Raw genomic sequence first — 43,324 nt, forward strand, 5'->3', positions numbered from 1 at the left:
AGTCGCGGCAGGCGAACTTCACCAACGAGGGTGGCGTCGACGGGACGATCCGCTACCTGCGCAACGTCATGGGTCTCTGGCCGCTGCAGGAGTGCCTTCGCGAGTGGGGTACGCCGGACCTCGCGCAACTCCTCGCCACGGCCGCCGCCGAACCGGCCCTGGCACACGTCGTCGACCTGGACGACCCGCTGTTCCTCCCGCCCGGCGACATGACAGGTCGTCTCCGGAAGGCGGCCGGGCTCTCCGCCGACGCGAGCCCGGCAGTGCTGGTCCGCTGCATCGTCGACAGCCTGGCCCTCGCGCACCGGCGTGCCGTGGTCCAGGCGCAGGAGCTCTCCGGCCGGGCGGCGAGTGTCGTGCACCTGGTCGGCGGCGGCGCGCTCAACGAACTGCTCTGTCAACTGACCGCCGACGCCTGCGGTCTGCCGGTGCTCGCCGGGCCGGTCGAGGCGACCGCGCTCGGCAATCTGCTCGTCCAGGCGCGCGCGGCCGGCGTGGTCGAGGGCGGGCTTGATGCGTTGCGGGCGCTGGTACGCCAGACTCAACGGATCGTGCGCTACGAACCCCGCGGCGACGAGGCCGCGTGGTCGGCCGCGTCCGCACGGGCTTGGAGGTGATCGGTGCGGATAGCGCTGTTCGCGACATGTCTCGCGGACACATTGTTCCCGCAGGCGGCCAAGGCCACCGTCCTGCTGCTGGAGCGGCTCGGCCACGAGGTGGTGTTCCCGGCCGAGCAGACCTGCTGCGGGCAGATGCACATCAACACCGGCTATCAGAAGGCGGCACTTCCGCTGGTCAAGCGTTATGTGAACACCTTCGACGCCTATGACGTGATCGTCGCGCCGTCCGGCTCGTGCGTCGGGTCGATACGGCACCAGCACGAGATGGTCGCCACGAGGTACGGCACCGCCGGGCTCGCCGACCGGGCCGCGTCGGTCGGAGCACGCACCCACGAGCTGTCCGAACTGCTGATCGACGTGCTCAAGGTCGAGGACGTGGGTGCGTACTACCCGCACCGCGTCACGTACCACCCGACCTGCCACTCGTTGCGCATGACCCGGGTCGGTGACAAGCCGATGCGGCTGCTGCGCCAGGTCCGCGGCATCGACCTGGTGGAACTGCCCGCGGCCGAGCAGTGCTGCGGCTTCGGCGGCACCTTCTCGCTGAAGAACGCCGAGACGTCCACGGCGATGCTGGCCGACAAGATGACGAACATCGTCTCGACCGGCGCCGACGTCTGCTCGGCCGGCGACGCCTCCTGCCTCATGCACATCGGCGGCGGCCTGTCCCGGCTCCGCACCGGTGTGAAGACCGTCCACCTGGCCGAGATCCTCGCCTCCACGGAGTCGTCATGAGCACCTTCCTCGGGATGCCGGCGACCGCGCCGCGCGGTGTCGGCCACCTCCGCGGCGACCAGACGTTCCCGGCCGCCGCGCACGACGCGCTCGGCAACTCTCAGCTGCGGCGCAACCTGCGGCACGCGACGACGACGATCCGCGGCAAGTCCGGCCGGGTGATCGCCGAACTGCCGGACTGGCAGGAACTGCGGGACGCGGGCTCGGCGATCAAGGCGGACGTGATGGCCCGGCTCCCTGAGCTCCTCGAGGAGCTGGAGTCGCGGGTCACCGCCGCCGGTGGCGTGGTGCACTGGGCGGCCGACGCCAACGAGGCCAACGAGATCGTCACCCGGCTCGTCCGCGAGACCGGCTCGGAGCGGGTCATCAAGGTCAAGTCGATGGCCACCCAGGAGATCGGCCTCAACGAGGCGCTGGAGGCGGCCGGCATCACGCCGGTCGAGACCGACCTGGCCGAGCTGATCGTGCAGCTGGGCGACGACAAGCCCAGTCACATCCTGGTACCGGCGATCCACCGGAACCGCTCGGAGATCCGGGAGATCTTCCTGCGCGCGATGCCGGGCGTGGACCCGTCGCTGACCGACGACCCTCCGGTGCTGGCCGCGGCGGCCCGGCGCTACCTGCGGGAGACGTTCCTGTCGACGAGGGTGGCGGTGAGCGGGGCGAACTTCGGGATCGCGGAGACCGGCACCCTCGCGGTGGTGGAGTCGGAGGGCAACGGCCGGATGTGCCTGACCCTGCCGGACACCCTGATCACCGTGATGGGCATCGAGAAGGTGCTGCCCACGTGGCGGGACCTCGAGGTGTTCCTGCAACTGCTGCCGCGCGCGTCGACCGGTGAGCGGATGAACCCGTACACGACCATGTGGACCGGCGTCACCCCCGGCGACGGGCCGCAGAACTTCCACCTGGTGCTGCTCGACAACGGGCGCAGCGCGGTCCTCGCCGACGAGATCGGGCGGCAGGCGCTGCACTGCATCCGGTGCTCCGCCTGCCTCAACGTGTGCCCGGTCTACGAGCGGACCGGCGGGCACGCGTACGGCTCGGTGTACCCGGGACCGATCGGCGCGGTGCTCTCACCCCAGCTGACCGGGGTCGCGGACAACGCGTCGCTGCCGTTCGCGTCGTCGCTCTGCGGGGCCTGCTTCGACGCCTGCCCGGTGAAGATCGACATTCCGTCGCTGCTGGTGCACCTGCGCGACCAGGCGCCGCACGCGGCGGCCGAGAAGGCGGCGATGGCGGCGGCGGCCTACACGATGTCGCGGCCCCGGCTCTATGCGAGTGCCCAGCGGGCCGCCAAGCTCGCCCGGATAGCCGGCCGCCGCGGCCGGGGACTGCCGCCGCCGTTGAACGGCTGGACCGCGGGGCGCGATCTGCCGGAGTTCCCGAAGCAGACCTTCCGGGACTGGTGGGCCGGACGATGAGCTCACGTGACGTGATTCTGGGACGGGTGCGGGCGGCGCTGCGGGACGCGCCGGTCGTGGCCGAGGTGCCGCGCGACTACCGGCCGGGTGGCCTCGTTGCTGATCTCGAGGTGCTGATCGACCGGCTCGTGGACTACAAGGCGCGGGTGCACCGGGTCGGCGAGGACGAGGTGGCGGCGACCGTGAGCGCGATCGTCGGAGAGGGCGGTGCGGTACTCGTACCCCCTGGTCTGCCGGAACCGTGGCGCCCAGCCGGCGCCTTCCCCGACGAGAACCTCGCGCCGGATCGCATAGCCGGCGCCGACGCCGTGCTGACCGCGGCGGCCGTGGCCGTCGCGGAGACCGGGACCATCGTGCTGGACGCCTCACCCGACCAGGGCCGCCGCATCATCACGCTGCTCCCCGACGTGCACATCTGCGTGCTGCGCGCCGACCAGGTGGTGGCCACGGTGCCGGACGCGATCGCCCGGCTCGACCCGGCCCGGCCGCTGACCTGGATCAGCGGCCCGTCGGCGACCAGCGACATCGAGCTGAACCGGGTGGAGGGCGTGCACGGGCCGCGCAACCTGCACGTGATCCTCTTACCTCCGGGGTAATCGCGGGTCGCGCCGCGCCCGGCCAGGATCGGTGGCATGACCGCTTACGCCATCGCAGACCTGCGTCCCACCGGCATGAACGACGAGATCATCGAGTACATCGACCGGATCCAGGACACGATGGATCCCTTCGGCGGCCGCTTCCTGGTGCACATGGCCGAGGTCGAGGTCGTCGAGGGGTCCTGGCCGGGCGCCGTCGTGGTGATCGCGTTCCCGTCCCTGGAGGCGATCCGGGAGTGGTACGCGTCGCCCGCCTACACCGAGATCCTGCCCCTGCGAACCCGCCACATCGACGGCGACATCGTGATCGTGGACGGGGTGCCGCCGGGGTACGACGCGCGCGCTTCGGCGGCGGCTCTGCGGGCGGACCTCAGCACCGCGTGATCGCCGGCTGGCGGTGGCGCACCTTTTTTGCGCCCGGGAAAGCTGCGCCATTGCCAGCCGGCCCGGCACGATCAGGCGGCGTGGGCGGGGACCCGGCAGGTGCGCAGGAACGACTCCAGCCCCGCCAGGTCGTCGGTGTTGATGTGGTCGACGTCGGCCGCGACCAGCTCACGCCACACCGCCTCACGGGCCGCCCCCGGGACGTCCGGCGTCGCCCAGAAACGCACCCGCTGCCGGGCCGCGTGCGCGGCGGCCACGAAATCGTGCAGCCTGGCTCGCTCAGCCGCCGGGAACGGCCCCACACCCTGCCAGGTGAACAGGTTGTTCCAGTTGTCGCTGATCAGCGGGATGAACGACGCCGGCACACCGGAGTTCAGGTCGGCGCTGCGGCCGTCGTAGAACGCGTACCGCACCCGCTGCGACTCCATCAGCGAACGCGGCCGGTCACCGCTCACCACGACCGTGACGGCGCCGCGGTGCACCCGGCCGTCCCGGTACGACGTGAGCACCTTGCGGTAGGAGCGCAACACCCGGTCCAGCTCGGTGTACGTCGCCGCGCCGGTGTTCTTGATGTCCACCAGCAGCTGCAGGTGGTGGCCGGACCGCTTCGCCAGCGGGTCGAGGTAGAGCTTCTGCAGCGTGCGGCCCGGCACCAGGTCCTCCGGGTCGTGCCCCACCAGCAGCTCACCGCCGACCAGGTAGATGTCGGCCTCGACACTGGTGAAACCGTGCGACAGCGCGTCGAACAGCGGCCGCTCGTGCTCGTAGTCGTTGTGCGCGTGGGCTCGCGCCAGCGGCCGCACACCGGACGCGTGCGCGGCGGTGGCGCCGGTGACCAGGAACGCGGACGCCGCGAGGGCGAGACATAGAAGTCGGCGAATCATGTGCCCGAGGCTAGGTATCCGTGGTGACGTGGCGGTGGAGAGAATTTCTCCGTGAGGTGTCCATCCGCGGCGGTGTCGTTCGTAGTGATGGCATACCTACCTGAGGAGTGAGCATGAAGTACCTGCTGCTGATCAACGCTGACGCCGCTGACTCCGGCCAGGCTGTTGGGTGTGAGCCGGCCGACTGGATGGCGTACGACAAGGAGGTCAAGGAGGCCGGGATCTTCGTCTCCGGGGAGTCCCTCGCCGACCTGGTGACCGCAACGACCGTGCGGGTGGACGCCGGTGGGAAGCGCACCGTGACCGACGGGCCGTTTGCCGAGACGCGGGAGGTGCTCGGCGGGTTCTACGTGATCGACGTGCCCGACCTGGACGTCGCCCTCGACTGGGCGGCCCGCTGCCCGGGTTCACGGGACGGGTCGATCACCGTGCGCCCGGTCGCGGATTTCTGAGATGGAGGAGAGGGCCGCGGCGAGTGTGGAGGCCGTTTTCCGCGAGGAGCACGGCCGGTTGCTGGCGGCCCTCGTCCGCCGCTACGGCGATCTCGACCTGGCCGAGGAGGTCACGTCGGAGGCGATCGAGGCGGCGCTGCGGCACTGGCCTTCCGAGGGGGTGCCGCCCCGGCCGGGCGCGTGGCTGATGACCACCGCCCGGCGCCGGGCCGTCGACCGGCTGCGGCGCGACCAGGTGCTGGCCACCCGGCTGGCGATGCTGCGGGTGGAGGCGGACCGTGCCGGTCCCGTGCCGCCGGCCGAGCCCGGCGCGGATCTGCCGGACGAGCGGCTGCAGCTCTTCTTCACGTGCGCGCATCCGGCGCTCGCCGCTGAGGACCGGATCGTGCTCATCCTGCGCTGCCTGGGCGGCCTGACCACGCCGGAGGTGGCGCGCGCCCTGCTGGTGCCGGCGGAGACCATGGCGAAGCGGATCACGCGGGCGAAGAAGAAGATCCGCGAGGCGCGGATCCCCTTCCGGGTGCCGGGGGCGGACGAGCTGCCGGAACGCCTGCCGGTGGTCCTTCAAGCGGTTTACTCGATCTTCACTGAGGGGTACGCGGGACAGCGCTCGGATCTTGCCGAGGAGGCCATCCGGTTGACCCGCATCCTCTACCGCCTCCTGCCCGGTGAACGCGAAATCCCCGGCCTGCTGGCGCTGATGCTGCTCGTGCACGCGCGACGGGACGCCCGTGCCGAGGCGGATCTGCTGGAGGACCAGGACCGGGCGCGATGGGACCGGCGGATGATCGCCGAGGGGCAGGAGCTCGTGGTGACCGCGCTCAGCGGCGGCCCGCCCGGCCCCTACGGCGTGCAGGCGGCGATCGCGGCGCTGCACGACGAGGCGGCCGGCTTCGCGAGCACCGACTGGCCGCAGATCGTCGCTCTCTACGACATCCTGCTGCGGCTCACGCCGTCGCCGATCGTGGCGCTGAACAGGGCGGCCGCGGTGGCGATGCGGGACGGGCCGCAGGCGGGCCTGGACCTGCTCGACGATCTGGCGGACGAGCCGAGGTTGCGCGCGCATCACCCGTACCCCACTGCTCGTGCCTTTCTCCTGGAGCGTCTCGGCAGGCGACGCGAAGCGGCGGATGCCTACCGTGACGCGCTGCGGCTGGCCGGCACCGAACCCGAGCGTGCGCTGCTGCGACGCCGCCTTGACTCAGTCCTCGGAGGTGGAGGCTGACGCGGTCGTGACCGGCGGGACCGGAGCGTCCAGACGGCAGTGCGGCGGGTAGGCCGGCTGACTGGCACAGTTGCGAATGGTGACCGCGGCCAGCAGACCGGCCAGCACACACAACACCGCGCAGATCATGGCCGCCGTGTGGAAGCCGTCGGTGAACAGTGCCGCGTCCAGATAGGCCGCGCTGGTCAGGCCCGCCGCCGCGGGCAGCACCGCGACCGCGATCAGCGCCGCCGCGCGGGCCACGTCGTTGTTGACCGCCGACGCCACGCCCGCGTGCCGCGACGGCACCGCCGCCAGCACGGTCGCGGTCAGCGGGGCCACCGTCACGGACAGCCCGAGCCCGAGCACCAGCACCGCGGGCAGCACCTCGGTCAGGTAGTCGCCGCCCGAGCCGATCCGGGTGAACAGCCCCAGCCCGATCCCGACCAGGATCGGCCCGGCGGTCATCTGCGGGCGCGGCCCGATCCGGGCGGCGAGCGCGCCGGACCGCGCGGACAGCAGCAGCATGATGATCGTGATCGGCAGCAGCGAGAGGCCGGCCTGCACCGGTGTGTACCCGGAGACCTCCTGCAACTGCAGCGGCAGCAGGAACAGGGCACCGCCGAGCGCGCCGTAGACCACGAAGGTCACCAGGTTCGTGGCGGTGAACTGCGTGGACCGGAACAGGTGCAGCGGCAGCACCGGCGACGGCGTGTGGCGTTCCCACAGCACGAACGCGGTCATCAGCACCAGCCCGACGATCAGCGCGAGCCAGCCGACACTTTGGATCAATCCGTACGTGACACCGACCAGCCCGAGCGTGACCAGCACCCCGCCGGTGACGTCCACCCGCCCGGTCGCCTCCGGGTCGCGTGACTCCGGGATGTGCCGGTGCGCGGCCCAGACCACGGCCGCGGCGATCGGCAGGTTGATCGCGAAGATCAGCCGCCAGGACGCCGCCTGGATCAGCCACCCGCCGAGGAACGGGCCGATCGCGCTGGCCACGCCGGTCAGCCCGGACCAGGAGCCGATCGCCCGGCCCCGGTCGGCGGGCACGAACACCGCCTCCAGGATGGCCAGGCTGCCCGGTGTCAGCAGGGCGGCGCCGACACCCTGCAGGGCACGCGCCGCGATCAGCGACTCGGTGTTCCACGCGACGGCGCACAGCAGCGAGGCCACCGCGAACCAGACGATGCCGATGCTGAACACCCGGCGCCGCCCGTAGCGGTCGCCCAGCGCCCCGGCCACCAGCAGCAGCCCGGCGAGCGTCAGCGTGTAGGAGGTGACCACCCACTGGAGGTCCTCCATGCCCGCGCCGAACTCGTGGCCGATGGCGGGCAGCGCGATGTTCACCGCCGTGGCGTCGATCGAGGCGATGGCCGATCCGCCGACCGCGGCGGCCAGGACCCAGCGGCCCTGGGCGCTGCCGTACGTGAGAAGCATCGGGCCAGCGTAGCCCCCGGATTTCGGCGCAGAACGTGCCCGTTACCGGAACAATCAGGCACTATGAGCAAGCTAACGGGGCAAAGCCGGGCCAAACGCCGCGCGCGGATGATCGGCGCCGGAATCGTCGCCGCCGCCGCGGTCGTCGGCGGGATCGTCCTGGCGGTCACCCGCGACGAGGCCGTCCGGACCGGCGCAATCGTCGTGGCGAAGGCCGACAGCGGCGAGGTCACCGTCGACGTGGCCACCGTCGGGACCGTGGAACCGGCCACCACCCGCAGCCTCGCTTTCGCGGTCGACGGCACCGTGGCCTCCATCGCGGTCCGGGCCGGCAACCGCGTCCGGGCCGGCGACACCCTGGCCGCCCTGGACAACGCCGCCGCCACCGACGACCTGGCCGACGCGCGCGCCAAGCTGGCCGACGCGCAGGGCCGCCTCACCGACGCCACCGACGACGCCGCCGAGACCACGAAACAGGCGACGGCCTGCGCCCGCCCGAGCGGGACCACCCCCTGCGCCACCCGCGGTTTCCCGGACACCGGTGCCGACCCCGTGCTCAACGCCGAGCAGGCGGTCAACAACGCCGCGAAGGCGGTCGACGACGCCGAGGACGCCCTCGCCGGCACTGTCGTCAAGGCACCGATCGCCGGGACCGTGGTCGAGGTCGCCGGCAGCGTCGGTGACCAGGTGCGCTCGGGCGCGACCGTGATCAGCCTGGCTGACACGTACAGCATGCAGGTCCGGGCGGACTTCCCGGAGGCGGACGCGGGCTCGCTCGCCGAGGGGCAGCCGGCCACCGTCACGCTGGCCGACTCCGACGAGCTGCTCGACGCCTCGGTGGTCCAGGTCGACCCGGCCGGCACCTCGGACGGCACCCTGGTCCGGTACGGCGTCCTGCTCGCCTTCTCCGACTCGCCCGACGACCTGCTCGTGGGACAGAGCGCTCAGGTCAGGGTGCGCACCGGGCAGGTCACCGCCGGGGTGCGCGTACCGACCACCGCCGTGCACGAGATCTCCGGTGACGCCGGGACGGTCCTCGTGCACGACGCGAACCGGTCGGTCGAGCGCGCGGTGGCCGTCGGGCTCCGCGGGGACCAATACACCGAGATAACAGACGGACTGGCCGTGGGCGAACAGGTAGTACGTTCCTGGTGATTGTTCAATACAAGCCACCACGAACCGGTCGGACCGGACAGAATGGCGGAGTGATAGCGCTGCGTCGTCCCAGCACGGCGGTGAACGCTCTGCTGGCCCTGTTGATCGTCGGTGCCGGGTTCTGGGGGTACACCCTGCTGCGGGGGAGTGCCTCGGAGGATCGGGCGAGCGCGTCCGTGCGTACGGTCGCGGCCTCGCAGGGAACCGTCACGAAGACCGTGACCGCCGACGGGACCGTGCAGAGCGCGTCCACCGCGACCGCCACGTTCGGCACGTCCGGGACCGTCACCAGCATCAAGGTGAAGGTCGGGGACGAGGTGGCGGCGGGGGCGGTGCTGGCCCGGATCGACCCGAAGGGCGCCAACCGGCAGCTGGATCTGGCCGAGGCGAACCTGGAGGCGGCGTCGGACGCGCTGGACCGGGCTTCGGACGCGGGTACCGGGACTGACGCGGCGAACAACGAGGTCACGCAGGCCGAGCTGGCTGTCGACGACGCCGAGGCGGCGGTGGCCGGGACGCGTCTGACCGCGCCGATGGCCGGCACGGTGGTGGCGGTGAACGGGTCGCTGGGCGGCTCGTCGGCGGCCGCCTCCGACAAATCCGGATTTATTGATATTTCTGATCTCAAGAAGCTGCAGATCAGTGCCGCGTTCTCCGAGGCCGACGCGACCGCGCTGCGCGAGGGCCAGAGTGCGACGGTCAACTGGAACGCGCTCGACGGCGCCGAGACCACCGGTCAGGTGGTGGCCGTCGACCCGACCGCGACCACCGCCGAGGACGTCGTCACCTACGGCGTCACGGTCAGTCTGCCGAACCCGCCCGACGGTGCGAAACCGGGCCAGACCGTCAGCGTCTCGGTGATCACCGGCACCGTCGAGAACGCCGTGAAGGTCTGCTCGGCGGCGGTCACCACTACCGGGAACCGGCACAGCGTCACGGTGCTGAGCAGCACCAACCAGCAGGAGGTGCGGCAGGTTCAGGTGGGGCTGGAGGGCGATGACGCGTACCAGATCACCTCGGGTCTCGCCGCCGGCGAGCGGGTCGTCCTGCCGACCACCGCGGCGACCACGGGCACCACCACCGGCAACCGCGGCGGATTCCCCGGTGTGGGTGGCGGCGGGGCACCACCGGGCGGGCGCTGAGCATGGGGGTCCTCGACGTCCGGTCACTGACCAAGGTGTACGGCGACGGCGACACCACGATCCGCGCCCTCGACGACGTGTCGCTGCGGGTCGAGCGCGGCGAGTACGTGGCGATCATGGGCTCGTCCGGGTCCGGCAAGTCCACGCTCATGAACATCCTGGGCTGTCTGGACGTGCCGAGCAGCGGGACCTACCTGCTGGACGGGGTGGACGTCAGCCGGCTCACCGACTCCCAGCTGGCGCTCGTCCGCAACCGGCTCATCGGGTTCGTCTTCCAGGCGTTCAACCTGATCCCGCGGACGAGCGCGGTGGCCAACGTCGAGCTGCCTCTCGCGTACTCCGGGATGCGCGCCGCCGAACGCCGCCGCCGCGCCATGTTCTCCCTGGACCTGGTCGGCCTCGCCGACCGGGCCGACCACGAGCCCAACCAGCTCTCCGGCGGGCAGCAGCAGCGCGTCGCGGTCGCCCGCGCCCTGGTCACCGAGCCGGCGCTGCTGCTCGCCGACGAGCCCACCGGCAACCTCGACAGCCACGCCACGGAGGAGGTGCTGAGCGTGTTCGACGACCTCAACGCGGCCGGCCGCACCATCGTGCTGATCACCCACGAGGAGGACGTCGGTGCCCGCGCCGACCGGCTGATCAAGCTGTTCGACGGCCGGGTGGTCGGCGACTCGCACCAGCAGCCGGTGGGACGGCACGCGATGGCGGGAGCACACGAGTGAACTTCACCGAGATCGTACGGTTCGCCCTGCGCGGCATCAGCGCCAACAAGCTGCGCTCGGCGCTCACCATGCTCGGCATCCTGATCGGTGTCGCCGCGGTGATCCTGCTGGTCGCCGTCGGCAACGGCTCCGCGCAGGCGGTCAGCAGCCGGATCGAGGCGCTCGGCACCAACACGCTGACCGTGATGAGCACCAGCCGGGGCAGCGGCGGGCTGACCATGAAGGTCGCCGAGGCCCTCGACGACCCGGTCCTCGCGCCGGGCGTGAAGTCGGTGAGCCCGGTCGTGAGCAGCTCGGCGACGCTCGTGTACGAGGGTGCCGAGCACGCGGTCAACTCGTTCGTCGGCACCACTCCCGCCTGGTTTGCCGCCTCGAACACACCGGTCGCCGACGGCGCGGTCTTCTCGGCGGACGACGAGGCGCAGGCCCGGCGGGTCGTGGTGATCGGGCAGACCGTCGCCGAGGAGATGTTCTCCGGCGTGGACCCGGTCGGGCGTCAGGTGACCGTGGGCGGCGCGCTGTTCACGATCGTCGGCGTCCTGGAGGAGAAGAGCTCGACGGGATTCCAGGACTCGAACGACATGGCGGTCGCGCCGATCGGTGCCGTGCGGCAGGTCCTCGCCGGGTACGGCTCGCTCAGCTCGATCCTGGTCGAGGCGCGCGCCCCGGACCAGGTGGACACCGTCCAGTCGCAGGTCAGCACGATCCTCAACACCAGGATGGAGTCCGACTCGTACCGGATCCAGAACGCCTCCCAGCTCCTGGAGACCCAGACCGAGACCGCCGACACGTTCACCACCCTGCTCGGCGCGGTCGCCGCGATCAGCCTGCTCGTCGGTGGCATCGGCATCACCAACATCATGCTGGTGACGGTCACCGAGCGGACCCGCGAGATCGGCATCCGCAAGGCCCTCGGCGCGCCCCGCCGGGTGATCCTGACCCAGTTCCTGATCGAGGCCACCCTGCTCAGCGTCATCGGCGGCGGCCTGGGCGTCGCCGCGGCCATGATCGGCAGCCGCTTCTCGATCGTCGGCGTTCAGCCGGTCATCGTCCCCAGCTCGGTCGTGCTCGCCCTCGGCGTATCCGTGATCATCGGCCTCTTCTTCGGTGGACTGCCCGCCGCCCGTGCCGCCCGCCTGCGCCCCATCGACGCCCTGCGCTACGAGTGAGGAATCCCGTGTCAGCTGCACCCGACCACGACACCGAGATACTGGAACGCACCGATCCGCCACCGCAGCAGCCGCCGCCGTCGGACCTGACCGACGCGATCGCCGCGGCCGCGCCCCGGCGCTGGTGGAACCGGACGACACTCGCACTGCTCGGCGTGGCGCTGCTGATCGGCGGCTTCCTGGGCGGGATGCAGGCACAGGAACGCTGGGGGAAAACCACCACATCCGCCGCTCCGTCCGGCGCGGGCATGCCGGCCGGCGCGGGCATGCCGACCGGCTTTCCGGGCGGCCGGCCCGGTGCCTCGGCGGCACCGGCCGGCACGGTGGGCGAGGTCCGGCTGGTCGACGGGAAGACCCTCTATCTGCAGACGGCGGAGGGCGAGACCATTACCGTACGCACGAACGACGCAACCCTCGTCAAGGTGACCCAGCAGATCGAGCTGTCCGGCCTCGCCGTCGGCCAGAAGGTCACCGTCGAGGGCGCCGCCGACTCGGAGGGCATCGTCAACGCGACCACCGTGACGGGTTGACCTCAAGCCCCGTTGAGGTTCGACGATGGGCGGATGACTTCACAGCAACGTGTGGCCGTTCTCGGCACGGGAGCGATCGGCACCGCCGTCGCGCGCCGGTTCCTCGCCGCCGGCGTGGACACCGTCGTCTGGAACCGGACGCCCTCGCGAGCCGCACCACTGGTCGCCGCCGGCGCGCACCACGCCGCCACGGCCACCGAGGCCGTCTCGTCGAGCACCCTCGCCCTGCTGACCGTGACGGACCACGCCGCAGCAGCCGAGATCCTCACCGGCGTACCCACCGATCCCGGCCAGACCGTGGTCGTGATGTGCACGGGCATCCCCGGCAACCTCCCCCGCCACTTCCTCACGGCCGGCATCCAGGCCTCCCCGGCGGTCATCGGCACCCCGGCGGCCACCTTCGTCTACTCCGGTTCCCGCCCCGCCTACGACCGCGGCCTGCCGCTGTTGCAGCTCCTGGGAACGGCCCGCTTCGCCGGCGAGTCACCCGAGGCCGCCGCGATCTGGGACCTGGCACTGTTCGGCCTCTGGTACGACGCCCACCTCGGCCTCCTCCGCGCCCTGGAGACGATCCGCGCCACCGGTGGCGACCTCACCGCGTTCTCGGAGGCCGCCACCACCCAGCTGGGCCACGTCGTCGCCGGTGTCGCGTCGGCCCTCACCGAACCCGGCCCGGCCACCCTCACCGAGCACCTCACCGTCCTCCGCGAACTGATCACCCTGCGCGCCGGCCACCCCCTCGGCGACGGCGGCCTGACCACGATCGCCGCCCGCCTCGAGTCCCTTCCCCCCGACCTCCTGTCCGGTAAGAACCTGAATGCTTTGATATCTCGATGACCACCCTGGAGACGCCGCGCACGATCCTCCGCCAGTGGCGCGACGACGACCTGGACGCGTTCGCCGCCATCACCGCCGACCCCGAGGTGATGCGCTGGATCGGCCCGGGCACCCCGCTCGACCGCGACGCCACAGCCGCCCGCCTGCGCGTCTGGCAGGACCATTGGGAACGGCACGGCTTCGGCCTTTACGCCCTGGTCCTTCGCGACACCGGTGAGCTGGCCGGCTTCACCGGACTGGCCGTGCCCGAGTTCCTCCCCGAGGTGTTACCCGCCGTGGAGATCGGCTGGCGCCTGGCCCGCCACCAGTGGGGCCGCGGCCTGGCCACCGAGGCGGCCCGCGCCGTGGTCACCCATGCCCGCGACCACCTCGCCCTGGACCGCCTGGTCAGCATCCACCAGGTCGGCAACGACGCCTCGGCCCGCGTGATGCTCAAACTCGGGATGCACCTGGACCGTTCGACCGTCGACCCTACGCACGGCCATCCCCTGCGGGTGTACGCCCTCGACCTGGCACCCACCAGTTCGCCCGGCCGAGCAGCGCCATCGTCGCCGGCACCAGCACACCGCGAATGACCGTCGCGTCGATCGCCACCGCCACGGCCAGCCCGAGACCCATCATCTTGACCACGGGACTCGCGCTGAGCACGAAGCTGGCAAAGACACACACCATGATCAATGCCGCCGACGTGATCACCACCCCGGTCCCGGCCAGCCCCTCCCGCACCGACCGCCGGTTGTCCCCGCTCACCTCCCACGACTCCCGCACCGCTGTCAGCAGAAACACCTCATAATCCATCGACAACCCGAACAACAACGCGAACAGCATCATCGGCACGTAGGACTCGATCGGCACCGGCCCGTCCAGCCCGATCAGCCCCGCACCCCAGCCCCACTGAAACACCGCCGTCAGCACCCCGTAGGCAGCCGCCACCGAGAACAGATTCATCAGAGCGGCCTTGGCGGCCACGACGGGGGCACGGAAGGCGGCCAGCACCAGCAGACCGGCCAGCAGAACCACAAGCCCGATCACGTACGGCATCCGCGCGCCGACCCGCTCGGCGAGCTCCGCCTTCATCGGCACCGGACCGGTCACCGCCACCGCCGTCCCGCCGGCTCGCACCTCCCGCAGCCGGGCGATCGTGCTCGCGGTCCGCTCGTCACCGGGCCCGGTCTCCGGGATCACCCGCATCGAGACAGCCCCGCCGTCCTCGGACAAGCGCGGCGGCCGCATCCGCTCCACACCGGGCACCGCCTCGATGGCGGCCACGAGGGCGGTCACGCGCTCGTCCGGCGGCGCGGAGGTGCCGGCGGACTCACCCGCTGGGGCCGGGCGCGGCGGAAGTGCCGCCGGCGACAACTCGGCGACCACTGTCAGTGGCCCGTTGACCCCCGGCCCGAACTCTTCGGCGAGCACGTCATAACCGGCCCGCGCCTCGGTGCCTGCCGGCCAGTCCCCGGCGTCGGACTGGCCGAGTTCCATCGTGACCACCGGCGCCGCCATGAGCAGAAGCAATGCGGTGGCTGCCACGGCGTAGCGGAGCGGCCGCCGCGTGACCCGATCAGCAAGCCTTCCCCACACCGACCAACTCGCCCTGTCACCACCCACCTCTCCGGCGTCCCACTCGCCACTGTCGCCCGCGCCGATGCACCCATCATCTCCGATTCCGCCGCCGTTGCCCTGAGAGCGTTTGTCCTGGGAGAAGCGCTCCTCGGAGACGTCCGTCTGGGCGGCGTCGGGCTGGGCGGCGCTCGTCTGGGCGGCGCTCGTCTGGAAGACGTCCGTCTGGGCGGCGTCCGGCTGGGCGGCGCTCGTCTGGGAGACGTCCGTCTGGGCGGCGTCCCCCTGGGAGACGCTCGCCAGGGAGACGTCCCCCTGGGAGGTGCTCGCGGAAGCGGCGGGTGAGGGTGTGCGACTCCGGCCGATCCGCAGGGCGTCGACTCGGGGGCCGAGCAGGGCCAGGAGAGCCGGCAGCAGCGTGACGGCGGCCGCCACGGCGACCAGGACCACGAGGGCGGCGGTCCAGGCAAGGGTGCCCAAGATCGGGACACCGGAGACAAACAGGCCTGCCAGCGCGATGATCACGGTGCCGCCGGCGAACGCGACGGCGCTGCCCGAGGAGGCGACCGTGGCGACGATGGCCTCGCTTCGTAGGGAGCCGGTCGGACGGGTGGAGCCGGTGGCGATCAGGGTTCGGTAGCGGGTGACCAGGAACAGCGCGTAGTCGATGCCCACGCCGAGCCCGATCATCGTGGCCACGGTGGTGGCGACGCCGGGCATCGGGGTCAGGTGTCCGGCCAGGCCGATCGCGCCCAGTCCGCAGACCAGTGTGAGCAGCGCGGTCAGCAGCGGGAGGCCGGCCGCGACCAGGCCGCCGAACGCGAGGACCAGCACCACGAGGGCCACGGCGAGACCGAGGGCCTCGCTGCGGCGCGTGTCCGCCTCCGACCGCGCGAGGGTTCCGCCCGGCAGCACCTCGACGCCGGCGGTCGCGGTCTGCTCGGCCGCACTCATCACCTCGGCGATGAGCGCCTGATCCACGTCGCGCGGGCTGATGTCGAACTGCACCGTCAGATAGCCGGTTCGCCCGTCCGCGCTCAGCGACCCCGCCGAGGCCTGCGGCAACGCCACCGACGCGATGTGCTCGATCGCGTCGATGCGGGCGGCGGTGGCGCGCACGGCCGCGTCGTCGAGAGGCCCGGCCGCCGACCGCAGGATCACCGTGCCACTCGCGCCGTCGGTGCCGGGAAAGTACTGTTCGAGAAGGTCCCGGCCGTGCTGGGCGTTGCTGCCCGGCAGTGTGGTGTCGTCGTCGACCGGCCTCCCGAAGGTCACGACGAGCGCCGCCACCGCGACCGTGACCAGCAGCCACGTGACAACGGTCGCCCAGCGGTGCCGCACCGACCGGCGCCCGATCGCGGCGAACGCCCGGTGGACGCGCTCGCGCTGCTGTCCTGAGCTCACCGGGTGAACAGTTCCACTCATGAGGCGTCTCCGCAGCCCCGGTCCCCGCCGCGAGCGGAACCGGGGACTGTCACGTCGCTGCCGGAGACGGTCAGGCGCAGGCCCTCCGCCGCTACGCTGACCCCGTCGTAGTGCAGACCGGACGGAAGCGACGGCAGCGCGAGCGTCCGGGACGGGACCCGATCGCCCAGCCGTTCGGCGGAGAACCGCAGCCCGACCGCCGACAGCTCCACCTCCACCGGCTTGATCACCACGGCCGGGCCGGACAGCGACGGCTCGGCGTGCACCACCACCGGCACCTCCCGGCCGAGCACCGGCGCCACGGTCGGGATCACGAGCCGGCCGTCGGCGCCGGGCGACACATCGACCGGCAGTTGCCCGTACCCCAGAGTGATGTTGATCTGGACCGACGCGGCGGAGGCCGCCCCGCTCGCCGGAAGTCGCACGTCGCTCGCGGTCGCCCGGACCGCCGCGGTCAGCCTGCCTACCGGGACCTGCGGCGCGCTGACCGTGACGCGGTGGAGGCGCCCGCGCGCGAGCTGGGTCAGGAACGGCACGCCGCCGATGGACACGTCCGGCGACGAGGGCAACCCGCCCGCGCACCGCAACCGGTCGGCGAGCCGGTCAGCGGCCGCCGACGCCGCCACCCGGTCGGCCGTGCCCACGGCCACCACCAGGAGAGCCGCCGTGATGATCAAGGATTTTCGCACCCGCCCATGGCATCAGGTGGGCATGACGACCGGTTCCGAGCCGGATGAGAGTCCGATGGGAATCGTGAACCACACCGTCGTGCCGGCCCCGGCCACGGTGTCGACGCCGACCCGGCCGCCGTGCGCGCCCACCGCCGCCGCGACGATCGCCAGGCCCAGCCCCGCACCGCCCGAATGATCGCGGGAGGCGCGCCAGAACCGTTCGAAGGCGTGCACCGCGTCGTCGGCGTTCATGCCCGGCCCCGAGTCCGACACCTCGACCCGCACCTCGGAGGCGGTGGCGAATGCCCGGACGGTGACCGGCGTCAGCGGCGGCGTGTGCGCCCGGACGTTGCCGAGCAGATTCGCCAGGACCTGGCGCAGCGTGCCGGCGTCGGCGACCACGGTCAGCGGGGGAGCGTCGATCGTGATCGGCCGGTCCGGCTCCACCGCCAGTGCGTCCGCGACCGCGTCGTTGATCAGATCCGTCAGCTCGGACTCCGCGCGCTGCGGGGCCGGGTCGGTGTCCAGCCGCGCCAGGTAGAGCAGGTCGTCGACGAGCGTGCCCATCCGCTGCGACTCGTCCTCGAGCCTGCGCAGCACGTCCGGCCGGGAGTGCAGGTCCACCACGCCGGCGCGGATCAGCTGGAGATAGCCGCTGATCGACGTGACCGGCGTACGCAGCTCGTGCGAGGCGTCCGCGACGAACGTCCGCATCCGCTCCTCCGAGGCCGCCCGCCCCGCCATCGCGGTCTGGATCGTGGACAGCATCCGGTCCACCGCGACCGCGAGGCGCCCTACCTCGGTGCGGGCCGCGGGACTGTCCGGCGCGGGTGCCCCGGCCCGGCGGTCCAGGTCACCCGCGGCGATCACGGTCGCGGAACGGGCGATCTCGTCGAGCGGCCGCAGCCGGCGGACCACCAGCCAGCGGGCGAGCAGGGTGAGCAGAATCAGCACCACGGCTGAGGTGATCGCGGCGGTGAGGGCCAGGCGCTCGACGGTGTCGCGTACCGGTGCGAGCGGCAGGCCGACCAGCACCGTGCCGTTGACGACGCCGACAACCCGCACCCGGTAGCGGTCGCCGGCGGCACTGACCACGGTCTGCGGCCCGGTCAGTGCCGGGTCGGCGCGGTCCAGCAGCGGTTCGGCGGGCAGCGGCGCGGCACCCACGAGGCGTGCGGTGTAGCCGTCGGCGCGGCGGAACTCCAGCAGGTATTCGGTCACCGAGACCACCGAGCGCAGCGGCGCGCCCGGTTCGGCCATCGGGGGGAACAGCGCGGCGCGCTGCCGGGCCAGGCTCGCTGCGGCGGCCAGCTGTTCGTCGGTCTTCGCCATGAGGTACGCCCGAAGCGCCACCGCCGCGGTCGACCAGGTGATCGCCAGCGCCGCCGCGGTCAGCGCCGCCACCCCGGCGACCAGCGAGAACCGCAACGGCCGGCCACTCACGGCTGCTCCGCGCGCAGTGCGTAACCGAATCCGCGATGGGTGACGATCAGCGGCGGGCCGAGCCGGTCGAGCTTGCGGCGCAGGTACCCGACGTAGGTGTCGACGACGTTGGAGGCCGAGGGGGAGTCGTACTCCCAGACGGCGGCCAGGATCTGTGCCCGCGACAGCACCCGCCCCGGGTTGGTGAGGAAGTAGCGGAGCAGCTTCAGCTCGGTGGGTGACAGCGGCACCGGCCGCCCGCCCCGGCTCGCGAGCAGGGTCTCCTCGTCGAGTTCGAGGTCGGTGTACCGCAGCACCGGATCGGGTCGCTCCGCCACGCCGCCGCGCACCCGGCGCAGGACCGCCCGCACCCGGGCCAGCAGCACCTCCACGTCGAAGGGCTTGGTCACGTAGTCGTCCCCGCCGAACGCGAGCCCCGACACCTGGTCGGCGCGCCCGTCCCGGGCGGTCAGAAAGATGATGCCCGCACCCAGCCCGCTGTCCCGCAGCCGCCTGCACACCGTCATGCCGTCGCCGTCCGGCAGCATCACGTCGAGCAGCACCAGATCCGGCCGGTGCCGTGCGGCGAGCGCGAGTGCCTCGCCGGCGGTGGCGGCGGTGTGCACGGTGAACCCGTGGAAGCCCAGGACGGTGTCGAGCAGATCGCGAATGTTGGGCTGGTCGTCGACGACGAGAACGCTGGTCATGGCGGTGTCATCGAACCACGCCCGGATGAGAACCCGATGAGAACGCCGTCACCGGGAGCGTCGGCGGCGGCTGATCAGCACTCCCGCGACCGCGAGTGCGAACACGTCCAGCGCGATCACCATCCCGAACCAGCCGGACAGCAGCATCACGAACGGGAAGGCGAGGAAGAGCAGCACGAGGAGCACGGTGATGGTCGGGAACGGCCGTGGGGATTCGGTGCCGCCCATGCGGGCGGCGAAGCCCGGGTCGCCGGCGGTGAGTTGGCGTTCGAGGTCGGCCAGTATGCGGCGCTCTTTATCGTCAAGCATCGATGGACTCCTCGGAGTCTCCGGACCCCGAGCATTACCCGGTTCCCGCGAGGGCCAAACGTCCTGAGCGGCCGGAATTCGCTATCTGAACATCACGCGGCCAAGTCGGTGAGCAAGGCCGCGAGCAGCGCGATGCGCTTGGTGATGCCTTCCGAAGAAACCCATTCCGTACGCGCGTGAGCACCGCCTCCAGCGGGAGCGAGCCCGTCCACGGTGGGCCGCCCGAGCGCACCCGTCGTGTTCGTGTCCGCCGCGCCGTCCGCCGGCCGGCCGTCGATCTGCTGCCCGATGCCCGCGGCGATGGTCCGGATGCGGGACAGAAGTTCCGCCCCCTCGGCGTCCGGCCGCCACGTGGGCCGGTGCGAGAGCAGTGATGTCGAGACGTGTGCTCGTGGCCGTACCGTGGAAAGGTCTTTCAAAGCCCCCAGCACAGCCTGCTCGTCCGCCGGATCGATGAACCGCAGGCCCAGATCGGCGTGTGCCGCGCCCGCCACGACGTTGGTCCGCCCGCCGCCCGCGATGGTCCCGGTGTTGAGCAGCACCGGGCGGCCCGCGACCGCACTCCGGAACCGGACGAGCTGATCGATGAGTTCGTCGATCGCGTTCACGCCGGCGTCCGGGTCGAGTGCCGCGTGCGCCTCGATCCCGGCCACCTCGATCCGCGCCCGCGTGCTGCCTCGCCGCCCCGTCTTCAGGTCACCGCCCGGGTGCGGTGGCTCCAGCCCGAGCACCGCTCGTGCCCGCCCCGCCTCCGCCCGCACGAGCGAACCCGCTGTCGGCGAGCCGATCTCCTCGTCGGCGACCACGATCACGCGTACCTCAGGATGCGGCACGCCCGCGATCCGCCCCGCCGCCGCCAGCAGCGCGACAATCCCGGCCTTCGTGTCGTAGACCCCCGGCCCCCGGATCACGTCACCCTCCACCGACCAGGGCATCCCGGCCAGCGTCCCGACCGGCCACACCGTGTCGTAGTGGGTGAGCAGCAGAATCGGCGCCCCGGCCGTCTCGCGGGCGGGCAGAGTCCAGATCAGGTGATCACCGGTGGGATGCGACTCGCGCTCGGTGCCGAACCCGGCCCGCCCGGCGTCCTCCTCGAGGATCTCGGCGAGGGCGGCGAGCGCTCGCGGATCGCCGGTCGGGGACTCCGCGGCGGTGTACCGGTGCAGCACCTCGATACTCGACATATACGAACGCTAAGTTGGGCCGTTCAGGTTGTCAACGAGCGGTGATACCGTGGCGAGAGCGGTTATACGATTCGTAAAAGGGGCTCCGATGGCTGGCGTGGTGGTGCGCGACCTGGACGGCCTCGCGGAGTGGACCGCGGCGTCCGCGCTCTACCGGTCGGTGTTCGGCTACACGGCTCCCGAGTGGGGACTCAGCCCGCGCCTGCTCGCCGCGCTCGGGGAGAACTCCGGCACCGTGATCGGGGCGTTCGGGCAGGACAGCGAGCTGATCGGCTTCTGCTACGGCTTCTGCGCGGTCGAGGGCGGCGAGATCTACCACTACAGCCAGGCCGCGGTGGTCGCGCCGGGTGCGCAGGGCGGCGGCGTCGGGCGCCTGCTCAAGCGGGCTCAGGCCGAGGCGGCGCGGCGCACGGGGGCGGGGACCATGAGGTGGACCTTCGATCCGTACGCGATTCGCAACGCCCACTTCAACTTCGCCGTGCTCGGAGCGGTCGGCATCCGTTTCCTGCCCGACTTCTACGGTGTGGCGGGGACTGATCGCGTGCTGGTGAGCTGGGATCTGAACAGCGCGTCGTTCTCCCGTACGTCTGAGGTGGGAAGAGTGACCACCCCCGCGGGTGAGTGGATCGCCGCGCCCGGCCCCGCCGACCGCGCCCGGCTGCGTCAGCAGCTCATGGACCACTTCCTGGCCGGCGGCCGGCTGACCGCGGTGACCAAAGTCGGCAGCCAGGCCGTCTACGTCTTCGGGGACCCACGATGACGACCCCTGCCGAGCGATTCGACCGCAACGTCCAGCGCCGCTCGGCCCAGGTGCTCAAACAGCGCGTCCTGGACCAGCAGCGTTCCGCATTCGAGAGAGCCATCTCCTGGGCCGCCGGGCAGGACGCCATCGAGCGCGCGGCGGCCATGATCGTTTCGGCTCGGCGCCGCTACCTTCTGGGGTACGGGAAATCGCACAGCTACGCGTCGCTGCTCGCATCCGACCTGAGCGCCGGACTTTCCGGGGTGCACCTCGTGGACGGTTCCGCACTGCGCGCGCTCGACGTGCTCAGCGACATCCGGCAGGGCGATCTGCTCGTGGCGGTCTCCTTGGAGCGCTACCGCCGGGAAACCGTCGACATCGCGTCGGCCTACGCGCGGCACGGCGGCGAACTCGTGCTGATCACGGATGCGGAGGACGCCCCGTTGTCGGCGGTGGCGACCACCCGGATCGTCATCGGGTCCGACACGGCCTCCTATGCGAACTCGCCCACCTCGGTGGTGCTGGCACTGCACCTGCTCGCGACGCTCACCATCGCCAGTTCGAAAGGGGCGGGCCGCCGGCTGCGCGACCGGGACGCCCTCGCTCGCGAACTGGGTCTCTACACGGAAGAACAATGAGGATCTCAACGGTGGAGCTGCGCCGGGTCCGGCTGCCGCTCGTGCATCAGTTCCGGACCAGCTCGCACGCCAAGCGGGAGCTGGAGCACATTCTCGTGACGCTGACCGCCTCGGACGGGACGGTCGGCTGGGGGGAGATCGCTTCGCCGTCGGGGCCGTTCTACTCGGCGGAGACGGTGGAGAGTTGCTGGGCGGTGTCGCGGTCGTTCCTGGCGCCGCTCGTGCTGGGAGTGTCGTGGGAGCATCCGTCGGAGCTGGCCTCGGCGATGGCGAGGGTGCGGGGCAATCATTTCGCGCGGGCCGGGTTCGACATGGCTGCCTGGGCGATGTGGTCCTCGGACAACAGCTTGCCGCTCGCGTCGGCGCTCGGCGGGACCCGGTCGCGCGTGGCGGCGGGGGTCTCGCTCGGGATCGAGCCGGCGATCGACGATTTGCTGGAGCAGGTGGACGCTCGGGTCAGCGAGGGGTACAAACGGGTCAAACTCAAGATCGCCCCGGGTTGGGACGTCGAGCCGGTCCGTGCCGTTCGGGCCGCCTTCCCCGCCGTGACGCTGCACGTGGACGCCAACGGCATCTACGACATTTCGGAAAAATCGGTCTTTGGGGTGCTTGATCGGCTTGGGCTGACGATGATCGAGCAGCCGTTCGCTCCCCGAGAGCTGGTGGCCCACGCGACCCTGCAGGCTCGCCTGGAAACCCCGCTCTGCCTGGACGAGTCGATCGAGGACATCGGCGATCTGCGGACGGCGCTGCACCTCGGGGCCGGCCGCGTCATCAACATCAAGGTGTCCCGGATGGGCGGCCTCACCCACGCGGTCCGCGCCCACGATCTCGCCCGCGACGCGGGTGTGCCTGTCTGGTGCGGGGGCATGCACGAGTTCGGCGTCGGCCGCGCGGCGAACGTCGCGCTGAGCTCCCTCCCCGGCTTCACGCTGCCCTCCGACGTGTCCGGTTCTGACAAGTACTACGCCCGCGACATCACGACCCGTCCGATCGTCTGCACCGACGGCTTCGTCGCGGTCCCGACGACTGCCGGCCTCGGCTGGGAGCCCGATGTGGACTTCCTGTCCGAACACGTCACCGATCAGGTATCCATCGTCACCTGATCCGCCTTTTTCCGGCCGTCCGTTCATCCCCTCCCAGGTCACGCCTTCCGTGACGACACCCGGTTGACCCCTTTTCCGGAATGCCCGCCATTCCAGGGCGCGAACAAGATCAAATCGGGCAAATACCGTGAAGAACGTCACTATCACGGGTGTAAAACTTGGCTTTCCGCGCCGTGACGTGGTTACCGTCGGCCGGTCCCGCGTTGGCGGGCACTGTGGACGGTCCGCCGAGTCCTGCCGCCGTCCACAGACTCGAATCTCAGGCAGGAGCGGGGGACCCAGGTAATCCGGCGCGTCACGCGAACGCGCCTCGGGGTGAAGCCGCAGAGCATTTTCGACCTGGCCCTCGCCACGGTCGAGGAGCTCCTGAAGACGGCCGGGCCACTCTGTCCGAACCCGACAGCTCACCTCGTAGGCGTGGAGGATCTCCCATGTCTCGATTCGGTAGACGAACGCGCCTTGCCCTCGGTCTGGTGACCGCGGGTGTGACCGGAGCCGGCATCCTGCTCGGCCCCGCCACCCCGGCGTCAGCGGCCCGGCAGGTCAACTGGGACGTGCTCGCCAAGTGCGAGTCCGGCGGCAGATGGCACATCAACACCGGAAACGGGTACTACGGCGGCCTGCAGTTCAGCCGCGGCACGTGGAAGGCGAACGGCGGCGGCAAATACGCGCCGACCGCCGACCGGGCCACCAAGGGCGAGCAGATCAAAATCGCCGAGAAACTGTACGCGAAGCGCGGCCTCAAACCATGGCCCGTGTGCGGCAGGAAGGCCGGGGTCTACAAGAAGGCCACCAAGGCCAAGAAGAAGGTCGCCGTCAAAGCGGTCGGCGGAAAGACCTACGTGATCCGGTCGGGTGACACACTCGCCTCGATCGCCCGGAAGTTCAAGGTCGCGGGCGGCTGGCGCACCCTCTACCGGCTGAACAAGTCCACCCTCGACAGCCCCAGCCTGATCTTCCCGGGTCAGCGCATCCGCCTGCGCTGACCGCACCACCCGATCGCCGGCGCTCCCACCGGCCCGCACTCAGGCCGGTTCGCGGCGCTGGGCACCGGTCTGAGCGCCGGCCGGTTCGACCGCACGACGACGCCGGCCTCCGGAATGGATGCCGGGGTCACGACGCCATGCCCGCCGATGACGCCGGGCATGGCGTCACCAGCAGAGCGCTCCCTGGCACGCGCCGCCCGGCACCCAGCGGGCGGTATTCGACACGCAGCGGGCGGCGCGCGGCACTCAGCGGGCGGTATTCGACACGCAGCGGGCGGCGCGCGGCACTCAGCGGGCGGCACCCAGCGGGCGGCGGGCGGCGCGGGGTTCGGTTACAGGTATCCCGTGAGGTAGGTGAGTGACGCAGCCAGATCGGCGCTCTCGCCGTGTGGGCGGTGCAGCTCGTCGGCGTAGATGGCGATGTCGGCCAGGACCCACCACAGCCGGAAGAAGGCCAGACCGTCGCCGGAGATCTCGCGGCCGGTAAGTGACGTGTAGTGGCCGAGGACGGCGTCGTCGTCGCCGGCCGGCTGGAGGCCGAGCATCGACGCGAAGCCGCCGGTGAGCATCCAGAGGTCGCGTTCGGGTGGTGCGATCCGGGCGGTGTCCCAGTCGATCAGCAGCGGGCCGCCGGCGGTGCGCAGAAGGTTCCCGGGGTGGGGCTCGCCGTGCGTGAGGACCCAGTCGCCCCGGTCGCGAACGTGCGCCGCGAGCGTGTCGAATTCGGCCAGCCACCCGTGGATCCGGTCGGCGTGGCCGGCCAGGACACGCCGCGCGGGCTCGGCGTAGGGACCGGTGCTCCACACCTCACCCGTGTCCCGCAGAACTTCGTTGAGGCGGTCCCGCCCGGGGAGCCGCAGGTCCAGGTGCGGCGCCGGTGCGGTGGTGACGCCGTGCAGGGCGGCGAGCAGCTCGATGGTCCGGTGCCGATCGTCGGGCGCGTGCGGGACGAAATCGCCGGCGGTGCCTTCGGTGAAGGGAAAGACGCTTATTGCGTACGTTGGAAAGAGCCGCCGCAGAATCTCCCCGCCGGACCCGCGCACGGGGGCGAGGACGAAGTCGAGCCCGGATTCGCGCAGCGTGACCGCCGTCAGCAGGGAGCGGCGCAGATCGTCGAGGGAACCGGGACTGTCCGCCTTGACGAACCACCTCGCACCGCCGCTGTCGCGCACCGACCAGCAGTGACTGCCCGCGCCGACCGGCAGGAAGTCGACGCTCGTGGCCTCGATGTCCCAGCCGGCGCGCAGCGTCGCGATCAGATCGGATTCGGTCAGGTCGGGAGGCGGTTCACGCATGCTCGTGAAGCCAGTCGAGTGCCGGTACGGCCTGGCCCGCCAGCACCGAGACGTGGCCCTCGCCCGGGATGATCCGCAGCTCGGCGTCGCGGATCTGACCGGCCAGCCAGATGCTGTGCGAACTCGGCACCACCAGGTCGTCGGCACCGTGCACCAGCAGGACCGGCGCGGCGATCGTCGCCGGGTCGAAACCCCACGGGCCGGCGTTGGCCAGGTCGTCGTCGATCAGCGGCGCGGGACCGTTCGCCATCGCGGGTTCGACGACGCTGCCGAACCAGCCCCACTCGCCGTCGAGGGCGGCCCAGTCGGCGGGTGTGAAATCCGGCCCGCTGTCGCCGGGTGCCTCCGGCTCGTCAGCGGGTGTCTCCGGCCCGGCGGTGGGTGCCTTCGGCCCGGCGGCGGTAGCCTCCGGCCCGGCGGCGTTGGATGCCCGGCCCACGCCGGCGTGGGCCTCTTTGGCCTCGCGGCCGGCGGCGGCCGCACCCAGGGAGGCACGGCTGGCGGGGCCCATCCCGGCGAACCAGTCGAGGCTCGTCGCGGTGAGCGGGGCCAGGCCGGAGATGCTGACGGCCGCGGTGACCCGGTCCGGGAGCAGCGCGGCGCAGGCCAGGGAGTGCGGCCCGCCGCTGGAGTGGCCGAGCACCGCGAACCGCTTCACGCCCAGGGCATCGGCGACGGCCGTGGCGAGCGCGGCGGCGGACGCCATGTCGCGGCCGGGCAGCGGTGACGAGCCGCCGTAACCGGGGCGGTCGTAGGACACGAAGCGGATGCCGAGGCGGGCCGCCGCGGCGAACAGCGGGCGGGGCGGTGAGCCGAGATTCGGCGTTCCGTGATGCCACATCACCACCCGGTCGCCGTCTCCCCAGGAGTAGGCGTGCAGGGTGCGGCCGTCCGGCGTACGCAGATCGGTCTCGGTAATCACCGAACTCACTATTGTCGGCCCGGAAGTTCTTTGCGACCCCACTCCACGGATCCGGCCACCGGAAGCGTTACGAGGGGCGGAAGGGAGCGCCCGGTGACTTTCGAGGAGTTTCTGTCCGCGCGGCTGGCGGCTCTGCTGCGCTATGCCACCGTTCTGGCCTGCGACCCGCACCTCGGCGAGGACATCGTGCAGGAGGTGATGGCGCGGGCGCAGCCACGCTGGACGCGGATCGGCGCCGCGCCGTCACCGGAGGCGTACGTGAAACGCATGATCATCAACGAGCTGGCGTCGTGGCGGCGGCGCCGGGCCTCGTCGGTGGTGCCGCTGTCGATGGCGGCCCTCGACGCGGTCACCGAGCCCGAGGCGGATCCCGGTCCGGCCGTCGACGAACGGGACGCGATGATCCGCAGGCTCGCCGGGCTGCCGGTCAAGCAGCGGATCGTGCTGGCGCTGCGCTTCTACGAAGGGTGCAGCGACGCGGAGATCGCCGGGCTGATCGGATGCCGCGAGGTGACGGTCCGCAGCCACGCGGCGAGAGCCCTGGCGACCCTCCGCAAAGGCGTGCCCACCACCACCCGGATCGGAGGCTGACCGTGGTCGACGACAAGATCTTTGAAGCGTACGAGCGGCTCGCGGCGATGGCACCCGCGCCGGACGGACTCGAGGAGCGGATCGCCGCACGGGCCCGGGCGCACCGTCAGCGGCGGCTGTTGCTGGCCAGTGGAGTCGCCACCGCTGCGGTTGCGGTCGGCGTACCCCTGGCTCTTCGTGATCGGCGCAGTGAGCCGGCGCCGCTGCAGACGACCCCGCCCCCCGCTCAGCCGGTGCAGGTCCTGGCGCCACTGATGTTCACACCGTCGTGGTTCCCGGCGGGGGTGACCGAGCAGTATCGGTCGGCCACCTTCGCCACCGCGACCGGGCCGCTGATGACGATGACGCCCGGCGCGCTGCAGGGGAGCGAGCGGTACTGGCTGCCGCCCGGGGTGCGATACGTGCCGGGGGAGCCGGAACCCGTGGGGGTGCGGATCGCCGTGAGCCCGCGGCCCCGGCTGGACTCCGGTGACCGGATAACCGTCGCCGGCTACCCGGCGAGGCTGCGCCGAGGGGAGACCGTCGCGGTGGAGTGGCGGCCGTGGCACGCCTCCTTCCCCTACGTGATGGTGTCGGTGCGCGGGCTGCCCGACGCCGAGGCCGTCACGCTGCGGATCGCGCGAAGTGTCATGTACACGAGCGCGATGATGACCGTCACGATGCGCTCACCAGCGGTGCCCGCGTCGATCGGCGAGCTGACGACGGCGGCGGTCTGCCCGGCGGCCTCCGGGTGGTACCAGTCGCTGACGCACGTCTCGAAGGACGGCCGCACGTCGCTGGAGATCGTGGGGCAGACAGCGGCGCCGCCCGACGGCGTGCGATTCCTCGTCACGCGGCCGGACGGCGTCAACCTGTACATACGGGACTCGGCACAGCCCGAGGCGCGGCGGATGCTGGAGAGCGTCGAGCTCAGCGAGCCGGACCTGACCTGGGTCGGTGATCGCTAGACCAGTTCGGACAGAGCCTTGTCGAAGATCTCGTGGTGGCGCGCGACGTCGGCGGCCGAGGTCTCCGGGCACATCAGCGCCATGTTGTGGAACGGGGTGAGCAGCACGCCGCGGTTCGCCAGGTAGACGTGCAGGAAGTCCTCGAGTTCGGCGTCCGCGTTCGCCGCCGATTCGGTGCCGTTGCGCGGGGCGGGGCTGACGAACCGGTACTCGACGCGAGCGCCCAGCCGGCTCACGGACCACGGGAGCCCGTACCCTTCAATGATCTTGCTGATGCCATCCGCGAACGTCGACGCTGTCTCGATCATCGCGCCGAACGCGGCCTCGGTGAGAACCTCCTCCAGCGTGGCGCGCGTCGCGGCCATCGACACCGGGTTGCCGGCGAGCGTTCCGCCCACGCCACCCATGTCCACCAGGTCCAGATCATTTCTTGCGCTGAGTGCGCCCACCAGGTCTTCGCTCAAACCGTACGCGCCGACGGGCACACCTCCGCCGATGGCCTTGCCGATCGTCACGACGTCCGGCCGCAGATCCCAGAACGCGGTGGCCCCGCCCGGACCGGCCGAGAACGTGTGCGTCTCGTCGTTGATCAGATAGGTCCCGTACCGGCGGGTCAGCTCGCGTACGCCCTTGAGGTAGCCGTCCTCGGGCAGCACGATGCCGATGTTGGTGAGCGCCGGCTCCATCAGCACCGCCGCCACGTCACCGTGTGCCAGCTCCCGCTCCAGGCCGGCCAGGTCGTTGAACTCGGCGACCCGGCTCGTCATCGTGACGTCCACCGGGGCGCCGACGTTGCCCTCCCGGCTCTGACCGCGCCCGTCCGGCCCGACCACGATCAGCGACTCGTCCACCGAACCGTGGTAGCAGTAGCTGTTCACCAGGATCTTCGACCGGCCGGTGACCGCGCGCAGCAGGCGGATCGCCCACCGGTTCGCGTCGGTGGCGGTCAGCGCGAAACTCCACGCCGGCAGCCCGAAGCGGCGGGCCAGCTCGGCGCCGGCCACCGCGGCGTCCTCGGTCGGCATCATGGTGCTCGCGCCGCCCAGCTCGCCGAGGCGGCGGTTCACCGCGGCGACGACCGGCGCGGGGGAGTGCCCGGCCATGGCGCCCGTGTCACCCAGGCAGAAGTCGATGTACTCGTTGCCGTCGACGTCGGTGATCCGGTTGCCGCGAGCCGTCCTCAGATAAACCGGGAAACCGGCGGCGGTCTTGTTCATCCACGTCATCGGGACGCGGCCGAACAGGTTGTCGGCCCTCGCGTACGCCTGACGCGAACCGGGGTTCCGCTCGGCGAAGGTGGCGCGCTCCCGCTCGGCGAGGGTGCGCAGGCGGGAGCGGTCGATGCCGGATTCCGTCGTCATGGCGGGACACTACCAGGGAATCACTACTTGTCCGTGGTCTTGAGAACGGTAACCGAACGCCCCCGTCCGTCAGTCACGTAGAGCCGCAAACCGTCGGGCGAAATCGCGATGACCCGCGGGCTGTCACCCGTCTTGACCGTGGAGACGACCTTGCCGGACGGCAGGTCTACGACGGAGAGGTTGTCGGAACCCTCGTTCACCACGTAGGCGTGCTTCCCGTCGGTCGACGTGACCACCGCCTGCGGCTCCTTACCCACGTTGATCTTGTGCAGGCGCTTCATGTCCGCGGTGTTGAAGACCTCCACGGTGTCCAGGTCGTAGTTCGTGACGATCAGCGTCCTGCCGTCCGGCGTGACGGCGATGCTGTGCGGCGACCGCCCCACCTTGACGTTGCGGGTCACGATGCGGTCCTCGGCGTTCACCACCGAGATCTGGCTGGACTCGTGGTTCGCGGTGTACGCGATCTTGCCGTCCGGCGAGAACGTCACCCAGTGCGGGTTCGGCGGGACCGACAGCCGGCCGGCCTCGGTCAGCGTCTCCGGGTCATAGATCTCCACACGCGCGCCGTTGTGAATCGGCAGCCACACCTGCCCGTTCGGCGCGACCGCGGGCTCGAACGGCCGCGGCCCGGTCCGGATCGTCTTGATCACGGAACGCTTCCCGGTGTCGATCACCGCCAGCCCGTTGCCGGTGAAGTTGTTCTCGAACATCGACACGTACAGCCGGCTCCCGTCCTCGGAGACGGCCAGGAATCGCGGCGTGTTGGCGACCTTCACAGCGGCGATGTCCCGTGACTCGAGGTCGATGAAGTGGACATCCTTGGAGTTCTGGTCGGCGACGTAGACGGTCCTGTTGTCCGGCGCCACCGCGACACCCTCGGGCTCCTGGCCGAACTTGAAGGTGTCGACGACCGCGGGCTTGGCTATCGACGCGGGCGCGGCCTGGGTGGGTTGTGTGGGTTCTGTCGGTGCTGCCGTTTCCGTCGGCTCTGTCGCGGTGGGCGCTGCCGCCGTCGGCTGCGGCGGGGCGGCGTTGTTGTCCTTGCTGTCGTTGCCGGTGAGGGCGAAGCGGGCGCCCAGGTAGGTCCCGCCGGCCAGGAGCAGGACGAGCAGCAGGATCGCGGCTATGCGGCCGGTCTTGCGGTTGCGCTCGGGCTCGGGCTCCAGTGGCGGCGGGGATGGGGTGGTGGTGGCGGGCGGCGCGGGCGGCCAGTCGGTGCCGCCGGGCCAGGCGGAGGCGGTCGCGGGCCAGCCGGAGACGCGCTGGGAGGAGGCTCGGGGCCAGTCGTCCGGGGTTTGCTGAGGGGTGCCGGCGCCTGAGATCGGCGTGGTGGTCTGCCAGGGGTCGGCGGGAGGGGGTGATTGGGGCGTTTCGGTGCTCGGCCAGGCCTGTGCCGCCCCGGACGTGGGTTCGGTGCTCGGCCAGGCTGAGGCCTGGGCGCCGGATGCGGGTTCGGTGCTCGGCCAGGCTGAGGCCTGGGCGCCGGATGTGGGTTCGGCGGTCGGCCAGGGCGGGGGCTGTGCGCCGGCGACGGGCCAGGGGGTCGGCGGGGTTATCGATGCCTGGGTCTGCTCGGGTTCCTGGCCCGGCTCTGTTCCCGGCCAGAAACCGACGGGCCGGCCGGGGGCGGAGCCTGACACCGGGGTCTCCGGGGCGGGCTCCGGCGTGCTGCTCTCGGGGCGGATCGGGGACGTCGACCAGGGGTTTCCCGTGTTCGTGGCGCTCTCGGCCACCGCCGGGGCCACCGGCGGGGCTGCCGGCGGGACCACCGCCGGGGCCGTCGGCTCGGGCGCACCCGCCTCCTCCGGCCGTTCGGGCGCCTCGCCCGGCCAGAGGTTGCCGGCCTCGGGAGCGGGAGCCCAGTCGTCGACGGGCTGCCGCTGTGCCGGAAGGGAAACCCCCGCCTGCTGTTCGTCCTTGACCGATTCGTCCACCGACGGCTCCTGCTCAGCTGCGCTGCTGACCTGGTCTGACAGAACGCCACCCGAGGTCTCGTCCTGCCTCGTGTGCTCGTTCTCCGTCGTCTCCATGGTGCGGACCGAGCCCACTACCGCGGCGGCGGGCGCACCCGCCTCCTCCGGCCGCTCGGAAGAATAGACCCCCGTCGCTGAAATCTCACCACCCGGCCGCGAATCAGCCTCGTCCACCCGCGGCTGTGCACCCTCGCCGGCGCGCCCATTGACCGGCTCCCCGCCAGGCGACGAGCCGTTCAGTTCCGCTTCCTCCCGTTGACGAGGAATGTCCCATCCGCTCCCGGACTCACCCTCCGGCACCGTCCCGTTGACGCCCTCAACAACGGGGGAGTCCGCGGCCTCAACCCGGGAAACGTCACCGCTCCCCACTCCGACTTGCTGTTCGCCTTCCTCCGCAAGCTCCTGCGTGGGCGGTCCCGTGTGCTCCAGCACGAGCGGCTCCGCGTGTTCCTGCGCGGGCACCTCGGCGTGTTCCTGTGCGGGCAGCTCGGCGTGTTCCTGTGCGAGCGGCTCGGCAAGCTCTTGCGCGGGCGGCTCCGTGTGCTCCTGTGCGGGCGGTTCCACGTGTTCTTGCGCGGGCGGTTCCACGTGTTCTTGCGCGGGCGGTTCCACGTGTTCTTGCGCGGGCGGTTCCACGTGTTCTTGCGCGGGCGGCTCGGCGTGCTCCTGCGCGGGCGGTGTCACGGGCGGTGTCGCGGGCGGCGGCGCGGGCGGTGTCACGGGCGGCGGCGCGGGCGGTGTCACGGGCGGCGGCGCGGGCGGCGTGCTCGCCCAGCCGAACCCCCCGGACGTCGAACCAGGCCACCCACCCGAACCAGGCCACGAACCCTCGCCCCCGCCGGCCGCGGCCGGCGAAACCGGGTCACGCGGAGCCGGCACCACGGGCGACGACACCGGCGTACCAGAGACCGCGACAGCCGAGCCACCCGCACCCGTCTCAGCCGGAAGCGGACCGGGCCACGGCTGCGGCGACGTCCTCGCAACCTGCGGACTCCCAGCCGCCCCGTCCTCACGAACCGCCGGACGGTCACCAACTCCCGGCGCGCCGGGCGGGAACGGCCCAGGCCTGCCCACCACCCCCGCCGCGTCCCCCGCCACAACCGGAATCGCCCCCGGCCACGGTTGCGGAGACGTCCTCGCGATCTGCGGACTACCGGTGGGCGGTTGCGACCAATCCGCCGGCGACCCCACCCCATAGGGCCCCTCCGCAGGCGACCCCGCCGAATAGGGCACAGGCGACCCCGCCGGATAAGGCACAGGCGACCCCGCCGGATAGGGCCCAGGCGGCAACTGACCCGCCACCACGGACCCCGCGCTCTCCGCAACCTCCCCGGTAACCACCAGCTGAGCGCTCCCCGCCGGCCCCGCCAGCAGAACCGTCCCGTGCAGCCGGCCGCTGCCCGGGAACCACGAGACCCGCAGCACCCCGCCCTCCAGCCGAGCGTGCAGTCCCTCCACGTCACTGGTCACCGCGGACGCCGCGGCCAGGGGCGGGCCCTGCACGGAGACCTCCGCGGTCACCTGCCGGCCCGCTGCCACCCGCCCGAAGTCGAGCGCGGGCTCGCCGAGTCTCACCGAGGTGCGGCGCAGTGCGGCCGCTGCGGCTGCCGCGACGCGACCTTCGCCGGTGGTCAGGCGCTGCAGCGTCGCGCGCGCTTCGACGGCGCGGGAAAGATCTGCGCCACCCGCTGCCATCGCAAGCTGGGCGATCAGCGCCATCTGGTCGCTTCCCGGGCGTCGAACCCGGGAGACGTACGGCTGACGCCCCGACCCGAAAACCCACTGCCGCACGCTGGGATCCCGCTCGCGAAGGTGGTCGTGCAGCTCGCCGATCCCGATGAAGCCGTCCCGATCCCGGTCGGCCGCCCCGCTGCGCACCCCGTCCGCGATCAACCCGGCGAACGTCGGCGGTTCGGGCCGTGCCGTAGCCGCGATGACGATGCGACTCTGCCACTCGGCCACCCGCGCTGCCCGGAAATGATGGCCGGCGTCGACCGGCCCGCCGGTGCGGCCGTCCAGCATCACCACGGCCTGACCGGCACGGCTGTGCTGGAGCAGCGCCGCGATCTGCGCCACGTCGAGGGAGCTGTCCGCGGGCCGGCTCATCATCGTGTCCGACGCCGCCAGATAGAGTCCGCCGCCGGGCCCGGTGAGCATCACTCCCCGGAAGTAGAACAGCACACAGTCGTCCTGGTCGCGCCCGTCGAACATCGCCTTGGTCGCCCCGAACGCCTCCCGCACGCCGGGATCACGCAGGAACGCCACCTCGAACCCGCCCAGCCCACCGTCGCCGAGCACGTCGGCGAACGCGGGCACGTCAGCAGACGGCACCGCGAACCTGCTCAGGACCGGATCATCGTGGTGCTCGACAGTCACCACCACTGCCAGCCGTCGGCCGCTCATCGCATCACCCTGCATCCATGGTGCGATGCCGGAGCCGGGGGCGAAACCCCTCGCTGATTACGAACCGTCCGCAATCAGCGACATAGTGTTGTTGATCTACGGATCTCCTGCTCCGGGCGAACCGTGCCGCACCGTCCCCGGAACGGCGATCTACCAGGGATGATGTTGCGCTGTCCGGTCAGCGCCCTCTGCCGTGAGCGCTGCGATGTGCCAATGATGTCGGATTCTCGATTCCCCGCCCCAATTCACCGGTTCCGGTGCCATCCTCCGCTCGCCCGACCCGGATCGTGGGCACCGGAACCGCCCACAACCGGCGCGAACGCCCAAGGGAAGTCAGACCAGGAAGTCGAAGGTGGCGTTCGAGGCTTTCAGGCGGGCTACGTCGGAGGCGCGGCGGGCTTCGATCCGGGCCACCTCGTGGGCGGCGTTGACCACGGCGGCGCGGTCGGCGGTGAGTACTGCCTCGGAAGCCGGCACGGGGCTGAGGTCGGCGGTGAGCTTGCCGCTGGCGGACTGCAGGCGGCCCCAGGCCGCGTAACTGTTCCACGCCGAAGCGGTCGCTGCGCTGACGGTCATCGACATCGTGGGCTCCTCGGAGGGTTCGGCCGGGTGGGACGGCCGCAACCATCGTCCGGGGCGCTCCTGAGCTGCAACTTTTCGAAGTGACCTGGGAGACAGTGCCCGAACGGGCGATCCGGTGCCCCCGTACACCGGATCGCGCCGTGTGCGGTCAGTTCCGGGCGCCGGCCAGTTCGCGGGCGCGCTCCGGCCAGGTCACGAGGCTCGCCGAGCCGCGCATGCCGGCCGCGGTGACCGCCTGCTTGAGGCTGGTGACGTCCGCGTCGGCGAGCTTGGCGTAGGTGGTGATCCCCGCCGCGGCGAGCGCCATCGCCATCTTCGGGCCGATCCCGGCGATCTTGGTGAGGTCGTCCGGCTCCTCGGTGCCCGGGGCGGGCTCGGCGATGACCGGCTCGGCCACAGCCGCGGCCTCGGCCACAGCCGCGGGCGCCGCGACAACCGGCTCCGGCGAGGCGGCAACCGGCTCGTCCACGGCGACCGGCTCGGCAACGACCGGCGCGGCCTCAGCGACCGGCTCAACGGCAGCCGGGGACGCGGGCTCGACCGGGGCCGCGGGAACCTCCACGGTCTCCTCAGCCTCGGCCTCGGCCTCGGCCGGAGCGGAAGGCGCGGCCGGCTCGATCACCTCGGTCTTGGCATCCGCGATGGCGGCCTCAACCGTCGCCGGCACTTCGTCCTTCGCCTCGGCCGGAGCGAGGTCCGCCACCGGCACAGTCTCAGCGGCCGGCTCGACAACCGGAATAACCTCGGTCTTGCTCTCCGCCGCCACCGCCTCAGGAGTCGGCAGGATCACGGTCTCGGCCGATTCGACAGGCTTCGAGTCGGACGACGAGGCGGGCGCGGGCGCGGCAGGCGCGACAGACTCGGCGGGCTTGGGGGAGGCGCTACGCCGCCCCCACAACAGCCAACCGCCTATGGCGCCGATCACGAGCCCGGCAACAAAGTAGAGGAATGATGCCATATCGGGCCTCCGGACAGGAGATGAGGGTGCATGTGGTAGCGGGCAGCTTTGCACATCCCGCGGAGCAGCCACGACGTGGGTGGCTACCGGCCACAATGCGGTCCCGCCTCGGCCGATACGCGTTTCCGGCGGATTTCCCACGGATGAGGGACACTCCTCAGTGGCGGGATCAGCGGCGAGAGACAGCGCCCGGTACGAACCGGTTAGCGGCATAAGTGATGGCCCACAGCACCACGCCGATCAACAGCAGCACGCCCGCCACACGATAGTCCGCGGTCGCCCGCCCGGAGAGCGGACTGGCCAGGAACGCACAGGCGAGCGCACCGATCACCGGGATGACCGTCGGCGCCCGGAAGTGCTGATGGTCCACCGGGTCGCGCCGCAGCACCAGGACGGCCACGTTCACGACGGTGAAGACGCAGAGCAGCAGCAGCGCGGTGGTCCCGCCGAGTGCGGCCAGGTCCGCGAACCAGATCAGGCCGAACGCGATCAGCGTGGTGAAGACGATCCCCACCCAGGGCGTACGCCGGGCGCGGTGCACCCGTCCGAGGATCCGGGGGAGCACCCGCTCGTTGGCCATCCCGTAGAGCAGCCGGGACGCCATCATCATGTTGATCAGCGCGCTGTTGGCGACCGCGAACATCGTGATGAACGCGAAGATCGTCAGCGGGAAGGCCGGCGCTCCGGCCGAGACCACCTTGAGCAGCGGCGTGTCGCCCTCGCCCAGTTCGGCCGGTGTCACCAGGGCCACCGCCGAGATCGCCACGAGCACGTAGATCAGGCCGGTGATGCAGAGACCGGTCAGCATCACCTTCGGGAAGATCCGTACCGGGTCGCGGGTCTCCTCGGCCATGTTCACCGAGTCCTCGAAGCCGACCATGGCGAAGAAGGCGAGTGCCGTACCGGCGGTGACCGACAGGACGATGCTCTCGCCCGGCGGCGTGTTGAACTCGGTCAGCCGGGACAGGTCGCCCTGACCGCCGCCGAGTGCCCACGCACCGATGCCGATGACGATCAGCAGGCCGGTCAGCTCGACGCAGGTCAGCACCACGTTGGCCTTGACCGACTCGCCGACGCCGCGGAAGTTGACCAGGGCGACCAGCGTGATGAAGCCGAGTGCGACAGCGGTCAGCGCGAACCCGTCGCCGATCGAGAGGTCGAACGCCTCGCCGAAGTTGCCGGCGAACGCCTTGGACGCGCTGGACGCCGAGGTGAGGCCGGAGCACATCACCGCGAAGGTGACCATGAAGGTCAGGAAGTGCACGCCGAACGCCTTGTGCGTGTAGAGCGCCGCACCGGCCGCCCGCGGGTACTTGGTGACCAGCTCCAGATAGCTGAAAGCGGTCAGCAGCGCCACCACGAAGGCCAGCAGGAACGGCAGCCACACCGCGCCGCCGACCTCGTTCGCCACCTTGCCGGTGAGCGCGTAGACACCCGTGCCGAGGATGTCGCCGACCACGAAGAGCAGCAGCAGAGCCGGGCCGATGACCCGGTTCAATGTGGGCTGTTCGGGTTCCGTCTCGATCGCGTCAGCCATGGTTGCCCCCCAACGGACACTGCGGAAACGTGACGTTACCCGTACCTTGGGTGACGGGAAACATCAAAACGCGCGCCGGGGAGGCATTCATGCGCATCGTTCTCGCCGCGAATCCCGAGGCGGACCAGCCGTGGGTCACCGACGCGGCCGCCGATCTGGTCCGGCAGACCGGGGCGTCGGTGGCGGTGGTGGCGGTCGACGAGCTGGAGACCGAGCACCTGGCGCCGATGCCGCGCAGCGTCTACGTCGAGCGGGCCGAGCGTGCGGCGGACGCCGCGGTCGAGAGACTGGCGGGGGCGGGCATCGAGGCTTCGCGCGCGGTGCTGCCGGGCCGGGCTGTCGATCAGATCATTCGGTACGCGGAAGAGCTCCGCGCCGATCTGATCGTCGTCGGTTCCAGCGTCCGCCCGGTGGTGGCGCAGCGGCTCCTGGGCAGTGTGCCGCTCACCCTGATCGAGAAGGCCGGACGGCCGGTGCTGGTGGTCACCCGCCCCGTGAACGGATGACCACCAGGCACTTATGTCAGGGAGCGGCCGGGTAGTCGGTCACGAAGACCGGCTGACCGATCTTCGTGGTGTCCGCGGCCTCGCCGACCCCGTTGACAACGTGGTCGATGATTCCGGCGCTCAGGTTGACGGTCATGATGTGGTGCAGCTTCACGCCGGGGGTGTTCGGCACCTCGAACCCGTTCTCCGTGTGGATCGTCGGGTTGTTCTGGTTGAAGACGTAGACGCCACCGCCGTACAGGGTGTGCTTCTTGACCTTGTTGCCCACCTTGTACCCGGCGTAGCCCTCGACGTCGCCGTTCATCCAGTCGGCCTGCGTCGGCGGGTCGTACGGCAGCTCGTTCTGGTAGAGCACGGTGGTGCCGCGCTCACCGTTCCAGACGGTGTTGTACTTCTGGAAGTGCTCGACGAACAGGCCGGTGGCCGTCACGTCGTCGCCGTTGATGACCGCGCCGTACCGGCCGGTGTTCGTCTTCCACCGGTCGGTGTCGCCGTTCACGCCCTCGGTGAAGCCCTCGACGCCGTGGTCCCCGCGCCACACCCAGGTGTGGTCGATGAGCACGTCGTCGCTGTTGACCTCGAGCGCGATGTTGGCCTTGCCGATGTGCGGGCCGCCGACACGGAAGTAGATATCGCTCAGCGTCGTCGGGTTCGACGGGGAGCTGAGGCCGAGACCGTGCTTCTTGCCCACGCGCAGCAGGACCGGGGACTCCTTGGTGCCGGCGTCGATGGTGACGCCCGCGAGGATGACACCCGGGACGTCCGCGACGTCGATCGGGGTCGAGCCGTTGACTGCGGTGAGGGTCGCGTGACCGATACCGAGGACGACGGTGTTCGGGCGCCACACCTCGATGCTGCGGGCGATGTCGTACACGCCCGGGGTCAGCAGGAGGTGCTTGCCCAGCGCCAGCGCCAGGTTGATCCTGGTGACCGAGTCACCCGGCTTGGCGATGTAGAAGTCGGACAGCGGGATGGTGCGACCGCCGGTGGAGGCGAAGTCCGTGCCACTGGTGTTGCGCTTGGCGGCCGGTACCTTGACCTGCCACTTGCCCTTCGCGTCGACGAAGAGGTACGGCTTCTCCCGGCTGACCGGGGTGGTGGCCAGGGTGGTGTACGGCGGGTTCGGGAACGCCGCGTCGTCCGGCGCGCCGACGACCCCGGCGAAGACCTGGTTCCACACCGCGTTCGACCAGCTCGCGACCTCACTGTTGCGGGTGAGCCACTGCTGCTGCGATCCGTTGGTGGTGGACGGCAGCTTGGAGTTCGCGATGAAGCCGCCACTGGCGTACTGCGGTCCGGCGGTGCAGTAGTCCATCAGCGACAGGCCGCCGCCGGTGAACTGGACGCGCCGCATGGAGACCGCCTGCGAGACGGCCCAGAAGTTGGCCGACTGCCGGCAGCCGTCCTGCCCGGCACCGTTGATGTTGACGGTCAGGTTGGAGATGGTGCGCCAGAAGTTGACCAGCGCGATGCAGTTGGGGTTCGCCGGGTCGGCGTTGAGGCAGCGGTTGTAGACCTCCACCTTGCCGTTGATGACGACGTCGCCCGGGTCGGCGCCGAGACCGGTGATCTCGGTGTAGTAGCCGACCTGGAACTGCAGCGGCTGCTCCGCGGTGCCGTACGTGCCCGGCTTGAACAGGAACGCGTAGCGCGCGGTGCCCATCTCGTTGTTGACCTGCGCGGCATGCGTGGCGTCCAGTTTGGCCTGGATCTCGCTCACCGGCATGCTCGGGTCGAAAACGGTCACGTTCGCGCCGAGGCTCGGAGCGGCGCTGCCGCCGTGAGCCGCGGCTGGGCCGGAGGTGGCGCCGACGGCCGTCAGCGCCAGGCCGAGAGCGAGCGCTCCGGCGGTGATGCGGCGCAGTGGTGTACGGCCACTACGCTCGCGAATTCGCGTCATGCGGAGGGATCCCTTCCGTAACAAGATCGCAATGATCCCGGTCACAGAAGCAATCGGCGCAGCTCCATGTCAAGAGCGGCTAACCGGCATACCTCACGGATCCGGACGAGCCGCCGAAGTTCCGGAACCGACCTGACCGAAAGTATGACTGGAACCGGTCCCGGAATCGGTTCCGGTCATGAGAGAGCGCTCCCTCAGATTGCTTCCGCATAGACGACCACGTTGCTCCGGTAGCTGCCGGCCCGGCGGTCGAAGCTGCCGCCGCACGTGACGAGTCGCAGTGCGGGGTGCTCTGTCGGGCCGTAGACATCCTCGGTCGGGAAGTCGTTCTTGGGATAGCTGGCGACCCGGGTCACCACGAAACGCGCGACCGAGCGGTCGTTTCGACGTACATCTATGGTGTCGCCTGCCTTGAGCTCCCGCAGCCGGAAGAAGACCGCCGGGCCGTCGCGTGCCGAATCCACATGCCCGATGAGAATCGCCGCCCCGGGCTCGCCCGGGGTCGGCGAGTGCCGGTACCACCCGGCCGGAGCACCGGCTCGCAGCGGAGGCACCTCGATGGTCCCGTCGCGATTGATGCCGAGCCTGCTCAGCCCGCTCTTCAGCTTGATCGCCGGAATGTCCAGCCTGACCGGTTCCGATCGCGGAAGCCCGGTCGCGGCCGGCGTTCGCGGAGTCGCGGGCTTCGCCGCGGCGGTGCGAGGGAGCGCGGGCTTCGCCGTAGCGGCGTGAGAGCCCGCCGCGGCGGCGCGCGGGGGCGCGGGCGAGGCGGGGATGCCGGTCCAGGCCGACGCGGTTTCGGTCGCGGCCGAGACCGGCGGCGACGAAGGCTCCACCCACAGGCCCGTCGCGATGCTTGCCGTCCCGAGCAGCGCCAGGACCAGGGCAAGCGCCGCCGCACGGCGGTTGCGGATGTACGTCACCGCCGTCAGGCGCGCGACCGGCGGCCGACCGCGTACCACGCCGAACCCAGCGCCGCGATGAGCAGGAATGTCCCGATCGCCAGGAACGGGACGCGCCGGTCGGTGGCGCCGCTGCCGCCGCCCGCGTTCACCCCGCCCTTCGGCGTCGGTGCCGTCGTGGTCTCGTCGCCGGCTTCCGTGTCCGCCGGGGTCTCACTGTCCGGTGGCGCGGCGCTCCCCGGCGGATTCTCCGCCGGGGCCGAGCCGTTCGGTGGGACGGCGGAGGTCGAGGGTTCGGCGCCGGCCGGAGGTCCGCCGCCCTGCGACGGGCCGGCCGATGCGCTGACCTGCGGCCCGCCCTGTCCGCCGGGCGTGGTCTCCGGGTCGCCGCCGCACTGGGTCAGCAGGACGACCAGCAGGATCAGGCCGAACAGAAGCCCGAGCCCGAGCGCGAGGATCCGGTTGCGCTGGCTCGGCTGTCGGTGCGCCGGAGCGGACACGGGACCCCTTTCCCTGCGAGTTCCCTGCGAGGGGGGATGGCGTCACGTTAATTACCCACCGGGCGCGTTGCGCGAACCTGTCCGTGATCGGTCACTTAAGACTTTCGATCGAGGCCAGGTACCCGATGAGGACCCGCTTGACCTCGGCGATCACCGCCGGTCGCTCGGGTTCCGGTGTGGACACCACGAGCGGCACCATGCCCTGGAAGATCTGGATCAGCACCCGCGCGCTGCGGGCGCGGTCCGGCTCCGGCATGCCCGGCACCCGTGCGGCGAGGATGGCCGTGACGCGCCCGAGCAGCGCGCCCTGGATCGGCTGCGCGGCTGCGGCCAGGTCGGACGGCATGTCGGGACGCGCGAAGAGCGCCTTGAACCCCGGGTTGTCCAGGTTGAACTCCAGGATCGGGTCGATCACCCGGTCGGCCACCTCGCCGACGCTGAGCGCCGCGAAGTCGGTGCCGTCGAACGCGGCCCGGTGCGCCGCGGCCATCTCGGCGACGAAGCGGTCGGCGAGGGCCTGGGCGAGGGCCGCCTTGTTCGGGAAGAACTGGTACAGCGAGCCGGGGGAGATGCCGGCCGCCGCGGCGATCGCGTTGGTGGTGGCGCGCTCGAACCCGGCCTCGGCGAAGACCCCGGCGGCGGCGTCCAGGATCTCCGCGATCCGCCGCTCGCCGCGGGCCTGACGGCGGCGCGGTCGTTCCTCGGGCATGGGTCTCCCTTGTGGAATACGAGCAATCACTCGTAATCTAAATGCGAGTCGTCGCTCGTAAAACCTATCAGGAGGTTCGATGATCGGCCGCTTCGTGCTGCGCCGGGCCCGGTGGATCCTGGCCTTCGCCGCCCTGCTCACCGTCGTCGCCGGGGTCCTCGCCGCCGGCGTCCTCGACCGTCTCGCCCTGAACCGGTTCGAGGCGCCCGGTGCCGAGTCGATGCGGGCCCGGGAGGCTCTCGCCGAGCACTTCGGCACCGGAAGTCCCAACCTCGCCCTGCTGGTCACGGCCCGTTCGGGCACCGTCGACTCACCCGCCGTCGCCGCCGCCGGGCAGGCGCTGACCGCCGAGCTGGCGGGTTCCGCCGCGGCCGATGCCTGGTCCTACTGGTCCACCGGCCGGCTCGCGACGATGCGCAGCCAGGACGGACGGCAGGCGCTCGTGCTGGCCTGGCTGCCCGGCGACGCGAACACCGTCCGGCGCGAGGTGCTGCCCTCGCTGACGCCCGCCTTCACCCGCACCACCGATGTGATCACCGTCCAGGTCGGCGGCGGCGACGAAGTGTTCCGGACCGTCATGCAACAGGCGCGAGCCGACTTCCTGCGCGCCGAGCTGATCGTCATCCCGCTGGTTTTCCTGCTGCTCTGGTGGGTGTTCCGGCGAGCTTCGGCGGCCGCGATCACGCTCGGGACCGGCATCTTCGCGGTGCTCGGATCCCTCGCGCTGCTGCGCGTTGTCGTCGAGTTCGTCGAGATCTCCACGTTCGCGTCGAACATCGCGCTGGTCATGGGCATCGGCCTCGGTGTCGACTACGGGCTTTTCGTCATCTTCCGCTTCCGCGAAGAGCTCCAGTCCGGCGCGATGGTGCGCGATGCCGTCCTCACCACTGTCCGGTCGGCCGGGCGGACCGTGCTGTTCAGCGCGGCCACGGTCGCACTTTCCCTCGCTGTGCTCCTGCTCTTCCCGTTCCCGTTCCTCGCGTCGTTCGCCTACGCCGGCATCGCGGTCGTCCTCGCCGCGGCCATCGCCGCGACACTGCTGCTTCCCGCGGCGCTCGCTCTGCTGGGCCACCGGGCGTTGCCGCGCCGCCGGGCCGTCTCCTCCTCTTTCTGGTACGCCCAGACGACCCGAGTGATGCGACGACCGATTCTGTTCGGCGGCGCGGCCCTGGCCGTCCTGCTCCTGCTCGGCGCGCCGCTGCTCGGCATCCGGTTCGGCCTCCCCGACGACCGGGTGCTGCCGTCCTCCGCCCCGGTCCGCCAGATGTACGACCAGATCCGCGCCGGTTTCGCCCAGGAGGAGGCCGACGCGCTCCAGATCGTCACGTACGGCACCACGGGCATCGCCCCGTACGCCGCCGAACTCTCCCGCCTGCCCGGCATCGTCCGTGTCGACTCCGCGGCCGGCTCGTTCGCCGCGGGTTCACCTGTACCCGGGCCGCCGTCCGCAGCCCTCACCGCCGCCGGGGTCAGCCGCCTCTCGGTCGTGCCGTCGAGCGCGGCCCTCGCCGAGGACGCCGTCGGCCTGGTCGAGGCGGTCCGAGACGTACCCGCCCCGGTGCCCGCCGACGTCGGTGGCTATCCCGCCGACCTGGCCGACTACCGCGCCGGCGTCCTCGACCGGCTCCCCTTGATCGCCGCCGCCATCGTGCTGGTCACCTTCCTCGTGCTGTTCGTGATGACCGGCAGCGTCGTGGCCCCGCTGAAGGCCGTCGTCCTCAACGCGCTCAGCCTCACCGTCATGTTCGGCGCGCTGGTCTTCGTCTTCCAGGACGGCAACCTGTCCGGCCTGCTCGGCTTCACCCCGACCGGTTCGATCGAGCCGAGCATCCCGATCCTGATGTTCTGCGTGGCCTGGGGACTGTCGATGGACTACGAGGTCTTCCTGCTGTCCCGGATCAAGGAGGAGTACGACCGGACCGGCGACGCGTACGCGGCCGTCCCGCTCGGCATCTCGCGCAGCGGCCCGCTCGTCACCGCCGCCGCTCTGATCCTGGCCGTCTCGTTCGCCACCTACGCCACCGGCCGCGTCGTCTTCCTCCAGCAACTCGGCATCGGCATGGCCCTGGCCGTCCTCATCGACGCCACCGTCGTCCGGGGCGTCCTGATGCCCGCCTTCCTGCGCCTGGCCGGCCCGTGGAACTGGTGGTCACCGCCCCCACTCCGCCACTTCCACACCCAGCGTGTGGAG

The 43,324-nt window shown here is 71.2% G+C and carries 41 protein-coding genes and 1 riboswitch (1 of these 42 running past the window's edge); of the genes, 22 read left to right on the plus strand and 19 right to left on the minus strand.

From position 1 onward, the window contains the following. The 5 genes in view from AB0M02_RS25480 to AB0M02_RS25500 are tightly spaced (at most 36 nt apart) and all read left to right on the plus strand, a layout consistent with a single transcriptional unit that may run on beyond the window. Positions 1–617 carry the end of a rhamnulokinase family protein gene (locus AB0M02_RS25480; RefSeq protein ID WP_364230767.1) on the plus strand. Its footprint begins 763 nt before the window's first position, so only the last 617 of its 1,380 coding nucleotides appear in the window; its start codon lies beyond the left edge, outside the window; the stop codon is at positions 615–617. 3 nt (positions 618–620) lie between these two features. Continuing rightward, positions 621–1,355, plus strand: coding sequence for a (Fe-S)-binding protein (locus tag AB0M02_RS25485; RefSeq protein WP_364230770.1), 735 nt, complete (start codon positions 621–623; stop codon positions 1,353–1,355). Then, on the plus strand, positions 1,352–2,779 hold the full coding sequence (locus AB0M02_RS25490) for a LutB/LldF family L-lactate oxidation iron-sulfur protein (protein ID WP_364230772.1): 1,428 nt from the start codon (positions 1,352–1,354) through the stop codon (positions 2,777–2,779). Before AB0M02_RS25485 ends, AB0M02_RS25490 begins: the two co-directional genes overlap by 4 nt. Next, a complete protein-coding gene (locus AB0M02_RS25495) occupies positions 2,776–3,375 on the plus strand; it encodes an LUD domain-containing protein (RefSeq protein WP_364230774.1) in 600 nt (199 codons plus the stop codon). The genes AB0M02_RS25490 and AB0M02_RS25495 overlap by 4 nt, the downstream gene beginning before the upstream one ends. Positions 3,376–3,411: 36 nt before the next feature. Beyond that, a complete protein-coding gene (locus AB0M02_RS25500) occupies positions 3,412–3,759 on the plus strand; it encodes a DUF1330 domain-containing protein (RefSeq protein WP_364230776.1) in 348 nt (115 codons plus the stop codon). A 71-nt stretch (positions 3,760–3,830) separates the two neighbouring features. Here AB0M02_RS25500 and AB0M02_RS25505 read toward each other — a convergent pair whose 3' ends face one another. Then, complete coding sequence (locus tag AB0M02_RS25505) at positions 3,831–4,643, minus strand: phosphatidylinositol-specific phospholipase C/glycerophosphodiester phosphodiesterase family protein (protein ID WP_364230778.1); 813 nt, start codon at positions 4,641–4,643, stop codon at positions 3,831–3,833. Positions 4,644–4,756: 113 nt separating this feature from the next. Between AB0M02_RS25505 and AB0M02_RS25510 the strand changes: the two genes are divergently transcribed. Together AB0M02_RS25510 and AB0M02_RS25515 are read left to right on the plus strand one after the other, a co-directional pair. Beyond that, positions 4,757–5,095 (plus strand): YciI family protein, encoded by a 339-nt coding sequence (locus AB0M02_RS25510; RefSeq protein WP_364230781.1) that lies wholly within the window; start codon positions 4,757–4,759, stop codon positions 5,093–5,095. Position 5,096: 1 nt separating this feature from the next. After that, positions 5,097–6,320 carry a sigma-70 family RNA polymerase sigma factor gene (locus AB0M02_RS25515; protein ID WP_364230784.1) on the plus strand — a complete coding sequence of 408 codons (1,224 nt, stop codon included), beginning with the start codon at positions 5,097–5,099 and terminating at the stop codon, positions 6,318–6,320. Here the strand turns inward: AB0M02_RS25515 and AB0M02_RS25520 are convergent. Further along, on the minus strand, positions 6,297–7,742 hold the full coding sequence (locus AB0M02_RS25520; protein ID WP_364230786.1) for an MFS transporter: 1,446 nt from the start codon (positions 7,740–7,742) through the stop codon (positions 6,297–6,299). The two genes, AB0M02_RS25515 and AB0M02_RS25520, sit on opposite strands and share 24 nt — an antisense overlap. Before the next feature lie 63 nt (positions 7,743–7,805). Here AB0M02_RS25520 and AB0M02_RS25525 point away from each other — a divergent pair, with 63 nt between their 5' ends. From AB0M02_RS25525 to AB0M02_RS25555, 7 genes are read left to right on the plus strand one after another with little or no spacing between them, the layout of a single operon-like run. Then, on the plus strand, positions 7,806–8,897 hold the full coding sequence (locus tag AB0M02_RS25525) for an efflux RND transporter periplasmic adaptor subunit (protein ID WP_364230788.1): 1,092 nt from the start codon (positions 7,806–7,808) through the stop codon (positions 8,895–8,897). 50 nt (positions 8,898–8,947) lie between these two features. Further along, positions 8,948–10,039 (plus strand): efflux RND transporter periplasmic adaptor subunit, encoded by a 1,092-nt coding sequence (locus tag AB0M02_RS25530; protein WP_364230791.1) that lies wholly within the window; start codon positions 8,948–8,950, stop codon positions 10,037–10,039. A gap of 2 nt (positions 10,040–10,041) precedes the next feature. Beyond that, entirely contained in the window at positions 10,042–10,761 is a 720-nt protein-coding gene (locus AB0M02_RS25535) for an ABC transporter ATP-binding protein (RefSeq protein WP_364230793.1), read from the plus strand. Next, positions 10,758–11,930, plus strand: a complete 1,173-nt coding sequence (locus AB0M02_RS25540) for an ABC transporter permease (protein ID WP_364230795.1) — start codon at positions 10,758–10,760, stop codon at positions 11,928–11,930. Before AB0M02_RS25535 ends, AB0M02_RS25540 begins: the two co-directional genes overlap by 4 nt. A gap of 8 nt (positions 11,931–11,938) precedes the next feature. Then, a complete protein-coding gene (locus AB0M02_RS25545; RefSeq protein WP_364230797.1) occupies positions 11,939–12,460 on the plus strand; it encodes a hypothetical protein in 522 nt (173 codons plus the stop codon). Between the two features lie 33 nt (positions 12,461–12,493). Continuing rightward, positions 12,494–13,297, plus strand: a complete 804-nt coding sequence (locus tag AB0M02_RS25550) for an NAD(P)-binding domain-containing protein (protein ID WP_364230799.1) — start codon at positions 12,494–12,496, stop codon at positions 13,295–13,297. After that, positions 13,294–13,872, plus strand: coding sequence for a GNAT family N-acetyltransferase (locus AB0M02_RS25555; RefSeq protein WP_364230801.1), 579 nt, complete (start codon positions 13,294–13,296; stop codon positions 13,870–13,872). Before AB0M02_RS25550 ends, AB0M02_RS25555 begins: the two co-directional genes overlap by 4 nt. On the opposite strand, the gene AB0M02_RS25560 is transcribed toward AB0M02_RS25555, so the two are convergent. From AB0M02_RS25560 to AB0M02_RS25585, 6 genes are all read right to left on the minus strand, one after another. Beyond that, positions 13,769–16,282 (minus strand): MMPL family transporter, encoded by a 2,514-nt coding sequence (locus AB0M02_RS25560; RefSeq protein ID WP_364230803.1) that lies wholly within the window; start codon positions 16,280–16,282, stop codon positions 13,769–13,771. The genes AB0M02_RS25555 and AB0M02_RS25560 overlap by 104 nt on opposite strands. Continuing rightward, on the minus strand, positions 16,279–16,971 hold the full coding sequence (locus AB0M02_RS25565) for a DUF2993 domain-containing protein (RefSeq protein WP_364230805.1): 693 nt from the start codon (positions 16,969–16,971) through the stop codon (positions 16,279–16,281). The genes AB0M02_RS25560 and AB0M02_RS25565 overlap by 4 nt, the downstream gene beginning before the upstream one ends. A gap of 12 nt (positions 16,972–16,983) precedes the next feature. After that, positions 16,984–18,396, minus strand: a complete 1,413-nt coding sequence (locus AB0M02_RS25570; protein WP_364230807.1) for a HAMP domain-containing sensor histidine kinase — start codon at positions 18,394–18,396, stop codon at positions 16,984–16,986. Further along, a complete protein-coding gene (locus AB0M02_RS25575; RefSeq protein ID WP_364230808.1) occupies positions 18,393–19,082 on the minus strand; it encodes a response regulator transcription factor in 690 nt (229 codons plus the stop codon). Before AB0M02_RS25575 ends, AB0M02_RS25570 begins: the two co-directional genes overlap by 4 nt. A 48-nt stretch (positions 19,083–19,130) precedes the next feature. Further along, positions 19,131–19,391, minus strand: a complete 261-nt coding sequence (locus AB0M02_RS25580) for a DUF3040 domain-containing protein (RefSeq protein ID WP_364230809.1) — start codon at positions 19,389–19,391, stop codon at positions 19,131–19,133. Positions 19,392–19,483: 92 nt separating this feature from the next. Further along, on the minus strand, positions 19,484–20,575 hold the full coding sequence (locus tag AB0M02_RS25585) for a M20/M25/M40 family metallo-hydrolase (RefSeq protein WP_364230811.1): 1,092 nt from the start codon (positions 20,573–20,575) through the stop codon (positions 19,484–19,486). 88 nt (positions 20,576–20,663) lie between these two features. On the opposite strand from AB0M02_RS25585, the gene AB0M02_RS25590 reads away from it, so the two are divergent. The 4 genes from AB0M02_RS25590 (at position 20,664) to AB0M02_RS25605 (ending at position 24,047) form a co-directional block, all read left to right on the plus strand. Further along, positions 20,664–21,335 (plus strand): GNAT family N-acetyltransferase, encoded by a 672-nt coding sequence (locus AB0M02_RS25590; protein WP_364230813.1) that lies wholly within the window; start codon positions 20,664–20,666, stop codon positions 21,333–21,335. Beyond that, a complete protein-coding gene (locus tag AB0M02_RS25595; protein WP_364230814.1) occupies positions 21,332–21,955 on the plus strand; it encodes an SIS domain-containing protein in 624 nt (207 codons plus the stop codon). The genes AB0M02_RS25590 and AB0M02_RS25595 overlap by 4 nt, the downstream gene beginning before the upstream one ends. Beyond that, entirely contained in the window at positions 21,952–23,061 is a 1,110-nt protein-coding gene (menC, locus tag AB0M02_RS25600) for an o-succinylbenzoate synthase (protein WP_364230815.1), read from the plus strand. The genes AB0M02_RS25595 and menC overlap by 4 nt, the downstream gene beginning before the upstream one ends. A gap of 243 nt (positions 23,062–23,304) precedes the next feature. Then, positions 23,305–23,489, plus strand: a riboswitch (cyclic di-AMP (ydaO/yuaA leader). Between the two features lie 45 nt (positions 23,490–23,534). Further along, positions 23,535–24,047: a transglycosylase family protein gene (locus tag AB0M02_RS25605; RefSeq protein WP_364230816.1), complete on the plus strand. Its 513-nt coding sequence runs from the start codon at positions 23,535–23,537 to the stop codon at positions 24,045–24,047. Positions 24,048–24,379: 332 nt separating this feature from the next. Here AB0M02_RS25605 and AB0M02_RS25610 read toward each other — a convergent pair whose 3' ends face one another. Together AB0M02_RS25610 and AB0M02_RS25615 are read right to left on the minus strand one after the other, a co-directional pair. Beyond that, the gene (locus AB0M02_RS25610; protein WP_364230817.1) at positions 24,380–25,342 is read right to left on the minus strand and encodes an aminoglycoside phosphotransferase family protein; all 963 of its coding nucleotides are present in this window, start codon (positions 25,340–25,342) and stop codon (positions 24,380–24,382) included. Next, positions 25,335–26,264 carry an alpha/beta hydrolase gene (locus AB0M02_RS25615; protein WP_364230819.1) on the minus strand — a complete coding sequence of 310 codons (930 nt, stop codon included), beginning with the start codon at positions 26,262–26,264 and terminating at the stop codon, positions 25,335–25,337. The genes AB0M02_RS25610 and AB0M02_RS25615 overlap by 8 nt, the downstream gene beginning before the upstream one ends. 93 nt (positions 26,265–26,357) lie before the next feature. Here AB0M02_RS25615 and AB0M02_RS25620 point away from each other — a divergent pair, with 93 nt between their 5' ends. Further along, complete coding sequence (locus tag AB0M02_RS25620; protein ID WP_364230821.1) at positions 26,358–26,855, plus strand: SigE family RNA polymerase sigma factor; 498 nt, start codon at positions 26,358–26,360, stop codon at positions 26,853–26,855. Between the two features lie 2 nt (positions 26,856–26,857). After that, positions 26,858–27,802, plus strand: a complete 945-nt coding sequence (locus AB0M02_RS25625) for a hypothetical protein (RefSeq protein ID WP_364230823.1) — start codon at positions 26,858–26,860, stop codon at positions 27,800–27,802. Here AB0M02_RS25625 and AB0M02_RS25630 read toward each other — a convergent pair. The 5 genes from AB0M02_RS25630 to AB0M02_RS25650 form a co-directional block, all read right to left on the minus strand. Then, a complete protein-coding gene (locus AB0M02_RS25630) occupies positions 27,799–29,163 on the minus strand; it encodes a transaminase (protein WP_364230824.1) in 1,365 nt (454 codons plus the stop codon). The two genes, AB0M02_RS25625 and AB0M02_RS25630, sit on opposite strands and share 4 nt — an antisense overlap. Before the next feature lie 23 nt (positions 29,164–29,186). Beyond that, complete coding sequence (locus AB0M02_RS25635) at positions 29,187–33,539, minus strand: beta-propeller fold lactonase family protein (protein WP_364230826.1); 4,353 nt, start codon at positions 33,537–33,539, stop codon at positions 29,187–29,189. Between the two features lie 333 nt (positions 33,540–33,872). Continuing rightward, positions 33,873–34,121: a hypothetical protein gene (locus tag AB0M02_RS25640; protein ID WP_364230829.1), complete on the minus strand. Its 249-nt coding sequence runs from the start codon at positions 34,119–34,121 to the stop codon at positions 33,873–33,875. 148 nt (positions 34,122–34,269) lie between these two features. After that, the gene (locus AB0M02_RS25645) at positions 34,270–34,824 is read right to left on the minus strand and encodes a helix-hairpin-helix domain-containing protein (protein WP_364230832.1); all 555 of its coding nucleotides are present in this window, start codon (positions 34,822–34,824) and stop codon (positions 34,270–34,272) included. A 424-nt stretch (positions 34,825–35,248) separates the two neighbouring features. Then, on the minus strand, positions 35,249–36,616 hold the full coding sequence (locus AB0M02_RS25650; protein WP_364230835.1) for an APC family permease: 1,368 nt from the start codon (positions 36,614–36,616) through the stop codon (positions 35,249–35,251). An 89-nt stretch (positions 36,617–36,705) separates the two neighbouring features. Here AB0M02_RS25650 and AB0M02_RS25655 point away from each other — a divergent pair, with 89 nt between their 5' ends. Next, positions 36,706–37,122 (plus strand): universal stress protein, encoded by a 417-nt coding sequence (locus tag AB0M02_RS25655; RefSeq protein ID WP_364230837.1) that lies wholly within the window; start codon positions 36,706–36,708, stop codon positions 37,120–37,122. Between the two features lie 16 nt (positions 37,123–37,138). Here AB0M02_RS25655 and AB0M02_RS25660 read toward each other — a convergent pair whose 3' ends face one another. The 4 genes from AB0M02_RS25660 to AB0M02_RS25675 all read right to left on the minus strand — a co-directional run bounded on the left by AB0M02_RS25660 (position 37,139) and on the right by AB0M02_RS25675 (position 41,133). Continuing rightward, the gene (locus AB0M02_RS25660) at positions 37,139–39,022 is read right to left on the minus strand and encodes a glycosyl hydrolase family 28-related protein (protein ID WP_364230839.1); all 1,884 of its coding nucleotides are present in this window, start codon (positions 39,020–39,022) and stop codon (positions 37,139–37,141) included. A gap of 194 nt (positions 39,023–39,216) precedes the next feature. Then, complete coding sequence (locus tag AB0M02_RS25665; protein WP_364230841.1) at positions 39,217–39,945, minus strand: class F sortase; 729 nt, start codon at positions 39,943–39,945, stop codon at positions 39,217–39,219. 5 nt (positions 39,946–39,950) lie between these two features. Beyond that, on the minus strand, positions 39,951–40,424 hold the full coding sequence (locus AB0M02_RS25670; protein ID WP_364230843.1) for a hypothetical protein: 474 nt from the start codon (positions 40,422–40,424) through the stop codon (positions 39,951–39,953). A gap of 91 nt (positions 40,425–40,515) precedes the next feature. Continuing rightward, positions 40,516–41,133: a TetR/AcrR family transcriptional regulator gene (locus tag AB0M02_RS25675; protein ID WP_364230845.1), complete on the minus strand. Its 618-nt coding sequence runs from the start codon at positions 41,131–41,133 to the stop codon at positions 40,516–40,518. Positions 41,134–41,212: 79 nt separating this feature from the next. On the opposite strand from AB0M02_RS25675, the gene AB0M02_RS25680 reads away from it, so the two are divergent. Continuing rightward, positions 41,213–43,324: MMPL family transporter (locus AB0M02_RS25680; RefSeq protein WP_364230847.1), on the plus strand; the 2,112-nt coding region annotated here is incomplete at its 3' end.

Source organism: Actinoplanes sp. NPDC051861 (genome assembly GCF_040681145.1).
Lineage (GTDB): Bacteria > Actinomycetota > Actinomycetes > Mycobacteriales > Micromonosporaceae > Actinoplanes.

Bases quoted from the DNA above. Each gene is read 5' to 3' on its own strand.
- AB0M02_RS25610 (WP_364230817.1), bottom strand. From the start codon at position 25,342: ATGCGTGAACCGCCTCCCGACCTGACCGAATCCGATCTGATCGCGACG.
- AB0M02_RS25520 (WP_364230786.1), bottom strand. From the start codon at position 7,742: ATGCTTCTCACGTACGGCAGCGCCCAGGGCCGCTGGGTCCTGGCCGCC.
- AB0M02_RS25495 (WP_364230774.1), top strand. From the start codon at position 2,776: ATGAGCTCACGTGACGTGATTCTGGGACGGGTGCGGGCGGCGCTGCGG.
- AB0M02_RS25655 (WP_364230837.1), top strand. From the start codon at position 36,706: ATGCGCATCGTTCTCGCCGCGAATCCCGAGGCGGACCAGCCGTGGGTC.
- AB0M02_RS25635 (WP_364230826.1), bottom strand. From the start codon at position 33,539: ATGAGCGGCCGACGGCTGGCAGTGGTGGTGACTGTCGAGCACCACGAT.
- AB0M02_RS25525 (WP_364230788.1), top strand. From the start codon at position 7,806: ATGAGCAAGCTAACGGGGCAAAGCCGGGCCAAACGCCGCGCGCGGATG.
- AB0M02_RS25650 (WP_364230835.1), bottom strand. From the start codon at position 36,616: ATGGCTGACGCGATCGAGACGGAACCCGAACAGCCCACATTGAACCGG.
- AB0M02_RS25505 (WP_364230778.1), bottom strand. From the start codon at position 4,643: ATGATTCGCCGACTTCTATGTCTCGCCCTCGCGGCGTCCGCGTTCCTG.
- AB0M02_RS25500 (WP_364230776.1), top strand. From the start codon at position 3,412: ATGACCGCTTACGCCATCGCAGACCTGCGTCCCACCGGCATGAACGAC.
- AB0M02_RS25490 (WP_364230772.1), top strand. From the start codon at position 1,352: ATGAGCACCTTCCTCGGGATGCCGGCGACCGCGCCGCGCGGTGTCGGC.
- AB0M02_RS25675 (WP_364230845.1), bottom strand. From the start codon at position 41,133: ATGCCCGAGGAACGACCGCGCCGCCGTCAGGCCCGCGGCGAGCGGCGG.
- AB0M02_RS25595 (WP_364230814.1), top strand. From the start codon at position 21,332: ATGACGACCCCTGCCGAGCGATTCGACCGCAACGTCCAGCGCCGCTCG.
- AB0M02_RS25535 (WP_364230793.1), top strand. From the start codon at position 10,042: ATGGGGGTCCTCGACGTCCGGTCACTGACCAAGGTGTACGGCGACGGC.
- AB0M02_RS25630 (WP_364230824.1), bottom strand. From the start codon at position 29,163: ATGACGACGGAATCCGGCATCGACCGCTCCCGCCTGCGCACCCTCGCC.
- AB0M02_RS25550 (WP_364230799.1), top strand. From the start codon at position 12,494: ATGACTTCACAGCAACGTGTGGCCGTTCTCGGCACGGGAGCGATCGGC.
- AB0M02_RS25580 (WP_364230809.1), bottom strand. From the start codon at position 19,391: ATGCTTGACGATAAAGAGCGCCGCATACTGGCCGACCTCGAACGCCAA.
- AB0M02_RS25560 (WP_364230803.1), bottom strand. From the start codon at position 16,282: ATGAGTGGAACTGTTCACCCGGTGAGCTCAGGACAGCAGCGCGAGCGC.
- AB0M02_RS25590 (WP_364230813.1), top strand. From the start codon at position 20,664: ATGGCTGGCGTGGTGGTGCGCGACCTGGACGGCCTCGCGGAGTGGACC.
- AB0M02_RS25515 (WP_364230784.1), top strand. From the start codon at position 5,097: ATGGAGGAGAGGGCCGCGGCGAGTGTGGAGGCCGTTTTCCGCGAGGAG.
- AB0M02_RS25640 (WP_364230829.1), bottom strand. From the start codon at position 34,121: ATGTCGATGACCGTCAGCGCAGCGACCGCTTCGGCGTGGAACAGTTAC.
- AB0M02_RS25575 (WP_364230808.1), bottom strand. From the start codon at position 19,082: ATGACCAGCGTTCTCGTCGTCGACGACCAGCCCAACATTCGCGATCTG.
- AB0M02_RS25555 (WP_364230801.1), top strand. From the start codon at position 13,294: ATGACCACCCTGGAGACGCCGCGCACGATCCTCCGCCAGTGGCGCGAC.
- menC (WP_364230815.1), top strand. From the start codon at position 21,952: ATGAGGATCTCAACGGTGGAGCTGCGCCGGGTCCGGCTGCCGCTCGTG.
- AB0M02_RS25585 (WP_364230811.1), bottom strand. From the start codon at position 20,575: ATGTCGAGTATCGAGGTGCTGCACCGGTACACCGCCGCGGAGTCCCCG.
- AB0M02_RS25660 (WP_364230839.1), bottom strand. From the start codon at position 39,022: ATGACGCGAATTCGCGAGCGTAGTGGCCGTACACCACTGCGCCGCATC.
- AB0M02_RS25510 (WP_364230781.1), top strand. From the start codon at position 4,757: ATGAAGTACCTGCTGCTGATCAACGCTGACGCCGCTGACTCCGGCCAG.